The organism is Mesorhizobium sp. M0909 (genome assembly GCF_040319515.1).
Lineage (GTDB): Bacteria > Pseudomonadota > Alphaproteobacteria > Rhizobiales > Rhizobiaceae > Mesorhizobium.
In genome coordinates this window covers 1-51,314 of record NZ_JAMYOA010000030.1, presented here as the reverse complement: position 1 = coordinate 51,314, position 51,314 = coordinate 1, and the positions used below count along the sequence as shown (strand labels likewise).

46 protein-coding genes and 5 pseudogenes are annotated in these 51,314 nt (G+C 59.9%); 12 read left to right on the top strand and 39 right to left on the bottom strand.

Annotation, left to right across the window (positions count from 1 at the left end; genetic code table 11):
• Positions 1-133: 133 nt before the first annotated feature.
• Positions 134-289 carry a hypothetical protein gene (locus NKH83_RS29255; RefSeq protein ID WP_352808486.1) on the bottom strand — a complete coding sequence of 52 codons (156 nt, stop codon included), beginning with the start codon at positions 287-289 and terminating at the stop codon, positions 134-136.
• 319 nt (positions 290-608) lie between these two features.
• On the opposite strand from NKH83_RS29255, the gene NKH83_RS29250 reads away from it, so the two are divergent.
• The 3 genes from NKH83_RS29250 to NKH83_RS29240 all read left to right on the top strand — a co-directional run bounded on the left by NKH83_RS29250 (position 609) and on the right by NKH83_RS29240 (position 3,126).
• Positions 609-1,793, top strand: a complete 1,185-nt coding sequence (locus NKH83_RS29250) for a glycosyltransferase family 9 protein (RefSeq protein WP_352808485.1) — start codon at positions 609-611, stop codon at positions 1,791-1,793.
• Positions 1,794-2,331: 538 nt separating this feature from the next.
• On the top strand, positions 2,332-2,616 hold the full coding sequence (locus NKH83_RS29245; RefSeq protein WP_352638514.1) for a type II toxin-antitoxin system TacA family antitoxin: 285 nt from the start codon (positions 2,332-2,334) through the stop codon (positions 2,614-2,616).
• The gene (locus tag NKH83_RS29240; RefSeq protein ID WP_352453588.1) at positions 2,617-3,126 is read left to right on the top strand and encodes a GNAT family N-acetyltransferase; all 510 of its coding nucleotides are present in this window, start codon (positions 2,617-2,619) and stop codon (positions 3,124-3,126) included.
• 884 nt (positions 3,127-4,010) lie between these two features.
• On the opposite strand, the gene NKH83_RS29235 is transcribed toward NKH83_RS29240, so the two are convergent.
• Complete coding sequence (locus NKH83_RS29235) at positions 4,011-4,649, bottom strand: FMN-binding negative transcriptional regulator (protein ID WP_352808484.1); 639 nt, start codon at positions 4,647-4,649, stop codon at positions 4,011-4,013.
• A 31-nt stretch (positions 4,650-4,680) separates the two neighbouring features.
• On the bottom strand, positions 4,681-5,343 hold the full coding sequence (locus NKH83_RS29230) for a helix-turn-helix domain-containing protein (RefSeq protein ID WP_352808483.1): 663 nt from the start codon (positions 5,341-5,343) through the stop codon (positions 4,681-4,683).
• A 92-nt stretch (positions 5,344-5,435) separates the two neighbouring features.
• Between NKH83_RS29230 and NKH83_RS29225 the strand changes: the two genes are divergently transcribed.
• Positions 5,436-6,581, top strand: coding sequence for a trans-sulfuration enzyme family protein (locus tag NKH83_RS29225; RefSeq protein ID WP_352757220.1), 1,146 nt, complete (start codon positions 5,436-5,438; stop codon positions 6,579-6,581).
• A 189-nt stretch (positions 6,582-6,770) separates the two neighbouring features.
• Here NKH83_RS29225 and NKH83_RS29220 read toward each other — a convergent pair.
• The 13 genes and pseudogenes from NKH83_RS29220 to NKH83_RS29160 all read right to left on the bottom strand — a co-directional run.
• Positions 6,771-7,566 (bottom strand): annotated as a pseudogene (locus NKH83_RS29220) (class I tRNA ligase family protein); the annotation flags it as partial.
• 584 nt (positions 7,567-8,150) lie between these two features.
• A complete protein-coding gene (gene rlxS, locus NKH83_RS29215) occupies positions 8,151-10,121 on the bottom strand; it encodes a relaxase/mobilization nuclease RlxS (RefSeq protein ID WP_352808481.1) in 1,971 nt (656 codons plus the stop codon).
• Positions 10,122-10,305: 184 nt separating this feature from the next.
• The gene (locus tag NKH83_RS29210) at positions 10,306-10,962 is read right to left on the bottom strand and encodes a lytic transglycosylase domain-containing protein (protein WP_502895640.1); all 657 of its coding nucleotides are present in this window, start codon (positions 10,960-10,962) and stop codon (positions 10,306-10,308) included.
• A 17-nt stretch (positions 10,963-10,979) separates the two neighbouring features.
• Complete coding sequence (gene lepB / locus NKH83_RS29205; protein WP_352753289.1) at positions 10,980-11,528, bottom strand: signal peptidase I; 549 nt, start codon at positions 11,526-11,528, stop codon at positions 10,980-10,982.
• The gene (locus tag NKH83_RS29200; RefSeq protein ID WP_352453595.1) at positions 11,525-11,794 is read right to left on the bottom strand and encodes a helix-turn-helix transcriptional regulator; all 270 of its coding nucleotides are present in this window, start codon (positions 11,792-11,794) and stop codon (positions 11,525-11,527) included. Before NKH83_RS29200 ends, lepB begins: the two co-directional genes overlap by 4 nt.
• A gap of 150 nt (positions 11,795-11,944) precedes the next feature.
• On the bottom strand, positions 11,945-12,268 hold the full coding sequence (locus NKH83_RS29195) for a DUF736 domain-containing protein (protein WP_023672372.1): 324 nt from the start codon (positions 12,266-12,268) through the stop codon (positions 11,945-11,947).
• Between the two features lie 546 nt (positions 12,269-12,814).
• Positions 12,815-14,536: a ParB/RepB/Spo0J family partition protein gene (locus tag NKH83_RS29190; RefSeq protein WP_352808477.1), complete on the bottom strand. Its 1,722-nt coding sequence runs from the start codon at positions 14,534-14,536 to the stop codon at positions 12,815-12,817.
• A 77-nt stretch (positions 14,537-14,613) separates the two neighbouring features.
• Positions 14,614-15,033 carry a DUF2958 domain-containing protein gene (locus tag NKH83_RS29185; protein WP_352808476.1) on the bottom strand — a complete coding sequence of 140 codons (420 nt, stop codon included), beginning with the start codon at positions 15,031-15,033 and terminating at the stop codon, positions 14,614-14,616.
• A 14-nt stretch (positions 15,034-15,047) separates the two neighbouring features.
• On the bottom strand, positions 15,048-15,251 hold the full coding sequence (locus NKH83_RS29180; protein WP_352549568.1) for a hypothetical protein: 204 nt from the start codon (positions 15,249-15,251) through the stop codon (positions 15,048-15,050).
• A complete protein-coding gene (locus NKH83_RS29175) occupies positions 15,248-16,210 on the bottom strand; it encodes an ArdC family protein (RefSeq protein WP_352457378.1) in 963 nt (320 codons plus the stop codon). Before NKH83_RS29175 ends, NKH83_RS29180 begins: the two co-directional genes overlap by 4 nt.
• Positions 16,211-16,697: 487 nt before the next feature.
• A complete protein-coding gene (locus NKH83_RS29170; protein WP_352808475.1) occupies positions 16,698-17,018 on the bottom strand; it encodes a sunset domain-containing protein in 321 nt (106 codons plus the stop codon).
• A gap of 58 nt (positions 17,019-17,076) precedes the next feature.
• Positions 17,077-17,304: a hypothetical protein gene (locus NKH83_RS29165; protein ID WP_352808474.1), complete on the bottom strand. Its 228-nt coding sequence runs from the start codon at positions 17,302-17,304 to the stop codon at positions 17,077-17,079.
• Between the two features lie 135 nt (positions 17,305-17,439).
• Positions 17,440-17,691 carry a helix-turn-helix domain-containing protein gene (locus NKH83_RS29160; RefSeq protein WP_023722035.1) on the bottom strand — a complete coding sequence of 84 codons (252 nt, stop codon included), beginning with the start codon at positions 17,689-17,691 and terminating at the stop codon, positions 17,440-17,442.
• A gap of 128 nt (positions 17,692-17,819) precedes the next feature.
• Between NKH83_RS29160 and NKH83_RS29155 the strand changes: the two genes are divergently transcribed.
• Complete coding sequence (locus NKH83_RS29155) at positions 17,820-18,089, top strand: DNA -binding domain-containing protein (protein WP_352453619.1); 270 nt, start codon at positions 17,820-17,822, stop codon at positions 18,087-18,089.
• A 95-nt stretch (positions 18,090-18,184) separates the two neighbouring features.
• Here NKH83_RS29155 and NKH83_RS29150 read toward each other — a convergent pair whose 3' ends face one another.
• Positions 18,185-20,092: a putative bifunctional diguanylate cyclase/phosphodiesterase gene (locus NKH83_RS29150; RefSeq protein ID WP_352808473.1), complete on the bottom strand. Its 1,908-nt coding sequence runs from the start codon at positions 20,090-20,092 to the stop codon at positions 18,185-18,187.
• A 303-nt stretch (positions 20,093-20,395) separates the two neighbouring features.
• Positions 20,396-21,577 carry a 5-demethoxyubiquinol-8 5-hydroxylase UbiM gene (gene ubiM, locus NKH83_RS29145; protein ID WP_352808489.1) on the bottom strand — a complete coding sequence of 394 codons (1,182 nt, stop codon included), beginning with the start codon at positions 21,575-21,577 and terminating at the stop codon, positions 20,396-20,398.
• Positions 21,578-22,067: 490 nt separating this feature from the next.
• On the opposite strand from ubiM, the gene NKH83_RS29140 reads away from it, so the two are divergent.
• Complete coding sequence (locus tag NKH83_RS29140; RefSeq protein WP_352638452.1) at positions 22,068-23,180, top strand: ComEC/Rec2 family competence protein; 1,113 nt, start codon at positions 22,068-22,070, stop codon at positions 23,178-23,180.
• A gap of 531 nt (positions 23,181-23,711) precedes the next feature.
• Here the strand turns inward: NKH83_RS29140 and NKH83_RS29135 are convergent.
• From NKH83_RS29135 to NKH83_RS29060, 16 genes are all read right to left on the bottom strand, one after another.
• Positions 23,712-24,971, bottom strand: a complete 1,260-nt coding sequence (locus NKH83_RS29135) for a hypothetical protein (RefSeq protein WP_352808472.1) — start codon at positions 24,969-24,971, stop codon at positions 23,712-23,714.
• A 56-nt stretch (positions 24,972-25,027) separates the two neighbouring features.
• A complete protein-coding gene (locus NKH83_RS29130) occupies positions 25,028-25,282 on the bottom strand; it encodes a helix-turn-helix domain-containing protein (RefSeq protein WP_352808471.1) in 255 nt (84 codons plus the stop codon).
• A gap of 135 nt (positions 25,283-25,417) precedes the next feature.
• Positions 25,418-25,813: a hypothetical protein gene (locus NKH83_RS29125; protein WP_352808470.1), complete on the bottom strand. Its 396-nt coding sequence runs from the start codon at positions 25,811-25,813 to the stop codon at positions 25,418-25,420.
• 181 nt (positions 25,814-25,994) lie between these two features.
• Complete coding sequence (locus NKH83_RS29120) at positions 25,995-26,327, bottom strand: hypothetical protein (RefSeq protein WP_352808469.1); 333 nt, start codon at positions 26,325-26,327, stop codon at positions 25,995-25,997.
• Between the two features lie 592 nt (positions 26,328-26,919).
• Positions 26,920-27,072, bottom strand: a complete 153-nt coding sequence (gene ccoS, locus NKH83_RS29115; RefSeq protein WP_352595335.1) for a cbb3-type cytochrome oxidase assembly protein CcoS — start codon at positions 27,070-27,072, stop codon at positions 26,920-26,922.
• The gene (locus tag NKH83_RS29110; protein ID WP_352618980.1) at positions 27,072-29,357 is read right to left on the bottom strand and encodes a cation-translocating P-type ATPase; all 2,286 of its coding nucleotides are present in this window, start codon (positions 29,355-29,357) and stop codon (positions 27,072-27,074) included. The genes ccoS and NKH83_RS29110 overlap by 1 nt, the downstream gene beginning before the upstream one ends.
• The gene (locus NKH83_RS29105; RefSeq protein ID WP_352808468.1) at positions 29,354-29,851 is read right to left on the bottom strand and encodes a FixH family protein; all 498 of its coding nucleotides are present in this window, start codon (positions 29,849-29,851) and stop codon (positions 29,354-29,356) included. The genes NKH83_RS29110 and NKH83_RS29105 overlap by 4 nt, the downstream gene beginning before the upstream one ends.
• A complete protein-coding gene (gene ccoG / locus NKH83_RS29100) occupies positions 29,848-31,407 on the bottom strand; it encodes a cytochrome c oxidase accessory protein CcoG (protein ID WP_352808467.1) in 1,560 nt (519 codons plus the stop codon). Before ccoG ends, NKH83_RS29105 begins: the two co-directional genes overlap by 4 nt.
• 132 nt (positions 31,408-31,539) lie before the next feature.
• Positions 31,540-32,403 carry a cytochrome-c oxidase, cbb3-type subunit III gene (gene ccoP, locus NKH83_RS29095; protein WP_352808466.1) on the bottom strand — a complete coding sequence of 288 codons (864 nt, stop codon included), beginning with the start codon at positions 32,401-32,403 and terminating at the stop codon, positions 31,540-31,542.
• 2 nt (positions 32,404-32,405) lie between these two features.
• A complete protein-coding gene (locus tag NKH83_RS29090; RefSeq protein WP_352457387.1) occupies positions 32,406-32,555 on the bottom strand; it encodes a cbb3-type cytochrome c oxidase subunit 3 in 150 nt (49 codons plus the stop codon).
• A gap of 11 nt (positions 32,556-32,566) precedes the next feature.
• A complete protein-coding gene (gene ccoO / locus NKH83_RS29085; RefSeq protein ID WP_352808465.1) occupies positions 32,567-33,298 on the bottom strand; it encodes a cytochrome-c oxidase, cbb3-type subunit II in 732 nt (243 codons plus the stop codon).
• Complete coding sequence (ccoN, locus tag NKH83_RS29080) at positions 33,289-34,920, bottom strand: cytochrome-c oxidase, cbb3-type subunit I (protein ID WP_352808464.1); 1,632 nt, start codon at positions 34,918-34,920, stop codon at positions 33,289-33,291. The genes ccoO and ccoN overlap by 10 nt, the downstream gene beginning before the upstream one ends.
• 45 nt (positions 34,921-34,965) lie before the next feature.
• Positions 34,966-35,268: a hypothetical protein gene (locus NKH83_RS29075; RefSeq protein ID WP_352502733.1), complete on the bottom strand. Its 303-nt coding sequence runs from the start codon at positions 35,266-35,268 to the stop codon at positions 34,966-34,968.
• A 529-nt stretch (positions 35,269-35,797) separates the two neighbouring features.
• Positions 35,798-36,850, bottom strand: a complete 1,053-nt coding sequence (locus NKH83_RS29070; protein WP_352502734.1) for a hypothetical protein — start codon at positions 36,848-36,850, stop codon at positions 35,798-35,800.
• On the bottom strand, positions 36,847-38,913 hold the full coding sequence (locus tag NKH83_RS29065) for an ORC-CDC6 family AAA ATPase (RefSeq protein WP_352502735.1): 2,067 nt from the start codon (positions 38,911-38,913) through the stop codon (positions 36,847-36,849). Before NKH83_RS29065 ends, NKH83_RS29070 begins: the two co-directional genes overlap by 4 nt.
• Positions 38,914-40,251, bottom strand: a complete 1,338-nt coding sequence (locus NKH83_RS29060) for a metallophosphoesterase family protein (RefSeq protein WP_352808463.1) — start codon at positions 40,249-40,251, stop codon at positions 38,914-38,916. It abuts the gene before it with no gap.
• Between the two features lie 531 nt (positions 40,252-40,782).
• On the opposite strand from NKH83_RS29060, the pseudogene NKH83_RS29055 reads away from it, so the two are divergent.
• From NKH83_RS29055 to NKH83_RS29045, 3 genes and pseudogenes are all read left to right on the top strand, one after another.
• Positions 40,783-41,037, top strand: a pseudogene (locus tag NKH83_RS29055) (IS30 family transposase); the annotation flags it as partial.
• A 67-nt stretch (positions 41,038-41,104) separates the two neighbouring features.
• Positions 41,105-41,379 (top strand): annotated as a pseudogene (locus NKH83_RS29050) (epoxide hydrolase N-terminal domain-containing protein); the annotation flags it as partial.
• Between the two features lie 70 nt (positions 41,380-41,449).
• Positions 41,450-41,821 carry a protein NO VEIN domain-containing protein gene (locus NKH83_RS29045; RefSeq protein ID WP_352502737.1) on the top strand — a complete coding sequence of 124 codons (372 nt, stop codon included), beginning with the start codon at positions 41,450-41,452 and terminating at the stop codon, positions 41,819-41,821.
• A 376-nt stretch (positions 41,822-42,197) separates the two neighbouring features.
• Here NKH83_RS29045 and NKH83_RS29040 read toward each other — a convergent pair whose 3' ends face one another.
• Positions 42,198-44,090 carry a UvrD-helicase domain-containing protein gene (locus NKH83_RS29040; RefSeq protein ID WP_352721694.1) on the bottom strand — a complete coding sequence of 631 codons (1,893 nt, stop codon included), beginning with the start codon at positions 44,088-44,090 and terminating at the stop codon, positions 42,198-42,200.
• Positions 44,091-44,378: 288 nt separating this feature from the next.
• Between NKH83_RS29040 and NKH83_RS29035 the strand changes: the two genes are divergently transcribed.
• Positions 44,379-47,291, top strand: a complete 2,913-nt coding sequence (locus NKH83_RS29035) for a class I SAM-dependent DNA methyltransferase (RefSeq protein WP_352808461.1) — start codon at positions 44,379-44,381, stop codon at positions 47,289-47,291.
• Positions 47,292-47,611: 320 nt separating this feature from the next.
• On the opposite strand, the gene NKH83_RS29030 is transcribed toward NKH83_RS29035, so the two are convergent.
• The 3 genes and pseudogenes from NKH83_RS29030 to NKH83_RS29020 form a co-directional block, all read right to left on the bottom strand.
• Complete coding sequence (locus NKH83_RS29030; RefSeq protein WP_023731894.1) at positions 47,612-47,845, bottom strand: hypothetical protein; 234 nt, start codon at positions 47,843-47,845, stop codon at positions 47,612-47,614.
• A gap of 2 nt (positions 47,846-47,847) precedes the next feature.
• Positions 47,848-48,078 (bottom strand): annotated as a pseudogene (locus tag NKH83_RS29025) (transposase domain-containing protein); the annotation flags it as partial.
• On the bottom strand, positions 48,000-48,320 hold the full coding sequence (locus tag NKH83_RS29020; protein ID WP_352808490.1) for a hypothetical protein: 321 nt from the start codon (positions 48,318-48,320) through the stop codon (positions 48,000-48,002). The gene NKH83_RS29020 and the pseudogene NKH83_RS29025, both read right to left, overlap by 79 nt.
• 70 nt (positions 48,321-48,390) lie before the next feature.
• Here NKH83_RS29020 and NKH83_RS29015 point away from each other — a divergent pair, with 70 nt between their 5' ends.
• Together NKH83_RS29015 and NKH83_RS29010 are read left to right on the top strand one after the other, a co-directional pair.
• The gene (locus NKH83_RS29015) at positions 48,391-48,576 is read left to right on the top strand and encodes a hypothetical protein (RefSeq protein WP_352694607.1); all 186 of its coding nucleotides are present in this window, start codon (positions 48,391-48,393) and stop codon (positions 48,574-48,576) included.
• A complete protein-coding gene (locus NKH83_RS29010) occupies positions 48,563-50,632 on the top strand; it encodes a recombinase family protein (RefSeq protein WP_352694605.1) in 2,070 nt (689 codons plus the stop codon). Before NKH83_RS29015 ends, NKH83_RS29010 begins: the two co-directional genes overlap by 14 nt.
• Positions 50,633-50,659: 27 nt before the next feature.
• On the opposite strand, the pseudogene tnpC reads toward NKH83_RS29010, so the two are convergent.
• Positions 50,660-51,314 (bottom strand): annotated as a pseudogene (gene tnpC, locus NKH83_RS29005) (IS66 family transposase); the annotation flags it as partial.

Here is a 51,314-nt window from a genome sequence, read left to right as displayed (position 1 = left end):
GTTCTGTTTCTTTTGTTTATTTTCCTTTGGTCGGCGGTTTCCCCTGCTGGTTAATTAGTGGTGTTCCCGCCGCCCGCGGGCCCCCTCCCCGGGGGGGGGGGCTCGACTTCATCACAGGGTTGATTCGTCCACTTCATGTTGGACGACCCGGACGCGCAGAAAAAAGCGCCTGCGGCGGGTCCTTTGTAACCACCATGATGCGGGACCACAGCGACAGGGCGTGCAGGAGACGGTCAATCCGGCCGGCGATGTCGTCGCCGGCGGCGACGGTCTCATTCAGGATCAGCATCGACCAAAGAGCGAGGCCACTGCCGTTATGCTCGAGATCTGGGGACGGCGGCTTGGCGAACGCCGTCTACTCGGCGTTTCTCGAACTCACTGCATGCAAGACCGTGACGAAGCCCTTCACATTGCGGGTCGGGACATAGCTGGCTTCTTGGCGCGCTACCACCGCTAGAGATGCAGACTTCGCCCGACAGCTCCTGCTGGAGCGCGGCTTGGATCTGATGGCAGAATTCTTGCGGAGACGCGGACAAGTGGGGAGCACTCCAACCCTACACACGCGTCACTGGGCTATCAGTGTTGACCGTATAATCTTCGGAATGGCAATGGCATATTTTACAAAGCACGACCGCAATCAAATTATATACCGCAGCTGGGAAGAGCCGGAACAGTCAAGCGCAAGGATGAGAATTTTGGTCCTCAAGCTTGATCATGTCGGCGACTTTTGGATGTCTCTAGGGCCCCTAAAGGACCTTCGTCAGCGTTTTGCGCATGCCCACATTACGCTGGTGGTGGGAAGCTGGAACATCGCTACTGCAAAACAGTTCGACCTCGCCGACGATCACATTGCTTTTGACTTTTTTCCTCGCAACCCAAAAGTCAAAACGCGCAAAGCAGCCGCCGACATAAGGCCGCTGCTGACCGGCGAGTTTGATCTTGCCATTGATATGCGTGTTCCGGAAGAAACAAGGCCCATCTTGCTTGAAGTCCCCGCCAGGCACCGTGCGGCGATAGTTGATCCGTACAGCATGCATCAGATCGATATTGCGATAGCGCCATTCAATCTGAAACTACGCAGAACCATTTTCTACAAGCTGGTCCAAAAAATAGGGCTTGCTAACAAAATCCCCCGTAGATGGCTTGATTGGTTCATTGACCGTAAGCAGGTGCGTCTCCAGCATGTGTCAGAAATCCTCCTCTTTCTGGTCGCAAAGGCAGCTGCCTATTTCGAAAGCGGAGCGGGTCACCCACAGAATTCGACTACAGGCAATGCCCCGATTGTCGTGGCTCCGTTCTCCAATTCCAGCCTGCGAGATTGGCCGATTGAAAGTTTTGGCAAAGTTGTCGCTGCTCTTGCGACCCGTGGTGAGGTGGTCCTCGTTGGCCGTGGCGAATGCCTGGAAGCGCTTGAGGAGGTTGCGAAGACAGCTAGGGAACGTGGAGCCGCGAACATTCGGACGGCTGTCGACTTGTCAGAATTGGAATTCAATTGTCTCGTGAATTCGGCCGCGCTCGTCGTTTCGAACAATTCAGGCACCGGCCATGTCGCTGCCCAGCTTGGCCGCCCTACTATCGGCATTTTCACGGCGTCACATCTACCGGAGATTTGGGGGTTTCGAGGTCCCTTGGTCAGCATGCTTATGAGTGTTATTGAATGTCGCGGATGTGGTCTGGACCAAGTGCGGCATTGTCCGGTCAAAGTCCGATGCAAGTTCGACATCACGCCGGATCTCGTGATTGCCGAGGTAAACGCCTTGATGAATCATTGTAAGGGTACGGCACAAGCTTAGTGGCTCGCGGTCACCACAACCGCGATTGCCCAGCCCTTGTCGCTGATTCAATCGCTACAATCATCTAAAGGCCGAAATTCAGAATCGAATCGACTTGTTCGAAGGACCGCAGTGGCGATGTCACATTGGCCGACAGGTGGCATAGAGCGGCGCCTGAGAATGAAAGTGCCGCCGCCCAGCCTTCATAGCCGTTCCTCCTTTGTGGCGTGACGGCCCGAAAGTCGCCATCGCGTCAGATGTTCATCAGGTTCGGGATAGCCGGGGCTCGTCCGGCGACAGTCATGGCAGCGACTTCGCTTCTGGACCCGCTCATCGGGCCGCCAAAAACAAATGCGCTTCCTAAGCCGTAATTGATCCGCCGGAGCTGACCAAAGCCACCTTGCTCTGGGTTGCGGCAATGGCGACTGGGGCGAGAAGCCGAGAAGAACCGATGCGGCGAGAAATCCTGAGACCATCCGCCACGAGACGTCGTCAGGGAACGTAGTATTGCGTTCCGCGTTACACTAACGTATATAGGTCCGCAGCACAGGAGCGCGCCATGGCCACCACACCCACCAGGAAGGAAGCACCCGTCTCGATGCGGTTTCGCGACGATGATCTCACCATCATCGACCGCGGCGCGGAGCTGCTCGGCCTGTCGCGCACGGAGTTCATGCGGCGCGCCGCGCTGCACGAGGCGCAGGCGGCCATCCTCAACGAAACCGTCATCCGCGTGTCCCCGGAAGCCTATGCCGCCTTCATGCAGGCGATCTCAGCCCCGGCCGCTGCGCCCCCGGCGAAGGCGGCCGAGCGGCTGCGTCGGTCCCCGCCCTGGGACCGCTAGGTGGCGCTTTCAGGCATCGAACTCCTCGACCACGCACACCGCCTCGACAGCTTCGATTGCGGCAAGCCGGCGCTCAATGCTTGGCTGGCCGGCTTCGCGCGAACGAACCAGGCCCGCGGGTTTACCCGCGTCCTGGTCGTTCACGACGAGGGAACAGTCGTCGGGTATTACGGCCTCGCGCCGGGCGTGATCCAGCCAAATAGCGCACCGCGCGCCATCCGCACCGGACGCCCGCCCGATCCGATCCCCTGCCTGCTGATCGGACAACTCGCCGTCGACCACCGCTATGCCGGACAAGGCGTCGGTAGCGGCTTGGTCAAGGACGCGCTGTATCGCTGCGTCGCCGGCGCCGATATCGTCGGCGGCCGCGCGGTGGTGGTGCGGGCGATCGACGCCGAGGCAGAGCGCTACTGGCAGAGCTGGGGCTTCATTCCCGCGCGGGACAATCCGTCGGTGCTCATGCGCTCGATCCAGGACGTGAGCCTCTGGCTGGCCGACAAAGGCCACTAGCTCCGCGCGCGTAGCGCCTCCGGAAGCGGCAGGTCTGCGCGCCGGCCTGCCGCCGACCGGGCTCTAGTTGCGGCGTCTGTCGCTCCCCGAGCCGGCTTCGCCGTTTTGGGATGATAGTCTGGGACGGCGCATCACCCGGCACGGCCGTCAACGTGCTTCGGCTCGCCATGGCGAACAAGCCGAGGTCATCTACGATCTGGCCAGGGGCAGCATGGCGACTACGCACCCAATCGTAGACTGGTGCGCCATTGCTCCGCGATGCCGGTCCAGACATTCGGCGCGCCAAGCCGAAGCCCGCATGACGCCAGGCGAGCGCCTGGCGTTGCCGGGATGATGTACGCGCGGTCCCGGCGGGTCCAACGCGATAGGCTTGATCCGGCCCCGCGCCCCCAACTCCACTTGTATGAACGGCCGGGGCCGGCCCTTTTCGAAACCGGCTCACCGCCGCGTGGCGTTGTGCAGGATGATTGTCTTGACCCGTCTCGCATCTGAAGCGGGTGCAAGCCTGCCGCACATGCCGCTGCTTGGTCATCCAACCTAGCTGCGAGGCATCGCTACCGTGGGGCGTGGCGTTCGCTGCCAGTCGGCTCCGATCTCCAAACCGCTGTGCCGCCATACCGAACACGCAAGGCGGTTTAACCGCCAGGCTGCTGTTCAAGGCATTAACGACGCAGGCGGCATGACCGGAGAGGCTGCGGGTAAGCAGCTTCCATCGATCCGGCGGCATTGCGGATGTGGCTGGCGATGGCGGCCTGAGTTCTTGTCCATCTGCCGCATAGCGGGTGGTCAGATGCTGGTCGCGTTTCCGGCGAGCCGAAGCATTTGTCTCTCAAGGTCACCCGTTGGAAATCCAGCACCAGCGGCTTGTCGGGACAAGATAGTTGCTATTGGGATTTGGCCGCCGCAGCCGCGAGCATCGCTTCTCCCATCCCATTGACGCCTCGGGCATTCAGCATTTCACCAGCGTTCTGAATGTCGCGCACCTCTTTGTTCTGGCTGAGTTTTGATTTACCAACCAGGCTGGTGATCTCGATTTCCAGGGCGACGATCGCCTTAACCATCGTGTCAATGAAGTCCTTCGGCGCGTCGCCCATCTTCCACGGGGCAGGCTGCGAGGCTTCATGCATGTGAGTGAGCTTCGCCACGTTACGGCGCACATAGCGCTCATCATCCCGGACAGTGATGCGTCCGTGGGCGTGGACGACGAGATAGTTCCACGTCGGCACCTGCTTATGGAATTCATGCTTGCTTGGATACCAGTTCGGCGAGATGTAAGCGTCGGCCGCACGGAAGATAACGAGGACTTCATCGCCATTGGCAACTTCCTCCCAGACTCGATTTTTGCGTGCAACATGGCAATTGAGGACGCCTTTGTCTCCCTTCGAGCGGTCAAGCTCGAAGGGAATGTGGTTCGCGTCGAGTGTGCCTTTGCTGTGGGTGACCAAGATACCGAGCGGATGTCTCTCGATTAGGTCAAGCAGGGTGTTGTGATCGGGGACGGCAAAATGGGGCGGAACGTACAACGGTGGATCTCCTGTCGCGAATGGGCGGTCGTTATCGAGCGGCGGTGTCTTGCGGAACGGGCCCGGGCATCTTCGTTGCCGGCGAAGAGGGCCCCGGATCTCGCTGTCCACCACGCTCAAGAACTGCCATCGAGAAGTGGGCAGGCAGATCAGATGCCGCCGCGTATGAGTGCGGTTGGTCAGTGACAAGCCGCACACTCTCGCCTTGGCTCAAAATTACTGCGTGGGTACCTACCACGACACTTAGGGACCCCTGAGTCACCGAGATCAGCTCGCGCGTATCCGGACTATGAGCATCTGCGGAAAACACGTCGCCCGGCATAATGGCCCAGCTCCACAGTTCGAACATCGTTCGTCCCGAGATCGATGAATGAAGTTGTGCAAAGCTCCCTTTAGCGCTTGTCCAAAGCGTCCTCGTCTCTGTCCGCTCAATAGGAAGGCGAACTGTGGAAGGATGGTCATTCAACAAATCGGCCACCGAAAGCGAAAACGCCGCCGCCAGTCGGCAAAGTATGCCGATGCTGGGGTTCGCCTTGCCTTGCTCCAGCGTGACGACGGTTCCCTTGGATAAGCCGCTCAGTTCTGCCAGTCGATCCAGGGTCAGGTTTTGGTCGCGCCTCAATTGTCGGATCCGAACCGCTATCGCTTGGCCAAGCACCCGCTCGGGGTCCAACGCTGTCGTAACATCGGTCATTATATTGACTTACTGCCTCGGCTCACTTATTACGGTCAATATAATGACCGGCCTGAAATTGTGCAACTGCCCCGTTAGCGAGGAAATGACCGATGCGTTTTGAAACGAAGGCGATCCATTGCGGCCGAGCTGTCGACGCTTCCACGGGGGCGGTGTCCCTGCCGCTGCACACCAGCACGACGTTCCAACGTAGCGTCGACGGCTCGTTTCCTTCCGGATTCGAATACACCCGGGATGGAAATCCGACACGCAACGCGTTCGAGATGGCCATGGCCGCGCTCGAGGGCGGAGAAGATGGCATTGCCTTCGCGTCGGGCATGGCTGCAATCGCTGCAGTCTTTGAGAGCCATCCGTCGACGGGTCGGATCGTTCTGCCGGATGACATGTATTTCGGCATTCGTTCGCTGATTGACGAGACCGACATTGGGTCTCGCTTCGACTTTGCGGCCGTCGACATGCGCGATCTGGATGCCGTGCGCGCCGCGGTCACGTCGAAGCGGACTGGCCTCGTCTGGGTCGAGACGCCGTCAAACCCGATGATCCGCGTTGTCGACATTTCGGCCATCTGCAAAATCGCGCACGAGGCTGGCGCCTTGGCCGTAGTGGACAACACGTGGGCAACTCCAGTGCTTCAACGGCCCCTCGAAGTTGGGGCGGACGCGGTCATGCACTCGGCGACAAAGTACATCGGCGGCCACTCGGACTTGATGGCGGGCGTCGTCATTGTCCCGCACTCGTCACCCCTCGGTCGCCCACTGCGGATGGTCCAGAGACACAAGGGCAGCGTCGCAGCGCCATTCGACTGTTGGCTGGCATTGCGGGGCCTGCAGACATTGTCGGTACGCATGCGCGCGCATTGCGAAGGCGCCCAGAAGGTTGCTGAGGCTTTGGCGTCTCATCCGCGTGTCGAAAAAGTACTTTTTCCTGGCCTGCAAACTGATCCGGGACACGATCTCGCTAAGCGGCAAATGAGCCATTACGGAGCGATGCTATCCTTTATCGTCAAAGGCGGAGCCGATGCTGCGATGGCCGTGGCCGGCCGCCTCGAGGTTGTTGCCCGGGCGACAAGCCTTGGCGGGACCCACTCTCTGATTGAGCATCGCGCATCCGTCGAGGGTGCCAAGTCCAAGGCGCCAGGCGGATTACTGCGAATGTCAGTGGGACTTGAGCATCCTCAGGACATTATCGATGATCTGATGCAGGCCCTAGGCGGAACCTTCAAAGCGGCAGCCGAATGACCCGGGTGCAAGAACTCTGGTAGCGCTTTACGTGGCGGCTGGCGCAGCAATGCGGCCGGCTACGGTTGGGCGCCTAGATCAGGCAAAGCATCTTCGACGATGCTTAGATTTCGATCGAAAATCTCGGTGTCGGATGCGTTGGCGCGGAGAGACCGCACCTTGTTCAGGATCGCCGCAACCGCCGCTTCAGGCCTGGCGATGCGGCTCGACCTTTTCGAGGAAACCGCCGGTATCAGCTCGGCGATCTTCTTGTGCGCGACTAAACGGTCGAGACCGTCGAGCTCGTCCCAGACCGCCTGGCGCTCCGGCGTCACCTCCAGCCCGGCGAGAAAGTCGTCATTGTCCGTGAGGGTGACCGCCGCCTCTACGGTGAAAATATTGATCGCCGGCAACTTATGGCGCCTGCCGACCTCAAATTCGTTGAAGTCGTGCGCCGGCGTGATCTTGACGGCGCCGCTGCCTTTCTCCGGATCAGAATACTCGTCCGCCACCACCGGGATCCTGCGGCCGACGATCGGCAGAGGATGAGGTTCTTGCCGAAGATGCCGGAAACGCTCGTCGTCGGGATGCACCGCCGACCGCCATATCGCCCAGCATCGTCTCCGGGCGGGTCGTCGCCACGGTGATGAAGGTTTTAGGATTTTCCGGCTCCAAAACCTCGCCCTCGACGGGGTAGCGGAAATGCCAGAGATTACCGTTGACCTCCTGCTGTTCGACCTCAAGGTCGGAAATCGCAGTCAAGAGCTTCCGTCCCAGTTCACAAGGCGCTTGTCCTTGTAGATCAGGCCTTCCTTGTAGAGGGTGACAAAAACTTCGAGCACCGCCCTGGACAGGCCCTCGTCCATGGTGAAACGCTCCCGGCTCCAGTCGGCGGAGGCGCCCAGCCGCTTCAACTGGTTGAGGATCGCGCCGCCGGATTCGGCTTTCCACCCCAGACTTTCTCGATGAACTCATCGCGCGTCAGGTCGCGGCGGTGGATCTGCTTCGAAATCTTCCCCACCGCAGCGAGGTTTCTCCCGTTAGAAGATCCTCAGCGGGATGGGCTGCCAGTTCACGCCCGGAGCATCCGGCCCGTGGGGCCGACCTCGTCTCCCGGTCGTGTGAGCAGAAGAACATCGCGAAGTGCGGCTTCATCCTCGACGCCGCGAGCCTGCTCACCGTACCGCGGCCGCCGAAAGCCCTAGGCGCTGTCACCAGGCGCCAGCCCACCTCTCTAGCTGGCGGACCATCGCATCGAGCGCGCCGATGGCCGCACCTGCAGTGATTGCAATGTCCTCAATGCGCCGCAACTGTTTGGGTCGGGGGCAACCCTGCGCAACCAGGCCGGCACCGCCGTCGTCGGCGCAGCTTCCGTGGCACCGGGAAGAGTGCCGTGGTGGCGCACGAGGGTTTTGGCTCAGAACCATGGAACACGATGGATGATCGCGGCGCTTTTGTAGAGCGAACGATAAGTCTTGCACGACCAGCCATTTATCCCTCGCCAATTCCATGCCGCGGGCAACCAGCAGGCGAACTCCGTCCGGACTGAGTACCCGTTTCAACGCGGGCAAAAGAAGTTGTGTAGCCATGTCACGAAATGCTTGGTCCGCTTCTCTGCCGGCCGATGGTCCATGAAATCCCCTCCGCACGCACCACGCCGGAAACCTCCTTGCCGATATGATGCTCAAGCACCGGCCGCCATAGCACCAGCGTGAACTCGCGCGATTTCTCGATGACAGCGTATTTTCCGCCGGCGAGCTCGACGGAGCGGCGGAGCGTGCCGTCTATTCGATCTCCACTCTGGGCTTCAGAATAGGACAGACCGAGTTCGTTCGACAACTGGCCGGCCACGCGGTTCAACTCGCGTTGGCGCAGGATCGAAAGCATGTTGGCGCGATAGACGATCCGGTCCTGCTCTTCCCGAGCAAGACCTTGCGCAATCAGCCACTGCCGTCGGCGGCCTTGCGCCTCTCGGACATCGCGGCCGAAACCAGAGCTGTGCAAGGCCTCCGGTGTGTCGGAAACCAGCTCTCGATCGAGCCAGGTGGCGCCGTCGAAGCTGACTTGTTGTTCCAGCGGCGTCGATGAGAGCTTGTCAACCGTGACAGGCTCGGCCCCGGCCCGCTGACGCTCGTAGTCAGACACACGGTCGAGATGGTCCGGCGCGATAGTCCATGTACCGTCCGGCTCGCGCTCGACACGACCGGTCGCCCGGCGGATCGCCTCCAGTCGCCGCACGTGCGTTTCGGCAAAGCGTTCGGTGGCCGACGGGTCATGCTTGAGATGGATATCGATGCTGTAGCGCCCGTCATGGGCCATGGCGATCTCGGCAATTGTGCGGTCGACTTGCCTTGGCCCGGTGTCCCTCGGCGTGACCCGCACTATGCAGCCCTCTGGCGTCGGTTGGGTGGCCTCGCCTTTGCCGATATCAACATAGTGACTTTTGCCGTCCACGCCGTCGACGACGAGGTAATGGCGGTCAGTGATTTCGTCGGCCAGGCCGCGCGCAATGATGCGGCCGACGACAGGCTGCATCTGCTCTGCAGATCGATCATGGACAACATAGTCGGCGGCACTGCGGGCGAGCCCCTTGCCGGTCAGTTCGCGGTGCATGGTCTTGATGATGTCGCCCCGCTCGCCGATGCGGCGCAGTGTCGCTTCAAGCTCGCCATCAAGGCGCCAGCGGCCCGAGCCGACTTCCTCAGCCAGACCCATCCGCTCGAGCTTGCGCAGGCGGCCCTGGTGCAGCGTCTGGCGAAACGTGTCTCGGCTGGCCGGTGAGACATGCCCCTCATGGTCGCGGATGCGGAGCAGCTGCCGATCGATGCTGGTGAAGCGTTCCCGCTCCATTTCCTGGCGCAGGCGTTGCTCGATCTCGCGGTCCGTTCTCGGGCCAAGGTCGAGGCTGACCAGCTCGGCCGCCCGTTCACGGATTCCAGACGAGATGTAGTCTCGCGCGATGACAAGATTTTCGCCGCGGTCGTCCTTGCCGCGGACGATAATATGGGTATGCGGATGACCAGTGTTGAAATGATCGACAGCGACCCAGTCGAGCTTGGTGCCGAGGTCTTCTTCCATCTGCGCCATGAGGCGCCGCGTGAGCGGCTTGAGGTCGTCATACTCGATGCCGTCTTCAGGTGCGACGATGAAGCGGAACTGATGCCGGTCCCCATCGGCACGATCGATGAAGGCCTTGCCATCGACGCGGTCGCTGTCGGCGCTATAGAGCTCGCCAGGCTCGCCTTCGCGGGTGACGCCGTCGCGCTGGAGGTAGCGAAGGTGTGCACGTGCCCCGTCAACACCCTTGCCAGCCAGCTTGACGATACGCGCCTTGACGACGGCGCGCCGCTGCCGAAACGCCGCGTGGGGGTCGCGCGCTCTGAGAACGGCGGCAGCAGCCCCGCCGCGCCCCGCCCGGCTTCCGATGAAGCGGCCACGGCGACCGCTGCCGCCGCCGGCTCGGTTGATCGCGGCGCGGATCTGGCCGACGAAACGCTTGCCTGCCTTCGAGCCGCGCGATCCGATTTTGCCCAGGCTCGGCTTGAACTCTTCATCCTGCATTGAGCCTCCTAGTAATCTTGAGCAAAATCAAAGCTTTGTCGGCAGAAGCTCTCCTGACGCTGAAGGCAGCCTCCATGAAAAACGATGTGCAGACAAAGACTTCGCCGCCTCCAGGAGGCGATGCCTTTATCTTGCCTTCCCGGACCTGCCTCCCTGCCCCGCCCGACCCACGGTACCCCTGCCCTCACCTGCGATCCGGCCGGCCTGACCTTGCTCGCTCCGATCCGAGCGGCACCACGATTTGGCCATTCGGATCGGTCGCGGAAACACCGTTTCGCAGGAAAAACAGCGACTGCCCGGACGGGATTTCCGGCGCTTTTCCGGAACGGGATTTGCCGGTGAACGCGTCCATGTCGGCGGCCGCGATCCCCGCCGCCTTGAGCTCTTCCAGATACGAAACCGTCTCGCTGGGCAGCGGTCGCCCACGCTGCAAATGCTGTTCGTAGCGGTCCGGCCCGGCGTTATAGGCGGCAAACAGGCCGGGAAAGCCGAAGCGGTCATACATGGCGCGCAGATAGGCAGTGCCTGCCAGAATGTTATCGCGAGGGTCGTGCGGATCGGCTCCCAGGCCAAGCTCTGCGCGCATCTCCTCGTAGGTCCCGGGCATCACCTGCATGAGGCCAATAGCGCCGGCGTGTGAGGCGATCGGCCGTCCGTCCAGCATTGTCTGCCCCCGGCTTTCGGCATCCATGACGGCATAAATCCAGGGCTGTGGAATGCTGAAACGCCGGCTTGCTTCGGCTATCAAGTGCTGCCATCGTTGGAGCTGCGGACCACGGGAGATGGCGGCCGGCTGAGCGTCGGTCGCGGCGGAACAGGCGCATGGCGCTATCGCGACCATGCCGAGCATCAGGAGGGTTACTCGGTCCATAGCGGCACGAGCCTCCCGGCAATATTTTCGGCCGGCACCGGCCCGAAATAGCGGCTGTCGAAGGAGCGGTTTCTATCGCTGCCGAGCAGGAAAAACTCGTCGGCGGCGAGCTTGCGGCAGGCATTCCACCAAGGCAGCGGACGGTGCTGCGTGTCGGTTGCCAGCCGGCGCGCGACAATCTCGCCGCCGATGATGATGGCGTCGCCGAAGGCGCAGACATGCTCGCCAGGCAGCGCGGCAAGGCGCTTGACCAGCGGCACGTTGCTGGGCAGATAGAAGCGTTCGGCGGCGAGATCGGCGACCGGTTTTGGCGGGCGGACGAGCACGAGATCGCCACGAGCCGGCGATCCGGACGCGACGCGATAGAGGCCGACCGGCGCACTGGCCGAGGCGTTCCAGACCAGCCAGGGCGATGGGTTGTCGAAAGCGGCGAAGCCGATCAGGCTGAGGCCTATTGTGGCCACGGCGATCGTCTTGCGCGCCCGAATGCGCCGCAGATGGCTGCCGATCAGACGGATAGTGGGACGCCGGCTCATGAGCGGCCTCCCTCACCGGCCGAGCCGGAATTGTGCCCGCCATCCTCGGGCCTGGTCTCCTGCGCGCGTCCCTTCGACCAGTCGTCGAGCTCGTCGATGTGATAGCGGACATAGCGGCCGTGCTTGCGAAATTGCGGGCCACCGCCCTTGAGCCGCATCTTCTCCAGCGTGCGCTGGGATAGCCCGATATAGAAGGCGGCCTGCGCGGTGTTGAGAAACGGACTGCCCTTCTTCGCGCGGGCCGCGCGTTCGTTTTCGTCGTCCATGATGATCCTCGTTTCGTTACGGACAAGCGAAGGCGAGGATCGGCGAGCGAGATCGTTTTGGGGACGGGCGAAGAGTAGGGGGCGAGTTTTCGCCGCCCCCTCCCGAAAGAGCCCCGCGCCGGTTGCGGCGCGGGGCTCGAGGCTGGCGGTTCAGTCGACCGGGTTCCAGATGATGGCGTATGTGTCGTCGTCATCCTGGCCGGCGGCGCGGCCGAGATTGGCGTAGAGCTTGCGCGGGCCGAACTCCGGGGCGGCAATCGACAGGCTCACATAGTCCTTGCCGGAGGTCTCGCCGGTGCGGATCCAGCCGGCCCCTACTTCGACCCCTTGCGTCAGCACCCGAAAGTCGGGATGGGTGTCGGCGCTCTTTGCCTGATTGGGCACGATGTCGATGTCGGCGCGGACGCTGAGCGTCTTGAGCTGGCCCTTGTAGCCGCCGTTTTCCTGTTTGGTGACGTATCCGATCGCGGTCATTTTCAGTCTCCTTGTGGTGCTCGCCGGGGACCATTCCCCTGCGATGGCGGACCGTGATGGGCGCGTCCGGACCGCCGGAACCGGGACGGCCGCAGCGATAGCGGAGGACCCGAGCGGGCAGCTTTTTTGAAGCGAAGCGGCGCGAGGAAGCCGCCGCAGGCGGCGGGGAAAAAAGCTGCTGGCGAGGGTTTCGGGCGGGCCGGATCCGCCCATAGGTCGTCAAGCCAGCCGCAGGGGAATGGTCCCTGAGACGCATGGAGACAGGTGGCGCGATCCGGTGACACAAACGAGCAGGCGGCATTACAGGGCGCTGGCTGCGGGGGCTCTGTCGCCAACCGGATCGCACAATTGGCCCATGCGCGGAGCGCCTCGGCAAGCAACCCGGCGCGGTGCAGGGCTGCCGAAATGGGGGCGAGTTGGCGTCGGGATTTCTCGCGCGCGGCACTGGCTCGACAAGACGCCCAATCGGCAGCCGGCGCGACCCGGAGCGGCGCGCGCGACCTGAGCGGCGGTACTCGAGAGAACCGCCGCTCGGGCCCTGATCGACTATTTGCGGACGAACAGCGGCTGCACTTGTGCCCACTGATCGGGGGTGCGGAAGCCGCCGCGGCTGGTGTAGCTTTCGGCCGGGAATTCCATCCAGCGCGGCAGCCAGGTCTCGACCTCCTGGCGGCCATTCTCGCCCGCCAGGAAGTCGCGGATGATCTTCTTTTGCGTCTTGACCTTCTCGGCGACATTGCCATCCGCGACCAGCTTGCCGCCGACGTCGGCCAGCATCGAATTGGCGATTTCCTTGTCGCGCAAAAGGTCGAAGAAGGCGTCGTCCGGTTGCCACCATGCGCCCATATCGACGTTCAGATGATTGCCAAGTGCCTCGATGACAGCGCTGCCGGCTGCAAGCGTCTCGGCCATGACAACGGTGAGAACGCGCATGACATCGTCGTCGCAGAGCGCCAAGAGGCGCGCGAACACGCCGGCGATAGCAAAGGCGTCGCCATTGCCGCCGGCCACCACTCCATCCTCATCCGGTGATCCGAGCAGGGCCAACACTTCGCGCCGCTTTTTGCCGAATGCAGCTTCAGCCTTGCAGCCGGCAAGGCTGGCAGTCACCGTCTCGTTGACTGCGCGCTGTGGTTCACGGCGCACCTGCCACAGGCCGGAACCGGTGATGGCGTGCGCCACCACGAGGCGCAGCGCCACGGCGGGATGGTCGAGCATGGCCGCACGCACGGCAGCATGGCGATGCAGATCGACATAGTTCTGCATCGGGCCGGTGAGTTCGGGGCGCGGCGGCTTGGCGGCTGTTTCTTCTTGCTCGCCGCCCTCGCGGGCGCGGCGGACTTGCTTGTGTGACAGCCAGCCCTCGTGACACTCGACCTCGCCGCAATACGTGACCGCGATGAAGACCTTGCCGCCCTTCTTCTTCGGGGTCTTCTCGTGGTCCCATGCGTGGAAATATTGGCCCGGTTCCAGCAGCACCACCTCGCTCCAGCCGTCGTTGAGATAGGTGTCGCGTCTGGTGGCAATCGCTTCGTTCTGCTTTTGCCAGAACAGGTCGGCATCGGCGAAATAGCTGTCCTCGCCGAACAGGTCCGAGGTGATCAGGCCGGGATACTCCTCGATGGCAAACAGCGCCACCTTGGTGGAAATCGACTGGCCGCCGAACAGCCATTGCTTCAATTGAAAGCCACGCGGCGCGTATTGATCGGGATCGGCACAGAGTGCCAGCCAGTCCTTCTGCTGCGCCTTGGACGCCATGGTGAGATGGCGCACCGTCTCGGCGTCGATCTCCTCGCGGCGATAGGCTTCGCGGATTTTGGGCAAGAGGTCGCCAAGCGCCAGAATGCGTTTGACCTTCAGGTCAGTGATGCCGAAGGTCGCAGCGATGTCGGGAACGGTGCGGCCTTGCTTGACGAGCCGCGAAAACGTCTCCCATTGCGATACTTCGTCTGGATCGAGGCGGGCGAGGTTTTCGATCAGCGAGGCTTCCAGCGCACCGGCGTCGTCGCCATCCTCCATGATGGCGCAGGGCAAGGGATCGCCTTCGCCGCGCTCGTCGGCAAGCGATTTCGCGGCGAAATAGCGCCGCCTGCCGGCAACGATCTCGAAGCTTTCCGGTTGCCCGTTCGGTCGCACAAGGAGAGGCACCAGCACGCCGCGCGCACGCACGGAGGGCAGGATGTCGGAAATGTCGGGCGCGCGTCTTCCATGGCGCATGTTGAGCGCGGAAATGTTGAGGTGATCCAAGGGGATGTGGGCAAGCTGCATGGCTACTCTCCTTCGCTTTGGTGAGGTTGTCCCCGCCGCAGATGCCGACGGCCGGCGCGGCGGGACGGTTTTTGCGCCTATCGGCGCTGCTGTTCCGCCGTGTCGGGCGGAAGCTCGGAATGGGACTTTGAAAGGGCGTCTGCTGCCTGCCGCAGAAGTCGCTCGGCCTCGGTGATGTGGCCGCAAATGCGGGCGGCTTCGGCATAGGCGGAGAGCGGATAGCGCGCCTGGAAATGCAGGTCGCGCTCGATGCCGAGGCCAAGCGGACCTTTTGCGGATGCAAGCTCGGCCAGACTGACGCTGCCGAGTTCGGGGAAGCCGAAGCCGAGATCGCAAAGACCGAACAGCGTGTCGCCATCGGCGTCGAGTTCGCTCAGAAGCCACGTCGCGGCACCTGTCGGATCGAACAGTTTCACAACGGGAAAATGGTCGATGTCGGCGTCGGCGGCGCCATTGGCGAGCAGTCGTGCGCGCAGTCGATCAGTGATCAGGATCATGGAAAGACTCCTTGTCAGAACAGGTCGAGTTGATTTCTGCTGGCTTCATCGAAGAGGCCGATATCGAGCGGCTTTTGCGCCGCGCGCGGACACATCGGCGCGTCCATCAGGAGGGTGAGCCGATCGCGCGTGGTGATCGGCCGGACACCGGGAATGAGCATCTGCTCGCCTTGCGGCGTCGGCTCGCTCGCGGTCAGTTGAGGATCGCGCATCGTCATGCCGCAATCCCTTCCTGCGCCTCGCCTTCGGCATCGGCCTGAAGGCCAAACAGGAAATCGGCGGCCTTGGAAGCAAGACTGGCGGCACGGAAGATGGCGCGATTGTCCTCGCGCAGCACCTTCAGCCATGAGCCGATGTAATCGGCATGACGCACGGTCGGCTCGATACCGAGATTGCTGCAGACGAAGGCGGCAGTGATTTCGGCGACCAATTCTTCACGCGCGTAAGCCTTGGAGCCGAACGAGCCGGAGAGGTCGCGAGCAAGCCGCGTCGGGTGGCCGGTCCAGTGGCCAAGCTCGTGAAAGCAGGTCCGGTAATAGTCGATCTGGTGATGGAACGCCGGCTGCGGCGGCACCTGAATGTGGTCGCTGCCCGGCATGTAGAAAGCGCGATCGCCGCCGACCCTGAAATCCGCACCGCTGGCGCGAATGAGCGTCTCGGCCTGCGGCACGATCTCGCACTGAGGCAGCGGCTCGGCGGCGGCATAGAGGTCTTCCGGAAGATTATCGCACTGCGCGACATTGAAGACGGTGAAGCGCTTCAAAAAAGGCACGGCCTGTGGTTCATCGCCCTCGTGGCGTGCGCGCTCCTTCTCGTCCTTGGGGACAAAGCGGTCGGCATGCACGATGGTCGTGCCGCGCTCGCCCTTCCTGACGTTGCCGCCAAGGACGAGCGCCTGCCGGAAGGTGAGCCAGTTCTGGCTGGGATAGCTGCGCTCGATGACCGCGCCCCACAGGATGAGGATATTGATGCCGGAATAGGTGCGCCCAGAGGATGCATTCCTCGGCAGGCCAAGGCCTGCCTTTGCGCTGCCCCATGGCTTGACCCATGGCACGGTGCCGCGCTCCAGCTCGGCAATGATGCGGTCCGTGATCTCCTGATAAAGGCTGGCGCTGGGGCGCCCGCCCTTGCCTGCGCCAGCCTCTCCGCTGGCGGAACGCTTGCTGTTTGCATGCATCGTCTCATCCTCCGCTCGCCAATCGCCGCGCCTTTCCCCGGAAGCGGGGTGGGCGGCGAGTCGCGACCGGAAAGGCCCGCCGTGGGAGGCGGACCGCATCCGAAGGACCGGAACGAAGAGGAGGACCCTGAGCGGCACGCGAAGGGTTGCGGGCTGCCGCGGCGGGCCTAGAAGGGAGTGCCGCCCACCCCGCGCCACCGGGAAAGGCCAACAGACAAACCGCGCCGCCCGCAAGGGCGGCGGCCGTCACAGCCCGAAGGGCTGCCCACGCCAAGGGGCGAAGCCGAATGGCCGAGACCGCCTGAGCTTGCCGAAGAAAAGCGGGCTCGGTTCACGAGCACCTGGTGCGCGTCGTCAGGCGCGCGGGCGCCCGCCAGGACGGCAGGCTGGACAGATTTTTCGAACGGATCGCGATAAATACTTCAAATGAATGCTGCACCGAAAACATGTGCGATGCAGCATTTTCGCAAGCATTTACCACGGACGCTCAGACCCGAGACTTCCGCCACCCAGCCTTGCGCGCGGCTTCCTCCGAACAAAACCAGCGCTCGCCTTTCAACAGGTTGATGCGCGTCTCCCAGTAATATTCCTGTCCGGGAACATGATAGATTCGCTCGCCCGTGTTGTAGCTGATATTGGCTTTGATGTTGCAGCCGACAGCGGCAGGGCCGATTTCGAAGGCAAGAAAGCCAGCCAGGATTGTTCCACCAGCAACGATCTTTGCCCACAACGGAACGTCCTTCGAACGATGGCGCTCGCCATACCTGCGACGGTTGTACCGATTGTCTTGATAGCGATAGTTGCCCACGCCCCTTCTCCCCGAAGAGAGAATGCGACGTTTGCAGCCTGGAGTCTATAAGTCTGGTCTAATTCACCGGCCCTGTTCCGAACCATTGAATGAACGGCGCATCCTTACCCGTGATATCCTTCACCGTCTTTAACAGCGCGTCATGGGTGCGTTGGAGAGCCCGGTAATGGTCGCTGCTAGGTGATAGAAGCGGCTGGACGATGCTCTTGTGCAGCCGTTCCGCCTCCGCCAGAAAGCGCTCGATTTCAGCCTGTGAAAGCTGCTTGGAAAGTTTGGTCCTAGCCATTGCGATCTCCGTTGAGGAATCGCCGCACCTAGGATTATCATCCTATATCGGCATGGCTTGGTAAAGACCCACCCGCAGCGGAATGGCAGCTTGCCGAAGAAAAGCACGCTCGGTTCACGGTACGGGCGCGAGCCGTTAGACGCGCAGGCGCCCGTTAGCCCGCAGGCTGGACAGAATCTCGCACGGATCAGCGTCAAGCGCCGCAGTTAAGTCGAGAAACTCGATGACATCGAGACGCCGCTCTCCACCCTCGTACTTGGCCACGAAGGATTGGGGACGATCAAGCTTCTCGGCCACCTGCGCCTGAGTCAGGCCTTTGGCCTTGCGCAGGGAAACCAGCTGGGCCAGAAACCGCTGGTGGCGGGGCGAGCGAAGAGATTTGGGCATGTAGGAGAACCGGTCGGGTAAAGACCGGATCAGCGACTAATCCCGGTTTCGGATTATCCCATTTTGGGATATGCTGCGTTGCATCCAGCGCTCAACAGCCGAGGCTCGCAACAGGCATGAATCGATCAATGGGAACAGATGAGACTCGAAACTCAACTCTGTGCGACGAAGTCCCCTGGTCGGAGAACCTGACGGCCTACGATAGGCAGCATTTCACGATCTACCTGCGGATCCTGGATGCCTGCGCCGACAATGCCAGCGAAGAGGAGATGGCCGATCTCATTCTAGGCATCGACCCGGCCCTTGAACCGGTCCGCGCCCGCAAGGCTCTTCGCAGCCATATCGACCGGGCGAACTGGATGGTGACGACCGGCTACAAGGAACTGTTCGCCGGCTGACGCACAGCACGGATTGTCATGCTCTTCAAACAAGGAAGTTCAGATACCCGTCACTCATGAGCGCACGGCCGCGAGAGATGGCGCGGCGGGAGCGGTCACAACTGGTTCGCGTGCTGTTTGACTGCCATTTCCAGTGCTTGGCTCAGAGGCACAGCCTTGGAGAACAGGAAGCCTTGAGCGGTTCGGCAGCCAAGCTTGTGCAGGGTTTGCCGATCCGCCTCTGTTTCGACGCCCTCGGCCATGACCTCGATCCCGAGCATGTTACCGAGATCGATGACCGATTTGACAAGCAGTCGGTCCTCTCGGGACTTGGCCAAGCCGCGAATGAAGCCCTGGTCTATTTTGACCTTGCGTATCCGACTGTCCTTGAGCGATGCCAACGTAGAAAAGCCGGTGCCGAAGTCATCGAGCGCGATGGAAATGCCGGCATGTGAAAGCCGTCCGAGCTTTTCATCCACTCTGTCCGGGTCAACCGGGGATTCTTCGGTAATCTCGATCTCGAACATCGTTGCAGGGAGACCTCTTGCCGCCAGACCATCCAGAACCATGTCGTCGATATCGCCGGCTTCCAGTTCGCGCGGTGAAACATTCATCGCCACACGGAAATCACGACAGTCAGCTTTCACCAAGCCGTCGATAAAAGCACAACAGTCGGCGAAGACGGTTTGCGTCAGCAGCTGAAGCATTCCGGTTTCGCGTGCAGCTGTGATGATTTCGGGTGGAGAGATGGCACCATGAGTCGGATGGGACCACCTCAGCAAGGCTTCAAAACCGACCACGGCCTCGGTGTCGAGTTTCACGATCGGCTGGAACCAAGGTTGCAAGCTTCTCGTCTTTATCGCCGAATGAAGGTCCCGTTCGACGGACTGGCGGCGTTGCAGTTCCCTGTCGAGTTCGGCATCGAACAGGCAAAATTCGTTCCTGCCACGACGCTTGGCCGTGTAAAGGGCGATATCCGCCCGCAACAACATTTCGGTCAGGCCCGGGCTTTCCGCCAGGTATATTCCTATTGATGCCCCGACCCGGACGGACGCGACCTCCCGATAGGGGCGGGCAATTTTTGCTATGATATTGGAGGCGAGATCACTGGCAGAAAGCGAAACCCTCGTTGAGGGAAAAAACAGCACGAATTCATCGCCGCCGATACGAGCGAGCGTCGAGCCTTCCGGTGCTTCCTCCTCTATGCGGCGGGCGATCCTGACAAGCAGTTCATCACCGGTCCTGTGACCGTAGGTATCGTTGACGGATTTGAACCCGTCCAGGTCAACCAGCATTGCCACGAAGGGGCCATCCGCGGTCTCGAACCGTCCGATAGCGTCTTCGAGGCCACGCCTGTTGAGAAGGGCCGTCAGGTGGTCCTGCCTGGAACTGGCCTTCATCTCCGCCGCAAGCCGCTCGGCCTCATGCCTCAGGCGGCTCGCTTCGCGGAACCGTGCTTGCCCAACAAACGAAGCTCGAACCAAGCCGCCCATGAAGAGCAGAACGGTAAAAGCCAGAATGTAGTCTTCAAAATTGCCTTTCGCCAAAAGGCAACCCACCGTGATGAGGAGCGGAGGTGTGATGAAGTTGATCGCCGCCGCGGCATACGAACTGCCGTATGTAACCGCACCAGCTGAAATGCCCGCCAGAATGACCAGATGCAGCGCTGCTTGAGGTGTCGTGTATCCAACAGTCAGGACGGCCAGGAAGGACCAGGCAAACCCTGCCAGAAGAGCAAGGATGCCAAACCAGCGAAGCCGCGGCAAAACCCCCACTAATCCGTCATGGCGCCCCGTTTCCTTTAGCTGATAACGCGCGAGTGCAAGGCGGGCGGCATTTATCGCATTGACGACCAGGAACCAGATTGCAGCTGCAAAGCCGCTGCCAGAAAGGGCGTGCACCGCCCAAATCAGGCCTGACAGGATAGCGCTTATCGGCATCGACACGAAGAGGCCGGCCCTCAGGTCAGCAAGCTGATCCTGACGGATTTTGGCCTCCAGCGTGTCTTCATTCTTCGGGGCCATGGACGGACCAGCTTGCTCCCATCGTTGTTCGCGAGGACAAGCCTACGCAGGCCCACTGAAGGACGGGTTAACTATCCAGCGGGGATAACCAGTGTGCTCACCATGTCTTCGGGGCGCACGTCTGCCTCTTGGCCTTGCCGTCTGACCATCGAGCTCTTGCCCGCACGCGTGCCTTGATCCGAATCATCCCAGGATCGGCAACGTCACCATGGAAGCAGCCCTACCAACGGCATCAACGCGCCCGGCGAGACAAAAGGAAGCCGGGCCGAGATAGCGTTCCAGAGCGGCAGCGCTGCCTGCGATTCACCGCCTGAGCATGGCCGAAATGCCATGGCGGATAAAGGGAAGATATTGGGCAAAGCGAAGCCCTGCATGTCTTGCAAGCCGTGCCGCCGGGTGCTCGCCTGAGTAGAGAGCGACAAGTGCATTCGTAGCATGATAGAGCGGTGCCGCCGACAGACGCAGCCGGCTTTCGTATCTGCCGAGCATGTCGGGATCAGCAATGTCGCGGCGCTCGCGACATGCCGCCAGGATTCTATCGGCAAGTTGCTTCTGGCCACTGAGGCCGATGTTGAAGCCATGCGCGGTCACCGGGTGCATGCCGAGGGCAGCATCGCCGATCAGTGCCGCACTCGGAGCCCAGAACTTGTGCGCCCAGGTCGTGACCAGCGGATAGGCATGGCGGGTGCTTGCCAAGGTCATCTCTCCGAAGCGTCCTCGACACCGGCTCGTCGATTCCATGAGGAACAAATCGTCGTCGAGAGCAAGCAGTCTGTCGGCCTCGCTTGAGCGCAAAGTGAGAAGCAGCGACGACACGCCTTCCATGAGCGGCAACATCGCTATCGTCTGATGGTGATCGAACCATTCGACCGCGATCTGGTGATGGGCGCGCTCGTGCCTCACTCGGCAAATCAGCATGGAGTTGCCAAGCCGATTGATGTCGGCGCCAATGCCGAGCAGGTCGCGCGTCGCGGACAAACGCGAATCCGCTGCAACGAGCAGCCGAGCGGCCAATTGCCTGCCATCAGAGAGCGTTATGACTGCTTCTTTGTGGCTGGTTGTTGCATTGACGACCGAGCGGCCGCACAGCAGCTGGGCATGATCCTGGAAGTGGACAAGCTTGAACAGGGCGTCGCGGATCCGACAATTTGGGACCAGAATTCCGAGTGGTTCCCCAGATCCGCTGGGAGAATCGAAGCACAGGGCGAAAGGGCTCGATCCGTTGAGCACACGCGCGCCTTGAAGTGGTGATTTGTCCGAAGCGGGGATGATATCCCAGGCGCCGAGCTCGCGAAGGATTCCAACCGATGCGTGGGTCAGCGCGATCTCGCGACCGTCGAAAGCCGGATTCGCCAGGGTTTCGAGCGACTGCCGTTCAACCACTGCCACGTTGAGTCGGCTCTGGGCAAGCGACGCGGCGAAGGAAAGTCCGACCGGCCCGGCTCCGACCACAATAACGTCGAATCTATCGACAGAGCCGGCCATCAGCGTGCCGCCATTGCGTCGGCTATCTGCGACGAAGGGCACTGGAACGCATCGCAATCGATCCACGGTTTGCGGCTCATCTCCCCAAGCGTCTCCACGCGACCTAACCGTCCGTTAGACATCCGTTCTCGTTGAAATGGTCAATGAAACCATGCCGACGAAGAGATAACCCTGATCTGGATCAACCAGGCTCGATAAACGCGGCAACCGCGGGTTCACGGTCGACTGGTCGATCGCCACACCATGGTCTGGTCAGGTCATCATGGAATGGCGGGCTTCCCCTTCGGTGCGGCCCTTTCAAGGCGGTAACAGGGGTTCGATTCCCCTTTGGCGTACCAGCAAAATCAAGCACTTAGCTGCATTTCCCGCAAACTCGTCTAATATCCGTCTAATATCTGCCCTGTGGAAAACGGTGGATTGACATGGAGATTGATGGAATCAGATAGGCGAACGTCCAAATTGGCTCCTATATGAATGCTTGGGGGGCCAGATGCATTGTGAGGTTGAATTTCTGCCGGTCGGCTCCGGCTCCAAGGCCGGTGACGCCATTGTAGTGCGTTACGGCGACGCTGCCGATTATCATTTGATGTTGGTCGACGGTGGCCATGCCGAAACCGGAGACAACATCGTCGCGCACCTCAAGAAGCAGTTTGGGCCATTTCCTGTTCTGGAGCATGTGGTGTTGACGCATTCCGATGCGGACCATGCTTCGGGGCTGCGCACGGTTTTGAGCGAGATTCCTGTGCGAAATCTCTGGATGCATATCCCTTGGCTCCTCGCCGAGGAGTCCCGTCACCTTTTTTCGGATAAACGATGGACTGCCGAGGGGTTGAAGGCCGCTGTAAAGGCCGAATACGGGACGATCAGCGAAATCTACGACTTAGCTTTGGAAGCTGGCTCCAATATTTTCTTTCCATTCCAAGGCACGGACATCGGCCCTTTCCGCGTATGCTCGCCCAGCCGCGTTGCGTACAGTTATCTTTTGCCGCAATTCGAAAAGACGCCCGATCCGGACCAGGCCGCGATTGAGGCGGCACAGATGTGGCTAGGCAAGGAGTCACTCGCGCGCAAGATCTTGGAAGCAGCAAAGGCCGCGCTGCATGGTTGGACGCCGGAGAGTTGGGACAACGAGCGTTTGCAAGACGGGGGAATCACCAGCGCCAGCAATGAATCGAGCGTGGTACTGTATGGCTCTTTTGAGAACGACGCCCGTGTGCTTCTCACGGGGGACACAGGGGTAAATGGATTGCGATGGGCGGCCATTTATGCGGAGAGCGTGGGCCTTCCACTTCAAAGGTTTAGTTTTGTGCAAATCCCCCATCACGGCAGTCGACGCAACGTCGGCCCTACGATTCTTACGCGTCTTTTAGGAGAAATTCAGGCGGAGGTTTCTGCATCACGTTTCAGTGCCTTTGTTTCTGCACCTAAGGACGACGAAAAACATCCCCGCCGGATCGTGTTAAACGCATTTAAGCGCCGTGGCGGCCATATCATTGCAACTCAAGGCGTCGGCAAGGTTCATTGGGGAGGTTTCCCGGCACGTGCTGGATATGACGTTGCGGAAAGTCTGCCTTTCTACACAGAGGTCGAGGAATATACGTGAGCACAGATGGACCGCCGCGCTCGTTGAAAGATCAGACCCGCTGGCAGCTTTGGCTTACGATTGCCGCGAATTTTGCTTTGTTTTATGGGGTGGCACAGTCTGACGCTCTTGCGGTTTCCGGCATCAAGGGCCTGCTGGTGGGGGCCGCGAACCTTCTTCCCGTCGGGCTAGCTCTCATTGTTACATCAATCGCAAACGGCCTTCTGAACGCCGCGGCGAAAGCCCGCTTGGTGTTTCTTCGATGGCACTTTGCATTGCCGGGACATCGAGCCTTTAGTAGGCACGGGCCGACAGATCCCCGCATCGATATGTCTCGACTGAAAGACTCTTTGGGAGATACTTTCCCCCGAACACCGGGTGACGAAAATCGCCTGTGGTATCGGTTTTACAAAGATGTCGAGTCAGAGACCGCAATCCTTCATGCTCACAGGGAGTTTCTGTTTACTCGCGACTACGCCGCTGTTTCGTTCCTGTTTCTTTTCGGCTTTGGGACCGCAGCGGTTTTCATGGTGCAGTCCCTGAGGGTGTCGCTTATCTATTGCGCTGTTCTGCTGCTACAGTTCTTGGTTGTTCGCCACTCGGCGGCAACCTATGGCGTCCGATTGGTAACAACGGTGCTGGCGCGCCACGCAGCGAAGACGGTTTGAATTTCCGGATAGTAGTAGGCCCTCTTACCTCACCCCGTCCGCAAAATTCGACGCTGGTATAGAGTTCGGACTCGCCGGAGGCGGTGGCTACGCCAAATCCCTCCGTGTTGCTGGTGGTCGCGCACCAATGCTCGATGCGGTAGGCCTTTCCGGCGACAATTGTCCCCCATCCGACCGAATCGGTTTGTTGGTGAGGGCTGGTATCGGCCACGGCGCTTGAGCCCGAAGCGACGACGACACCGTCAGTGACATTGAAAAGCCTGGTGATATGGCGAACGACGCCCCATGCAGGCGCGCGCCACCGCACCCGGCAATTTACGGACGGCGTGAACTCGTTGCCGGCCAAAGTGATGATGCCAGCGGGGTCATAGGCCTTTGTGTTCAAGGCTCGTGTTCGGAATACTTCTTTAACAAAGCTGCCGCCAGCGACACCCGAAAGCTTCCTGTCTTCAAGCACCGCATCTGCGGCGCCGCCACCGGCGGCTATGGCCGCATCCTTCAAGTCGGTGGCGCGCCAGGTCCGTTGCACCGCTTCGATGCCGGCTCGCGCCAGGGCTTGCGTGCCGTCCGCCTTGGTCGCCTTCCCGCCGAGTAGGGCCATGATTGTTGTGGCGAAGTTCGGGTCGTCGCCGAGCGCGGCGGCAAGCTCGTTCAGCGTGTCCAATGTACCGGGCGCCGCCGCGACCAGGGCTGCAATCGCGGCGTTGACTTCGGCCTTGGAGAAGACGTCGAGCGTTGTCCGCGCGGCGCCGGCAGAATTGTTGGTAAGCAGCGTGCGCATGAACGCCGCCACCTGAAAGGAAAGCCGGGCGTCATCAATGGTTCCGACGATGCTGTCAGCGTTCACGATGGACGGCGAAAACGACAGTACCGCCGCTGCCACAAAGGCCGTGGTGGCAAGCCGCGCGCTGTTGTCGCCGGGGTCTTGCGTTGGCGCCGAGGGTTCGCCGGTGAAAGCCGGGCTCGCGAGGGTTGCCCGCAACGCCAGCGCGGTGAACGCCGCAGCGACATCGGTATCGATGGCGCCGAAGGCCGCCGTGATCTTGTCAAAGGACGTTTTCAGGTCCGTCTTGATGGGCAGTTCGTAGCCGCGATTTGGAGTCAGTGCCATTGATCTATGCTCTCCTATTTCGAAGAGCACCATGCGTCGGAAACCTGGCCCATCGCTGGGCGAATGTGGGCCGTGAACCTAGCTGGCTTTCATCGTCGCGCAGGATCATCGTCGCGCGTTTTGATGCGCTCTTTGGAGGTCACGAATTTTTCAATGGTCTCGGCGCGGTAGAGAATCCGGCCCTGTTTCTTGACGTAGCCGGGGCCGGTTCCGAGGACCCGCCAGCGGGCGAGCGTGGCTTTGCTGACGCGCAGAACACCGGCGACGTCATCGGCGGTTAGAAGCACCTCGCCGGTGGCTGCGAATGCCACGGCGCGAGCCTCGTTGCTTTCGCCGATAGACAAGGCCAGCGCCTCGGTTTTTCTCTTCGACGCTGGCGATAGCCTTCTCGCATATCGCCAACGCCCGGCGTGCTCCGGTCACGGCGATGCGAAGATCGCGGATGGGGTCAACGCCGGACATTTCTAAGCCCCGCTGGCTCAAGCTGCTTCTAAGAGAAAGCCGCAATCCCAGGTCGAGACGCAATCAAGCGGGCTGGCGCCCGTGACGCCGGACAGAATGCAGCCGTATCGGTCATAGGCGCCTATACCCTCGGCCATGAACCATGCGGAACGCCCCGCCGCGTCGGTGTGGGCGCCGTCGCTTTCGTCTTGGAACGGACGGAGCGGCCCGACACAAATGCCGTTTCTGGCCCGATAGGTTCCGCCGGTGCTAAAGCCGGTCAAGACCAAGATCTTGTCGAACCAATCGGCGTCGTAAGGGGGCCTGGCTGCGGCCAAGATCAACTTGCTGAATTCGGGCAATTCTATATTTTGGGTGACAGCCATATCGAAGCGTCCTCTTCGGTTGTGGTTAGAGCCGGCGAGTGTTTCCATCACAGGCCGGCTCACTCACACTTCGACAAATCCATTCGCAAATCAAGTACAAAACGCGCTGTCCACGTTTTATCGGGTGATGGCGGAAGATATCTTCCATGTTGTTTGCGATATGCAAACGATACTAATTTTTAGTTCGCGATATACAAACGGAGGTCTAGAATCACCGAATGCTAAGGAGTCAGTGCAGGCGCGTGCTCGCGACACTCTCTATGCGCGGCTCGTCGCCCGATAGATGAATTGTGCCGGACAGCCAGAGCCTACCGGAGGCGTGCGGGTCCGCCGTGCGTATGATCTTATCTCGGGCAACGGGGGAAACCGCATCCGTCGCAGCCAAGCCGTTCTTGACGACGACGCCGACGTGAGAGGCATTCAAGGATTGAAGCCGCCGTGCGTGCTTGCTGACGCCCGCATTCAGGGCAGCTTTGAAGTCGTTGTTAACGCGGAGCACGGTTGCTCGGGCGAAATTGGCAGGCAAACGGCCGCCCCAATCCTGCAGGTCGGCTTCCGTCAAGCAATGCAATTCTTTGTGAGCAATAGCGGCGTCGGACAGAATGTGCGTTAGCATACGATTGCCGGCATCAAGGCGAGCGCCGCGAGCGCGCTCAACCTTCTCGCGTTCTAGTATGTAAGCCTCGGTGACACTGCGGACGGTTACAGGGTCGCCAGCGGCCTTTGAGACGGCCTCGATACGTTTTGCCTCGACCAGTCTTCTGCGGCGCGACGCGGTAGCCCAGGTGCACGGTCGGGTCGATTGATCGCCAATGAGTTCCGGAGGCCAATTTCGCACGCGCGGCCTTAGTCGTGACCGGCGACTCTTCAAGCGTTCTTAGCATCACTTCCCCCGCGACTCGTCTAATATTCGCCTAATATCGCCCCCGTAGACCTGTGGAGGCCAATGGAGAGATGCCCGCTAACTTATTGAATAATATGGAAACGTATGGAAAAATAGCAATGCGCGAAGCGGCACAAACGCAGCACTTTCCTGGCCGAAAGTTCGGCAACGTATTCTGGCTGATCCGTTCGCACCCGTCGCGCGCCGAAATCGGCATGAGGCGAAGCAACCGGGGAAAATATTCGAGCGAGTCCTCGCAGGGCAGGCTGGGTCAAGTGCGTGGCTCGTCGCGGTCGATCAGGATCCGCTCGGCGGCGCCATCGAGATCTTCATATTGGCCGCTCCTCAAGGCCCACAGGAACCCGGCCAGCCCAAGCGCCCCGAGGAACAGGGCCACAGGTACGAGGTAGGCGAGCGTCGTCATCAGGATTGTGCCAGTGCGCCAATGTCGGAGCGCCTGTCATGTCGGGCATCTTGCACCGATGCATTTGACACGAAACCTTGCAGGCGTAGCGCATTGCCGATGACCAGGAGGGACGAGGCGGACATCGCGACCGCCGCGATCAGGGGCGTAACGTGCCCCAGAATGGCGACCGGCACGGCGATGCCATTGTAAACGATCGCGATGGCGATGTTCTGCCGGATCAGCCGTCCAGCCTTCCGCGAAATGTCTAAAGCAAGTGGGACCGCCAGAAGACTTTTACGCAGGAACACGAAATCCGCGGCGTTGCGCCCGATATCCGCCGCCGTGGCCGGAGCGATCGAAACGTGTGCGGCGCCCAATGCAGGCGTGTCGTTGAGCCCATCGCCGACCATCAGAACCTTGTGGCCAGTTCGGGTCAATGCTTCGATCTGTTCGACCTTTCCGGAGGGAAGCAACGCGGGAACGAAGCGCTCGACGCCCAGTGCTTCCGCGACCTCGCCGCAGGCAGCTTCTGTGTCGCCCGACAGCATCTCCACCGACACGCCGGCGCCGTTCAGTTGCTCGATAGCCGCCTTGGCATCGGCACGTAGCTCATCCTCGAAATCGAAAGTCGCGACAATGACCCCATCCTTCGTCAGAACGGTTGCGCCATAGCCTTGTTTGCCTTCGCCGCCGGTCCGGGCTTTCCACTCAGCCCATCCGCGGCGACCCAGCCGCCAGGTAGTGCCCTCGGCGATGGCTTCGATGCCGAAGCCCGGATGCTCGCTGACGGACGCGAGTTTCGCCTGGCCGGCAAAGGCTGCGTTGCCAGCGATTGCCTTCGAAAAGGGATGGCGGGAATGCGCTGCCATCTCGGCCGCCATGGCGAGCATCGTCGGATCGATGGACGGCGGATTGATCAGCCTAGCCAGTCCGAGCGTAAGCGTGCCGGTTTTGTCGAACAATGCCGTGTCGATCCCGGCCAGGCGCTCCATGGCGGAGCCGTCCCTGACCATGACGCCGCTTTCAAACAGCCGCCGCGCAGCGACCACCTGCACGATCGGCACGGCGAGACCGAGCGCGCACGGGCATGTGATGATCAAAACGGCGATCGCGATTGTTATTGCCCGGTGCCAGTCGCCGGTCGCCGCCATCCAGCCGAGGAACGTCACAAAGGCGGTGAGGTGGACCACCGGGGCGTAGAACGCGGAGACGCGATCGGCGATCCTGCGATGGCGGGCGCGGCCGCCCTCTGCCGCTTCCATCAGCCGAACCATTTCGGCCAGGAAGGAATCCTTCGCGGCGGCCGTCGCCTCGATGGTCAGCGGACCGGTGAGATTGAGTGTACCGGCCTGGACCTGCGCCCCCGGGCCCACCGTTCTGGGCGTGCTTTCCCCGGAAACCAGGGAACAGTCGAGATCCGATGCCCCGCCAATGATCCTGCCGTCGATGGGCACCCTCTCGCCAGCCGCAATCAAGAGCTCCATTCCTGGTTCGATCTCGCCAACCGGCAAGTAGTCGCGCGAACCATCCTCGCGCAGCACCATGGCGCCGCGCGCCGCCAGCCGAGCCAGTCCGTTCACGGCCGTCCGCGCCCGTTCCCGCATCACGTGATCCAGCGTGCGGCCGATCAGCAGAAAGAACAGCAGCGACACCGACGCGTCGAAATAAGCATGGTCGCCATGGTTGATCGTCTCGTAGAGGCTCATGGCGTAAGCGAGCGATACCCCGACCGCGATCGGCACGTCCATGTTCATGCGGCTGTGGCGCAGCGCATTCCAGGCCGAGCGAAAATAGATGCCGCCGGCGAAAGCGAGCGCAGGAATGGCAATCAAGGCCGAGACCCAATGGAACAGGTCGCGGGTCGCGCCTTGCGCGCCGGACCAGACGGAGACTGATAGCAGCATGATGTTGCCCGCCGCAAAGCCGGCGACCGCGACGGCGCGGATCAGTTCCGAGAGCGTCCTGTCCTTCCCGTCAGCCTCGGGATCGAACAGGTGCGCGCCATAGCCCAGCCGTCCAAGTGTGGCGACGAATGGCGGAACCTCGTCGCCGCGCCACCGGACCGAAACACGTTTCGTTGAAAGATTGACACGAGCGCCTTCGACGCGATCCAGCTTCCCGATCGCCGTCTCGATCGTCTGGATGCAGGCGGCACAATGCACAGCCGGCACCGAAAGGTCGGTCTGGCGAAGATTTTCGCCAATCGAGCGGCTCGCCAGTCTGATTTCCTGGCCAGAAGGCAGGACCAGTGTGACCTTTTCCAGGTCCAATGCCATTTCGGCGCCTGGCGCGCAGCAGCTCATTGCCGCGCCCCGCGGGAAATCACGATCCGGCGAACGTCGCGATAGGGTTCCGCAAGGCTCGCATCGGCGTCGATTTCGACGATCCAGACGCCATCCTTGGGGATGTGGTGCGCGGCGAATATCTGACCGGAGGCAGCGGCAAGAGTGACGGATTTGTCCTCGGCCTCGTAGGCGGGATGACGAAACAGCACCTTGACGCCATGCACGGGAACCGTCTTGCCGCCAGCATCGGTGAGGCTGTAGCGGACCTCACCGCCTGCGATGGTGAGTTTGCCAGTCCAGCCGAGGGCTGCCTGAGCTCGCCCTTGCTGGGCCTTTTTGTTGAATTGCTGGCTCGCCACATAGGTGTTTTCGACGACAAGGCCGGTCCAGCTCGTGTTGGCGAGCGTCGCCATCGTCAGATTGACCGCTATGACCACGCCGAAGAAGCCAAGGATGGTGAACAGCATATGCCTGCCGGTGAATTCGCGGGATTGTCGCGAGGTGTCGCTCATCTGGCGATCTCCGGTGCGTTGAAAGTGGCCGTGTATTCGTCCGACTCGAACGTTGCCTTGTTTTCGACCCGGAACTTGAAGCTTTGCGCTGCACCCCGAACCTGATCTGCCGGCTGACGCACGAAAACCTTGAGCATCTTCAGCCGGTCAGGTTCGACCGGGATGGCGAAGGAGCGATCCGCCGGCAGGTCGATGCCGACAACGCTCATTTCGGCTCCATGCAGGCCCTGCATCGTGACAATGATCGTTCTTGGTTCGGGGATCATGTTGAGCAGCTTGACGGTGTAGCCGTTGCGGATCGAACCGTCGGACAGCGTCACGAACTGCGGGTTTCGATCGTGCAGGACATTCAATTCGAGCCGTTCGCGGGTCAGCAGCGAATATAGCAGCGCGAGACCGACCGCCGACCAGGCGCCCATGTAGATGAAGGTGCGCGGGCGAAAGATCTTGCGGATATGGAAACGGGCCACCTTGTCGGAGAACAGGCCGTCAGCGCTCCTGACCAGTGACGGGTTGACTGAACCGGAGCCGCCCGGGGTCGCCAGCATCATGTTGGCGTTGTAGTCGGCCAGCGTCGCATAGGAAATCAGTCCGCGCTCCCTGCCGAGCTTGTCCATGATACCGTCACAGGTATCGATGCAGAGCGCGCAGGTGATGCATTCAAGCTGCTGGCCATCACGAATGTCGATCCCCATCGGGCACACCGCGACACAGCCATTGCAGTCGACGCAGTCGCCGACGGGCTGCCCGGCGGCAAGGACCCTCTTGGCGTGACGCGAGCGCGGTTCGCCGCGCCAGTCATTATAGGTGACGGTGAGGGAATTCTCGTCGAGCATGGCCGCCTGGATGCGCGGCCATGGGCACATGTAGGTGCAGACCTGCTCGCGCATCAGCCCGCCGAACGTATAGGTCGTCGCCGTCAGCACGGACACGGTGATGTAGGCGACGGGGGCGGCGGTGCCGGTGAAGAGTTCCCCAAGCAGCGTCGGCGCATCGGCGAAATAGAAAATCCAGGCGCCGCCGGTCAGCACCCCTATGACCAGCCAAATGGCGTGTTTCGATGTTCGCAGCACGAGTTTGCGCGCAGTCCAGGGACCGGCATCGAGCTTGATGCGCGCGTTGCGGTCGCCCTCGATGGCTCGCTCGACGACCAGAAACAGATCGACCCACACGGTCTGCGGGCAGGTATAGCCGCACCAGGCCCGGCCGACGGTGGATGTGATCAGGAAAAGGCCGACACCGGCCATGACCAGCAGGCCGGCGACGTAGTAGAATTCCTGCGGCCATATCTCGATGAAGAAGAAGTAGAAGCGGCGGTTGGCAAGATCGACCAGCACGGCCTGGTCAGGGGCAAATGGCCCGCGATCCCACCGCAGCCAGGGGGTCAGGTAGTAGATCCCCAGCGTGATTGCCATCACCGACCACTTGAAGCGGCGGAAACTGCCAGAGGCCCGGTTCGGGAAGATCTTCTTGCGTCCGGCATAGAGCGGCTGACGGGTCTTGGCGGAGTTGACCGCATCGGCTTCGAGCCGTTCTATTTGCGTGTTATCGAGCACGAGAAGCTCCAGTCACCAGCGACGATTTCGCCGGAAGCCCGACCCATCGGTTTCTGGATGATGCCGAGGCCCGGCTCGCGCCGGGCCTCGTCGCTTGGCGGTTGGGGGGAGGACGAGAATAGGCTTGCGTTCCTATTCTCCGCCGCCAAGCGAATGGACATAGACCGCGAGTTCCTTGACCTTGATCTCGCCGAGACGCCCGATCCAGGCCGGCATGACGCCATGCCTCGGGGCGCGGACCTGCGCGGCGATGGCTGTTTCGCCAGACCCGTAAAGCCAGATCGCGTCGGTCAGGTCGGGTGCGCCGAGCTCCCTGTTGCCCTTTGCATTCTCACCATGACAGGCCGCACAATTCTCGGCGAAAACATTGGCGCCGAGTTCGATCAGGCTTGTGTCCTGAACAGGATCGGAGAGGCTTGCGACATAGGCGCCGACCTGCTTGATCTGATCCGTCGTGATGATGTCGCCAAAAGCAGGCATTTCCGACAGGCGCGTATCCGGGTCTGATGCGAAGCGGATGCCGTGCGCAATCGTCTGCTGGATCTGTTCGGCGTTGCCACCCCACAGCCAATCGTCGTCGTTTAGGTTGGGAAAACCCTTGGACCCTTGAGCGCCCGAGCCATGGCACTGCACGCAATTGACCTTGAACGCGGCGCCACCTGCGGCGACCGCGAATTCGCGTAGTGTATCGTCGGCAGTAATCTCGGAGACGGTCTTCGCCTGAATGGCAGCGACATATTTGTCTTTGGCCACTTCGGCCGCCGCCAGTTCATTCTTGACGTCTTTGCGGCTCGAATACCCCAGCACACCCCTGGTCGCGGAAGTCAGCATCGGCCATGCCGGATAGACGACGGTGTAGCCGATCGCCCAGGCAATGGTGATGTAGAAGGTGATGACCCACCAGCGCGGAAGCGGGTTGTTGAGTTCCTTGATGCCGTCCCACTCATGGCCGGTCGTCGAGATGCCCGAAACCTCGTCGATATGCTCGCTGCCCATGATCAGTCGTCCTTGAGAGGAATGTGAGCGGCTCTCTCGGCTTGCCTGCGGCTGCCGGGACGAAATGCAAAGGCAACGCATCCGAGGAAGAAAAGTGCCATGGCAAGCAGGCCCCAGCTGTCGGCAAACTCCCGCATGAAATTGTAGGTCATCGCCATTCTCCTCAGCGGTAACCGGCGGCTTCGTCATAGGTCCTGAAATCGACCAGCGTGCCGAGCATCTGGAGATAGGCGACCAGCGCATCCATTTCGGTGACCTGCTGCGGATCGCCGTCGAAGTCCCCAAGCTTGACTTTCGGATAGCGTCTCTCCAGGCCCGATGTGTCGGCATTCGCATCGGCCTGCGCCATGAGATCGGCATTGGCATGAGCGATCATGTCGTCTGAATAGGGCACACCGACACGGCTGTTGGCGATCAGATGCGTCGAGAAATCCTTCACCTCGATTGGCATGTCCTTCAGGAACGCGTAGCTCGGCATGATCGATTCCGGCACCACCGAACGCGGCTCGGTGAGATGCTGGACGTGCCATCCGTTCGAGTAGCGGTCGCCGACCCGGGCGAGATCCGGCCCGGTGCGCTTCGAGCCCCACTGGAACGGGTGGTCGTACATCGACTCGGCCGCCAGGCTATAGTGGCCGTAGCGCTCGACCTCGTCGCGGAACGGCCTTATCATCTGGCTATGGCAGAGGTAACAGCCCTCGCGCGCATAGATGTTGCGCCCGGCGAGCTCGAGCGGCGAATAGGGCCGCATGCCTTCGACCTTCTCGATGGTGTTGTCGAGATAGAAGAGCGGCGCGATCTCGACGATACCGCCGATTGTTACGACCAGCAGGGACCCGAGGAGAAGAAGTGTGGCGTTCTTCTCGATGACCGCGTGTCTGTCCATCAAGCCCATTTTCTGGCTCCTGATCGCACAGGCTGGAGGGCGGGGATGGAGCGCGGCATCGGATCCTCCTCGCGCTGGTAGCCGAGGATGGTCATGGCGATGTTCCAGGCCATGATGAGGGCGCCCGACAGATACATCGCGCCGCCGATGGCACGCATGATGTAGTAGGGATGCATGGCGGCGACGGTTTCGGCGAAGGAGTAGACCAGGAAGCCCTGCTCGTTGTATTCGCGCCACATCAGGCCCTGCATGACGCCGGAGACCCACATCACCGCGGCGTAAACGACGATCCCAAGCGTCGCCAGCCAGAAGTGCCAGTTGACGAGCCGCAGCGAATAAAGCCGGTCGCGATTCCATAACTTCGGGACCATGAAATAAATCGCGCCGAACGAGATCATGCCAACCCATCCGAGCGCGCCCGAATGGACGTGACCGATGGTCCAGTCGGTGTAGTGCGAGAGCGAGTTGACGGCCTTGATTGACATCATCGGGCCTTCGAAGGTCGACATCCCGTAGAAGGCGATGGCCATCACCATCATACGGATGATCGGGTCGGTGCGCAGCTTGTCCCAGGCGCCCGAGAGCGTCATCAGGCCGTTTATCATGCCGCCCCACGAGGGCATCCAGAGCATGATTGAGAACACCATGCCGAGCGTCTGGGCCCAGTCCGGCAGGGCGGTGTAGTGGAGGTGGTGCGGACCGGCCCAGATGTAGAGAAAGATCAAAGCCCAGAAGTGGATGATCGACAGCCGGTAGGAATAGACCGGTCGGTTGGCTTGCTTGGGCACGAAATAATACATCATCCCGAGGAAGCCGGCGGTGAGGAAGAAGCCGACGGCATTGTGGCCGTACCACCATTGCGTCAGGGCGTCCTGTACGCCGGAGAAGGCTGAATAGCTCTTGGAGCCCAGGAAGGAGACCGGCATCGACAGGTTGTTGATCACATGTAGGATTGCGATGGTCACGATGAAGGCAAGGTAGAACCAGTTGGCGACGTAGATGTGCGGCTCCTTGCGCTTCAGGATCGTGCCGAGGAACAGGATGAGATAGGCGACCCAGACAATGGTCAGCCACAGGTCCACATACCATTCGGGCTCGGCGTATTCGCGGCTCTCGGTGATACCGAGCAGGTAGCCGGTTGCCGCCATGACGATGAACAGCTGATAGCCCCAGAACACGAACCAGGCGAGATCGCCGCCGAACAGCCTGGCACGACAGGTCCGCTGCACGACATAAAGTGACGTGCAGATGAGTGCATTGCCGCCGAAGGCAAAAACCACGCCGGAAGTATGCAAAGGCCGCAGTCGGCCGAAATTGAACCAGGGCTGGATGTTGAGATCGGGGTAGGCGAGCTGCAGGGCGATGACCACGCCGACCAGCATGCCGACGACGCCCCAGAATACGGTGGCGATGGCACCGTAGCGGATCGGCCCATCCATGTAAGCGGCGGGGTCGATCGGAACTGCCGGCTTGAACTCCGTGTTGCGCAACAGAATCGCAGTGAAGCCAGCCACGGCGAAGAACAAAACCCACATATGCCGGCGAAAAGGTTCATCTACGCCGAAGCCGGCAGCCACCAGGGCCGCAAACGCAAACAGGCTTAGAAGGACGATCTCTGTGCCGAATTTCATCGCAAGCCCCGATTTCCAATTCCGGCGGGCGCCAACCGCAGTGCCTTATTGCGCAGCCGTGGCCTGCTCGCCCTGATCCATGTCAGAGCCGCACGATTTTGCTTCGAGCAGCATCGAGTTCGGTGCGATCAGACTGTGGCGATCGAATGTGGAAGCGCAGCACCGGCCGCCACGCTTACGGACAGGCCCCGCGTCCCCGGTCGGGCCGGGTATGGAGGCGATCGCGGGCGTGTGGGGAAGCGCGCCTTCTGTGACGCTGGAAAGTAGGCCGATGCCTTGCCGAACGTCGATCGTTTCAATGCCTTGGGACAGCCAGCGCCAGCGTTGCGCTGCCTTCGTGACATTCATCGTTCGGGGAGCCAACAGTTTCAAGTACTTAGCCGATCCAAAAAATCGGAGGAAAACGGCTGATCGCTGATCTGATGATTGCCGCGATCGTCGTGTGACAGGAGGGCTTCGCACGATTTCAGTATCGCCAACGCCCTTTCACGGCGGTAACAGGGGTTCGATTCCCCTTGGGCGTACCAGCAATTTCAAGCACTAGCTCATCTTCAAAAAATCTCGTTTGATATTTGTCTAATATTCGTCTCCTGGCGACCCGTGGAGACTCATGGAATCATGACGGTTCACAAATTTCAAAAGCGAGCTCCGCTGGCGTCGGCCCAACAAAGAAGCCAGACGGCGCGTCCGAATATGAGCGGCTCTCGCGAATGACCAAAATAGGGCCGGAAGCTGTCAGTCCGCCGTTAGACCAAGCCACCCGCAAGCTGCCGTTCTCCTGAAATCACATACCGGATGATATCGCACTTTCTATGTATGTTGTGGATCAACCCGTATGGCCACGGCGATCACGATGCTGCGTGAAAGCAAGACAGAGTCAGAACGTCCCAGGAAGGCTACAAGCAGGCGAGGTCAGATCGATCAGCTTGTAAAAATGATATCGCCCGTTCGCTGAAACCTCCCGGTGGGCATATGAGGTAGGGATTCGCGCCTTAATCTGGACCCGGTTGTCACTGCACGCCAGAACGGCTGCGGCAATCGCCTGAACTTTAGGCCCGCTCACGAATACGTTCACGACCGATCGCGAACCGAAACCCTCGAGATAAGCTTCGAAAGCGTCGAGGTGAGCCGTAAGGCCGAATGCTTCGATGTCGCGAACTTCACCTTCTTCAAGCCGATGGGTCTCACGAACTTTGGCAACCTGCTGATCTAGCAATACATCGATGTGCTCATTTCGTTCGCTTCGGGGAACGAGAAGAGAGATTCGTTCCGGACTTACCAGATCGATCAATCCATAGAAGACGTCCGCATCTCCGCCGATACCCACCAGCAGGATCTTCTCCTCACCCATACCGCCGCCGCCTTGAAGATGGGGTACCGTCACATAGCGGTCGAGGCCGCTGGAAAAGTCCTCTTTGCCGGCTGCATTCTCATAAGTCCCTTCGGCATAGCCGAACTCCAGCGACTGGATAGCCACTTTCTTGAAAGCGAAGGCAACAAGCCACTGAATGTAGATCCGGGGCATCGTTGAGCATTCTACGAAGACCTTGCGCAGGTTTCCCTGGTAGGAACCATAGGACTCGGCCATTTGCGACAGCGTGTGGTCGAGGATATTGATGTTCTTCTGGTATTCGATTGATGCTTCCAGGTCGACAACCGTGACATCGATGCCCCACCGCTTGCCTATCGCAACGAGCTTTTCCCGGTTGGCCTCAACGGCCGCGATGCCGGTGCTCTTTAGCGCGAAGTCGAGAACGATCATTTTCTTGACCTTAAGATCAACGTGGTCGCCGAAGGCGGTGAACCGCGTCTCCCATCCAAGCGCAACGATCGCAATGTCTGCTTCGACCACTTCGACAGCACCGCGATCACTGACCCTCTCAGTGACAGCCACGTTGCCGAACACCCGATACTCAACCGTTGGGGTCATTCTAGATCACTGTCAAACAGAGAGCCCTGAAATTCGGTATGTGAAGCCGGCCGTGCGACGAGTTCTTTGAACACTGCGTCGGCCCAGTCCTCCGGGATGCGGTATCGCGTGAAGAGCAGGTCAACGATTCGCGCAGCCGGAATTGTGTTCGTCTCATAGGGCCCGCGATAAGAATATCCAAAGTACGGGGCAAACCGACGATGCAACCGTATGAGCATCTCCTTCGATCTTGCATCGGCCCGATCCACCTCCAAGTTGCCCGCAGCGGAGACCTCGCGAATGAAACCATCTTTCTCCGCACGTCGCAGGACCTCGTCTAGTTTCCCTGTTGGAAGCTCGAGCTTATTCACGAGCGAGCGCATCTCACTAAGATCAACCTTGAAAATACCCCTTTCAGTTGTGCCGAGGGGGCTATCCTCGGCAAAGTCTGTTTGGAGGCGCGCGGTGAGGTATCCGAGCGCACGCACCATGCGCACGCTCTCTTCCTCATAGGGATGTGAAAGCGCCTGCAGGCCGTCCATCTTTCTCTTGGAGGCAGCGTTTACTGCTTGTTTTTGCTGTTCGATGGCGATCTGCGAATCCGAGTTGATGAAGTCCACCAGCTTGCGCAGATCGCTCGCATTCGGAACGCTACGGCGGAAGATCTCCCCCATTATGTCAAGGAAGTCTCGTATGCAGACATCGCTCAATGACGTAATTATTTGGTGCCCTACGTAGGGATATTCGTGGAGGCCCAGAATTCGGCACGCTTGCAGGAACGCCCACCCCTGCTTTCGTGCTATCGAGCGCATCAGATTCGCTGCGTCCGCCGAACTCATGGGCTTGCGTTTAATTTCCGGTTTCATGAGCGCGAGCGCCAGACCCTCCGCATATGGCCGCGCCTTCCTGTGAAGATGAAACTGTTGCTGGTCGGCGGACCTGAGGTTTATGGAGAAAAATTCGCGCGCTGCCTCCGCGAGGGTCACTAGCCTGTCTCGGCCTTCGGAATGCCCCGTTTCAATCACCCGCTCTATGATTTCGTTGACCGAAAGCCTTCCCAGTCGGCTTTTCAATGAAAACGCGTTGAGTGGGCTCTTGCGCTTTAGGTTGCTTCGCAGCTCATCGGGAAGCGCGTAATATAGTCGAAGTGATGACACGTTCTCGCAGAGGGTTGCGAATTCCTTGTTCGTTACTGAGTCGAGATTTTCGACGTCGCGGTCGGCGTTCGATAGGGACTGGCCCGGTATGATGGTCCGGATCGTGTCATAAAGTCCGCCGATATAGGCGAGCACCCACTTAACGTTGCCGCGCGTTTTCCTGACCAGCGTGTTCAAGAACTGCTGCTGTAGCGGCGTGAGCGCCTCGCAGTCGTCAATCAGTATCTTGAAGAACGGGACTGTGCCGCTCGCGAAGGCAGGCCCTTCCAAGAGCGGAGTGATCGCAGTTGCAACCTTGTTGATTATGGCTCCGGGGTCTGTTGCCCTGAAGTTTGTCTTTGCCGTGTCCGCCGCGAAGAAGAAGGCATTGAAGCAGTCGTCGATGTATCGCGTAACCCCCGCCCGCAATTCGTCGATGCTGAAGAAGTCTGGACGCGCTGGTTGCGGGATGAAGTGCAGCACTTGGCGATGCAGGGCTAGCGCGACGTCGCGATCGCCAGATGCTGGATATTTGAGGTGTCCGTCCCGCCTGAGTTGGACAACACTCTCAAGCAGACGTTCGACGATCTTCAGCTCTAGGTAGTGAGAGAAGATTATAAACTGTCGGTTAGCCACCGCAGTCGGATCAAGCTGTATATTCTCGGGAATGAGACTGAGGACGGCATTGTCGATCAGCGGCGAAAATGTCTCGTTCAGCTGAAAGAACACTCCATACCAGCCGAGCTTTCCGACTTGTTCTGCAAGATTGTCGTCTTCAAGGATGTGAGCCGTGGAAAGCGATCTAAGAATGCTAGTCTTGCCACTTCCTCTGGTACCCGCCACGAAAACAGGCTTTGCTGCTGTCGAAATCGAAGCTGATTTCTGACTAAACCAAAGAATCGGTCGACTTTCGTATTCTATCCTGTTGGGACCAAAGGGGTTCTGCATCTACTCTTCCCTTACCTTGATCCGCCATTCCGAGTTGGGTTTCGTCAGCCCGTCAATCTCGATGATCCGGGCTGCCTGAAGCATTAGCAGGGAGTCTTCCAGATCCTGGTCGGGCGCGGCCGTCGACGCGATCTCCACTAACTCGTCCCAGAACAGTAGGGCGCTGCCACGCTTCTTGACGTGATCACGGAGCCGGCCGAGCAGACCAAAAGTTTCGCCACTCAGGAAGGCCTTGCCGCTGGCGATGGTCGAGATGAAGCAATGCTCGCCTTCAGTGACCAGACCATCGGCGACGTTCGTTCGATAGGGAATCAAGCGGATACCGACAAGTTCTCCCTGATCTGTCATGAAGAAGACAAGCTCGTTGAACCCCGCCTGTATCTCTGGGGCTGATATGCAGATCAGCTTGCCGTTTGGAGATCGCGGATCGCTGACGATTTCTACGGGGTCACTATGGATGTGCCCGTGCAAGTAGACGATCGACTTATCGCTTTGAAGCAGCTGGGTCCGGACAAAACCGCTGTTGAGCATCTCCGCGTAAGGTGTGATGCGTGGAATTTTCTGCGGAAGCAGGTTGTGGTGGCCTATCACGATGCTGAACCGCATACCGACTTGCTGGAGCAACTCTTGAAGCCCAGCAAGCATCTCCCGTGAGATGTACGGGGTGTCAAGTTGACCGTAGTACTCATCATCCGATGCGTCCTTTGTTGGGTCATTTGGCGGCGTGGCGGGGGAATGACCTGAGGTATCCGAGGTACCCAAATCAACCGGCTCGGCCCCCGTATTGAGTTCCTTGAGCCGATCGCGAAGAAATGCAGGAAGGTTCTGAAGCTCCCAGCTACCTATCGCAGTGTTGACCAAGATGACATTGGCGCTACCCGACTTGGCCGGAAGCCTGAAGTGGACAGGTTGGTCCACTGGCACAGTTTCCCAACCGAGGCCAGCTGCCAATCCTGCCATTTCGCTGAACTTCTCGGTCGGTCCGAGGTCCCGCGCATCGTCGCGATTCACGTCATGATTACCGGGAACAAAAATCAGGGGGAGAAATGCTGATTTACTACCCTGCGCGCGGCACAAAAGGGTCAAATGCTGGAAGGCGGACGCGATGTATTCCTTGTCGCCACGGCTCGTAAAATCCCCCATGAATGCCACCGCATCTGGGCGCTTCGTGGTGATCAGTCGCCGGAGCTTGGTAAGGACTGCCCGAAGTGAGGAGGCACGCAACTTCTGGGTGATCTTCGGAGCGAACTTGCTGTCCTTTGCATCGATGTCGCTAGCGGAGGAATGCCAGTCTGGATAGTGAACATCGCCGATTTGAAGGATTCGCACACGCTGCATAAATTGCTCCCCTGCCGATAGCCATAGAATGAACTGTCCGACTTTGCCAAGCGCGAACGACGGGTCGCCACAACTTGCAACAACTACTTTGCGTAGCCGATGAAATTCATCCCGCCTCGCTTGTGAATCGGCTTATTCAGCGGAACGTTCTCGTGGAGAATTCAAGGCAGATGGAATTGGAGGAACACATTGCCCCGGTTAGCGACCCAACGTGAATATCTTCATGCGGACCGCATGGTCGGTGTCAGGCAAAACAGCGTCGATGGTGAACCGGCAGGGCTATAGTGGTTGTTGCGTGTCGATAGGCACGATTTGCAGAGCGCGCCGTCGTGATTCACGGTCGCCAAGATATTTTTCCACCGCGAACCGTTTGCCAGACGACCTCTAAAGATGCTTATCGGTCACACCGCACGTGTCATTCGAGCGTCCGCTTTCGAGCGCAGCGAAATCACCACGGAGTGTCTGAAATTGGGCGGTGGGTTCAACCGGTCGTCGCAACACCTTTAATCTGAGAGGATGGGGAGGTGTCGCATGGTGACGTCACGGATCTGGTTTACCACGGAGCAGAAGGCCGAGCTCTGGGAGCGATGGAAGCAAGGTCAGAGCATTTCGTCGATCTCGCGGGCACTGGAGCGCCGGAACAAGGGCGGCGTTCAGCGGATCGTATCCTTACACGGCGGCATTGCTCCGGCAGCAAGGCGTAGAGCGGCCTCGGCGCTCGAGCTGGGGGAGCGCGAAGAGATCTCTCGCGGGATTGCGGCAGGTCTTGCCATCCGCGCTAAGGCTACAGAAGGTGTTGCAGTGACCGGTTGAACCCACCTGCGCAAAGCTGTCGTTCGCGACGCTGACTTAGCAGTTGGCCCCGACCCGCCTGCCCCTTCGCGAAACCGCCAGCGACACTTCGCAGGGCCTACAGCTGAAGAAACTGCGGCACCTGCTGCGCTACTGGGGTACGGACTACGATTGGTCCAAGGGAGACCCAAGCTGAATGCCTTGCCGCAATTCGTGACCACCATCGACGGGCTGGATATAGCCGTTCCGGGCACGAAAACGCTTTGCCGCTGATCATGACCCATGGCTGGCCCGGCTCAATTTTTCGAGTTGTTGAAGGTCGTCCGTCCGCTTACCGCCTCACCCCGCCAGCGGCAGCTGGTATTCCGGTGGGTCCAGCAGTTGGCGTCCGCCGGAAGCCAACGACGTGGACAGGGATCAAAAGGTCGGCGCCCGAGGAGAAGAAATCGTTTACCGCGCGGAATTGGAGCGGGTTCGATTGCTCGGCCATGGGGAACCCGAGAAGCACGTGATCTGGGTCTCGAGGACACATCCTGGCGCCGACCACGACATTCGATCCATCGACAAGGAGGGAAAACCCCTATGGCTCGAGGTGAAATCGACCATGGGGGTCGACGGCCGATTTGAATGGCCGCAGCGGGAGTTCGAAAAAGCGCTCCGTGAACGTGACCGATACATATTGTGGCGCGTTTACGAAGCCCACACGACGCATCCAATTGCGAAGCCGTTCGCCAATCCAGCTGGCCTGCTGGAACGGTGCATGTTGCGAGTGGACTGAGCGGAATGGTCGGATTTGTCGAGCCCAAATAAGCGACTAAGAGAACTCAACTCCTGGTGAAGTGGAACTTCCTTAGCGACTTCGAGGCACGGACGAGCCTGGCCGGCCAGCGTTTTCGCTTTTTTTCTGTTTCCAGACCGAGCTTCGCACACAACCCCTGGGCAGCGGCCGTGAATTAGCCCGCGGGAATGCAAGTGGGACCAGAGCATCCGGAACATGATCGAACGTGCGGCCGCCAAGTGGATGTCCTCGATCTTGTCCGGAGAGCTACCTGACACTTGACGGCTGTCGCCGGCCTGCGCCCAAGCGGACATTCAATCAATCAGCAGGGGGCAGATTAAATCCCAGAATAGGGCGTATCCGGCGGGCTCGTAACTTACCCGCCGAATAGACGGGAAAAGAAGCCACGCTTGGCCGGTTTCTGGGGGACATGCGGTGGTTGGACTCTGCCGCTTTCCTTTACCGGGTCCTCCCAGTCGGCCGGTTGCGTAACAACGCGCTTGGCCAAAGCCGGCGCCGCCAGCCCTAACGACACGGCCGAAGTTCGCGTTTGCTCACCTTTGACACCCATGACGGGGATTTCTATCGCCTCCTTGGCGCGTGTAACGGCGACGTAGAACAGTCTAAGTTCAGCAGCATCTTCACGCTCTTGTTGGGCCTTATCCGCAGTAGTCCGTGCCTCTCGGGTCTTCAAGAAGTCGTCCATCAGTCGGACATTCTTCCATTCCCGTCCCTTGGCTTTGTGGGCTGTCGAGATGACAAGCTCGGCTGCCTCCTCGCTGACCGATTGGTTGATAGCCCACAGGAGGCGCTTTTCGCCCTTACTCTGCACCAGATTGACGAACATGGTCAGGTGCTCGCCCTCGGTGGTCTTGGCGAAATCGACGACCGATTCCCAGTTTGTGAAACCGAAGAAGTCGGGGACGTCGGTCGGACGCCCCTCTTTCAAGTCGCGCACACCCCAGAGCAGCTCCTTGAGATCCTTGTTGTCGCCAACGAGATGTGGCTTGCAGCCCTCGTCGAGGCACTGGATTAGCGCTGTCATGACGTTCGCGTTGGTCCTCGCTAAGATGGCGTTGGGTTTGCAGCTGCCGACACGGCTTCGCAGGGCGGGATTGCCCGTCAACGGCACACTCTCACCGAGCCGCAGCAGCACGCGGGAGGCTTCACCAGCGATTTCCGGTCCGAACCGGAACGACTGGGTCAGCCCAACAATGGAGTCGGTTTTGATCGCGTCCATTGCATTCACCGCGCCGCGCCATTCGTAAATCTGCTGGTATCGGTCACCAACGTAGACAAGCTGAGCGCTTTGCCGCTGCAGTACGTCGAGCACCACGGGATTAGTGTCCTGCGCCTCATCGAGGAGTAAATAGTCCGCTGCAATCTGTGGCCTGGACAGGCCCCAGAGCTTTAAAAACCCGTCAAAACCCAGTGGGATCGCGTCCTTGGGGTCGCACATCCGCTGCCACACGTGCTTGGCATTGTTGCGGGCGAACTCGTTCACCGCCGCCAGACTGTCTTCATTGGCCGTAAGCAGGGATCCATGGCGAGGCACGTGTGCGTCAGAGATCTCATCGTCGCCGCTCTGCGCGAACCGTTTGACCGTCTGCTGGATCAAATAGGCTTGTGAAACTGTCTGTAGCGAATGGTCGCGGTCGACTCGCCAGGTCTTCTTAAACCCAAGGATCTCCGCGAGCTGCTTGGTGCTGACCTTCCCTGCGAACTTTTCCCTAGTTTCTTTATAACCAGAGTGCAGTGCCTTCAGCGCCAGCCTATGCGTTGTCGAGCAATCTACCGTCGGAGGAAACTTGTCACGGGCGTCCCCGACAATCGCCTTGTTGAAAGCGATATACTGGCCGCGGCGGCGAGTGCCGTGCGCAAGGAATTGCAGTGTCGCGGTCTTGCCTGTACCCGCATAAGCGTTGATACGGAGCGAGCCACCAGACAGGAAGGCTTCAATTGCCTGTTGTTGCTCTGCGGTAGGTTTGCGATCTGCGGTAGGTTTGCGACCTCCCCTCTTCCTCGCAACTTCCTTGCGCGCCACGGAGGGCTGGTCTCTACCATTTGTGAGACTTCGGTCGAAGAGGTCCGCCTGCTTTACATCCAGTGCGGACTTGGCACGCATCAAAAGTCTCCCGGCACGAGCTGTCTTCCTAAATCCGGCTTCACCAACGACGGCTTTGATTGCCTTGGAATTACCACTCGCGGTGGCTTTCTCCAGGATTGCCTCAAGCTGGTCGATGCTCAACGAACTAAATGGCCGCTTCATTCAAAATCCCCCCAGCCGATTTCGCGCCTATAATCAGGCTCGAGTCAAGTTGAGAACCCGAGCACGCCCGCATCGCGAAGGCGTGATAGTGCCGGTAAGCAAACGCGCCGACTCTTGTCGATCGTTCCCTTTCAAACGCGACCTTCACGCAAGCTGCCGACAATTATGCTGGCATGGGTAACTCTAATTGCTTTGCCGTTCAGAACCGGTACTAGCTTTCCTGCGACCAGCTTGTCGGGCGCGCCATAACGTTAATGAGAACCGCTGATGACTCCGCATGAATTCCTAATGAAATGGCGCAATGTCGAGTTGAAGGAACGCTCTGCCTCGCAGAGCCATTTCAACGATCTGTGCGCGCTTTTAGGAGTGCTAGACCCAGTCTCTGCTGATCCCACTGGAGATTGGTTTACGTTCGAGAGGGGTGCGAGCAAAACGAGCGGTGGCGAAGGCTGGGCTGATGTATGGCGGAGGGGCCATTTTGGCTGGGAGTATAAAGGCCGGCATGCCAACCTCGATAAAGCCTACAACCAGCTTCTTCAATATTCAGTCGCATTGGAGAATCCGCCGCTTCTGATCGTATCCGATATGGCCAGAATAATCATCCGGACCAACTGGACGAATAGCGTTCAGGAGACGCACGAATTCGCGCTCGACGATCTGATCGATGGCGCAGTGCGAGACCGGCTAAAAGCAGTTTTCCTCGATCCTGATATCTTTAAACCGAAAAAAACTCGCCAGGAATTAACCGAGGAAACCGCCGGAGAATTTGCTGAGCTGGCGCAGCGCCTGCGGGACCGTGGCCACGAAGCGCATCAGGTAGCGCATTTCGTCATCCAACTGGTATTTTGTATGTTCGCGGAAGATGTGGGCTTGCTGCCCGACCATCTCTTCACAAAAATGCTCGAGGTCAGCCGCAACGACCCGACGAAATTTACTGAAAATGCTGCGACGCTTTTTGGCGCGATGGCACACAAAGGGGGAAAGGTCGGCTTTACGGCGATCGATTGGTTTAACGGCGGCCTGTTCAAGGACAACCATGTACTACCGGTGACCGCCGATGACATCGTCAAACTGCTCGCGGCTGCTGGACGTGACTGGTCGCAGATCGATCCCTCAATTCTCGGTACGCTGTTTGAGCGGGGGCTGGACCCCGCTAAACGCAGTCAGTTGGGCGCGCACTACACCGACCGCGACAAAATCATGATGATCATCCGTCCGACAATCATCGAACCGCTCGAGGCCGAATGGGCTGAGGCGTTTGCGAAGGTTACTGCGCTCGTCGAGAACGCCCCGCGTCAGACGAAAGACAAGCTGCTGCGAGGGTCGGAGCTTGCCAAGCGCACAAGGGCAATCACCGAGGCGGAAACAATTCACAACGCCTTTATTGAGCGCCTTTCGAACTTCCGTGTCCTCGATCCCGCCTGCGGTTCCGGCAACTTCCTGTACGTCGCACTGCGGTCGCTCAAGGACATAGAGCATCGCGCTAATCTCGACGCCGAAGCTCTCGGCCTTCCACGCGGCTTTCCGCGTATAGGACCAGAATGTGTGCTTGGAATCGAACTCAACCCATACGCAGCGGAATTGGCGCGCGTTTCAGTCTGGATCGGCGAAATTCAATGGATGCGGCGCAATGGCTTCGACGCTGTGAAAGACCCGATCTTGCGGCCCTTGGAGACAATCGAGTGTCGAGACGCCCTTGTAGACTACGATGCCGAGGCGGACAATTGGGTGGAGTCAGTTTGGCCGACGGTAGATGTGATCGTCGGCAACCCACCGTTTCTCGGTGGGAAAAGCATGAGGCGCAACCTCGGCGACGAAACCACCAAAACCATCCGGCGTATCTATTCGGGGAGAATAGCTCCCTTCTCCGACCTGGTTTGCTACTGGTTTGAAAAGTCGCGAGCGATGATTGCAGAGGGGAGGCTTCGCCGGTGCGGCTTGGTAGCTACCAAGGCAATCGCAAAGAACGCCAATCTTCCAGTGTTAATACGATTGAGCGCCGACACTAGAATATTTAATGCTTGGCAGAATGAGCGGTGGGTGGTCAACGGTGCAGCAGTTAGGGTTTCCGTTGTTTGCTTCACTGGCAAAGACCCTATCAGGGGTACAAGCCTAAACGGAATTCAAGTCAAGCACATCAATCCGAACCTTACCTCAGGTATTGATACGAGCAGCGTCAAACGGCTCGGGCAAAATACGGGTTCCGTCTTCATTGGCGTGCAACTTAGCGGCCCTCTTACCGTCCCTCGTGAGCAGGCGAAGAAATGGTTGCAATCGCCGACGAACCCGAATGGCAGTCGGAATTCGAAGGTTCTTTCAGCTTACGCATCGACCGACGATATCGTTGGGCGTCCTACGGAAGAGTTTCTTATCGATTTCCCTCAAGGGCTGAGCAAAACGACTGTAAGCGAATTCGAGCTGCCCTTCGAGTACCTTCATAGCGCACGATATGATCCCCACAGGGACGGCCAGCTAGTCAGCTTTACGAACTACCGGACATCCACCCCCGGTCAAAACCCTTCCTGGTGGGAACCTCACCGATCACGCCGAGCAATGAGGGCGATCCTTCAGACGGTTGACCGCTATCTGGCTACGGCCGAAACTACCGAGCATCGAGTATTCCGCTTCCTTCCGTCGACGATGGTTCCGGATAAGACCCTTTATGCCTTCCCATATGCAGGTTTGACCGGCTTCGGGATTTTGCAGAGCTCTTTTCATGAAGTGTGGTCCACATACTTTGGCAACCGCATCGGCGCTGGAAATCAGCGGCGATACAATGCGTCGTTTGTATACCTTACCTTTCCCTTCCCCGAAGGTCTCACCCCCGACATTCTCGCTGCTGACTATGCCGTTGATCCTCGCGCAAATGCGATCGCGACCGCGGCCTCACGACTTGATGAATTGCGAGAGAATTGGCTCAATCCAGCCAACCTGATCGAGCGGGAGCCGGACATTGGGCCGGACTATCCCAATCGCATTGTGCCCAAGGATGAGCACGCCGCTAAGGAGCTCAACCAACGCACCTTGACCAACCTTTACAACGCAAGGCCCCAATGGCTGGCGAACGCTCACGCCGAACTCGATGAGGCGGTGGCAGAAGCCTACGGCTGGGCCGACGATTGGCGAGCTGGAGTGCTCAGCGACGATGAGATCGTGGCCCGGCTGTTTGTCCTCAATCAACAACGCCCTTTGGCATCATAGTTCGGTCTGCTCGGGACAGTAGCCGGACTTGCCGCCACGGGGCAATGCAGGTTCAGGTATCACTGCGAATAGCGGAAAGACACATATGCAAAACGAAATTAATCAAGATTATGTCTTTAGAATATCATGCGTCATTATAACTTGAGATATGCTTTCCTAGATTTCTGTCGCTAGTGAGAACGTGCGATGCAGCGCTCCCCTCACCCTGGCACCGCCCCGGAAGGACCCGCGATTTTCATAACCATTTGAAATCATTTTACGCATCCGGTGAAGACCGCAGACGTGCGCATCCGGCAGCCAGGAGAACCGGAGTGCTGGGGTCAAGCTTTCTTTGGGGAGACGCGATGATATTCTTCGAGGAGGAGTTTGACCTCCTCGATGCCTTCATCGGTGAAGGCCAAGATCCCGTCGTCATCGTTGGCGCCGTAGACCCAGATGACGCCGTCCTCGGGCTCGAGACCGAGGGTCAGGTCCTGGATGAGCGCTTCGCTGACGCCGAGGTCCCTGGCGACACGATCGACGGTGTAGACGTGATGCACCTTATTGCGCTGCATGATCAGGCCGCCGCTGGTTGGGTCCGCAATTTTGCGGATCTCCAATTCCACGGCAGCAAATCATCGATCCGATGGGCCGGATAGGCGGGCAGTCGGGCGAGGACGTCGGCGAGCCAGGCCTGCGGGTCGACATCGTTCATCTTGGCGCTGACGATCAGGCTGTAGAGAACGGCCGCGCGCTGTCCGCCGCGATCGGAACCGCAGAAGAGCCAGGACTTTCTGCCGAGAGCCATCGCAGGGTCATTCTGCCCATGTCGGGCAGATGGTGGAGTTTCATTACCGCTGGCATCCATATTACGGCGGTCGTTTTCGGCATGAAGGTCGCGAGGACCGGGCCAATGGCGCGATCATCCGGGTAGAGATCAGGCCGGGTGAGATCATCCAGGTGGCGGAGTGGATGCTGGATCGGGCGTTTTGCGCCGACATGGAGATGGGCGAACCGCGCGTTGCGGTGATTGGGCTTGTAGAGCTTCATAGACTGCTTACCGAGCGCGGTTTCAGGCAGACTTCGAGGGATGGACTCACGGCCATCCAGGAGGCGCGCCATGAAAGCTTTACCACTACCCCCGACATTACCAGTGCTGACCCAGCAGCTGAGCATGCCGTTCGATACGCCGCAGATGCGAGGCCTGAGCGACGGGGAACGAAGCGTTGTTGTCGCCAGGCTGGCGACCCTCCTGATGGCCGCGGCCGGCGTCGCGACGAAGGAGGCGAGCGATGACGGGCAATAATCTCCTTCCAGCCACGGTGCTGAAGCGCAAAGCTGTGGTCTACGTTCGACAGTCGACCCCGGGTCAGGTCCAGAACAACCTGGAGAGCCAGCGGCGACAATATGAACTTGTCGATGTCGCGCGACGCTGGGGTTTCCGTGATGTCGATGTGATCGACGATGACCTTGGTCGTACCGCCAGCGGTGCTGTAGACCGCCCTGGTTTCGAACGACTGGTGAGCGGCCTGTGCACGGGCAAAATTGGCGCAGTGCTCTGCCTCGACGCATCGCGTCTTTCTCGCAATGGCCGGGATTGGCACCATCTCCTGGAACTGTGCGGCCTGGTTGAAGCGCGCGTCATAGATCTCGACGGAGTGTACGATCCTTGTCGGCCTAACGATCGATTGTTGTTGGGCATGAAGGGCAGTATCAGCGAGTTTGAGCTCGGCATTTTGCGAACGCGCATGCTTGACGCGGCTCGCGCCAAAGCGCGGCGGGGGGAGCTGCGTCTCAGTGTGCCGATCGGTTATATCTGGCACCGCGACTATGGGCTGGGGCTTGATCCCGATTTGCGGGTACAAGAGGCGATCCGCCTCATCTTTTCGCGCTTCCGCGAGCTTGGCAGCGCCCGCCAGGTGCTGATTTCGCTGACGGCTGATAATTTCCATTTTCCTCGCCCTTCTGACGGGCGCAAAACGGTGTCCTTCGACTGGGTGCCGGTTCGCTATCGAAGCGTTATTTCGATCCTGAAGAACCCCTTCTACGCTGGGGTCTATGTCTATGGTAAAAGCGAGAAGCGAACCGAGATTGTCGATGGCAGGGCGCGTAAAAGCTACGGCCACGGCAAACCCTTTGGAACGTGGGACGTGCTGCTCCAGGATCATCACGAAGGCTATATCGATTGGAGTGAGTTTGAGAGGAACCAGAGCCACATCGCTGTCAATGCCTTCGGCCAGAAAGGCGGCATCAAGTCTGGTCGTGGCGGCCGCGCGTTGCTCGCGGGCCTGCTCACCTGCGGCCGATGCGGAAGGCGGTTGGGCGTTGTCTACTCGGGGCGGCCTCCGGGGCATCCCTATTACCGCTGCGAACGTATCAATCAGATGCTGGCCAAGCCACGATGCATGACTTTTGGCGCATCTCGCATCGACCCTGCTATCGGCAAAGAGATATTGAGGGCCGTGACGCCGATGGCGATCGAGGCCGCAATGGAAGCTGATCGGGCGCATCGGGATAATCTGGAAGAACGACACCGCATGGTGGAGTTGGACTTGCAGCAAGCCCGATACGAGGCCTCTCTCGCTGAACGTCGCTATGCTGCTTGCGACCCTGACAACCGGCTGATCGCTGCCCAACTGGAGAAGAGCTGGGAGGCAGCGCTCAGGCGCGTGGAAGCCTGTGAAGCTGGTTTGGCCCAAGCGCGACAAATGGATCTTGTCACCCCAGTCCCCGAATTTACTGGCATTGCCACCGATCTGGAGGCCGCCTGGCGCGCACCTAACGTCGACATGCGATGTCGTCAGCAACTCCTTCGTGCTCTCGTGACTGATATCATTGCTGACATCGATGAAGAGCAGCGTGAAGTCATTTTGACGATCCACTGGAAAGGCGGCCAGCACTCCCAGCTGCGCATTCGCAAACCCAAAGCTGGCGAACATGGCCAGAGTACTCCGGAGGCCGCCCTTGCCGTCATGCGGTCTATGGCGACCCGGTGGTCCGACACAGACATTGCCGCCACTCTCAACCGGATGGGAATGCAGACCGGGCAAGGCAAAACCTGGACTGGGCGCCGTGTCGGGGCACTGCGCACGGTCCATAAAATCCACGGCTACCGATCCGCCGAAAAGAATGGCGAGTGGCTCACATTGACCGAAGCCGCCAAAAAGCTTGGGGTTACTGCCCATCGGGTCCGTCGATTGATCAAGGAGGGCGTGCTCCCTACCGAGCAGGTGGTACCCGATGCACCGCACCAAATACGAGCTGCGGACCTGGAAAAGGATCAAGTGACCCAGTTTCCGCGTCACAGAGGCCCGTGTCGCATCAAAATGGAAAACCAAAAGTCCCTGTTTCCGGACGTTTGAAGAAGAGGTGCAGTATGAATCGGTCGTTGCGATGCCGCGCAGGGCTCGCTCGGCTGCATTGTTGGATAGGCAGATCCGCCCATCGTCGAGGAACCGGGTGAAGGATGACCAGCGGCGCAGCATGTAGTTGAAGGCCTTGGTCAGGTCGTGCCCGCGCGAGAGCTTGTCGCGCGTCTTGATCATCCAGCGCTCGAGCTCGGTGACCAGCGGCGCGCTCCGCTCTTGGCGCACGGCGTGGCGTTGGGCCGGCGACAGGCCGTTGATCGCGCGCTCGATATCGAACAGGGCATCGATGCGCTTCACGGCTTCGACCGCCAGCGGATAGACCAGGTTGGGCTTCTCGCCGTGCGCCTTCTTGCGCGCCGCCGCTTCGACATCGGCCAGCTCGAACACTTTGCGCCGGCTGTGGGCCCAGCAGCTGGCCTCCAGAACAGGCGCCGGCTGACGACCCGTCGCATAGAGATCGCCATAACCACCAAAGGCATCGGCCTGCAGAATGCCGCTCCAGCCGGCGAGATGCGTCGCGGGATGTTCGCCTCGGCGATCGCGGGAATAGTAGAACACTGCCGCCGGCGGATCGGCGCCGCCGAACGGTCGGTCATCGCGCACATAGGTCCATAATCGGCCGGTATCGGTCTTGCCCTTGGCCAGGACCGGCACCGTCGTGTCGTCGCCGTGCAGA

What these genes read in the sequence shown, in the direction of transcription:
- NKH83_RS29255 (WP_352808486.1), bottom strand. Translation starts at nt 289, where the DNA reads ATGCTGATCCTGAATGAGACCGTCGCCGCCGGCGACGACATCGCCGGC.
- NKH83_RS29250 (WP_352808485.1), top strand. Translation starts at nt 609, where the DNA reads ATGGCATATTTTACAAAGCACGACCGCAATCAAATTATATACCGCAGC.
- NKH83_RS29245 (WP_352638514.1), top strand. Translation starts at nt 2,332, where the DNA reads ATGGCCACCACACCCACCAGGAAGGAAGCACCCGTCTCGATGCGGTTT.
- NKH83_RS29230 (WP_352808483.1), bottom strand. Translation starts at nt 5,343, where the DNA reads ATGACCGATGTTACGACAGCGTTGGACCCCGAGCGGGTGCTTGGCCAA.
- NKH83_RS29225 (WP_352757220.1), top strand. Translation starts at nt 5,436, where the DNA reads ATGCGTTTTGAAACGAAGGCGATCCATTGCGGCCGAGCTGTCGACGCT.
- rlxS (WP_352808481.1), bottom strand. Translation starts at nt 10,121, where the DNA reads ATGCAGGATGAAGAGTTCAAGCCGAGCCTGGGCAAAATCGGATCGCGC.
- NKH83_RS29210 (WP_502895640.1), bottom strand. Translation starts at nt 10,962, where the DNA reads ATGGTCGCGATAGCGCCATGCGCCTGTTCCGCCGCGACCGACGCTCAG.
- lepB (WP_352753289.1), bottom strand. Translation starts at nt 11,528, where the DNA reads ATGAGCCGGCGTCCCACTATCCGTCTGATCGGCAGCCATCTGCGGCGC.
- NKH83_RS29200 (WP_352453595.1), bottom strand. Translation starts at nt 11,794, where the DNA reads ATGGACGACGAAAACGAACGCGCGGCCCGCGCGAAGAAGGGCAGTCCG.
- NKH83_RS29195 (WP_023672372.1), bottom strand. Translation starts at nt 12,268, where the DNA reads ATGACCGCGATCGGATACGTCACCAAACAGGAAAACGGCGGCTACAAG.
- NKH83_RS29190 (WP_352808477.1), bottom strand. Translation starts at nt 14,536, where the DNA reads ATGCAGCTTGCCCACATCCCCTTGGATCACCTCAACATTTCCGCGCTC.
- NKH83_RS29185 (WP_352808476.1), bottom strand. Translation starts at nt 15,033, where the DNA reads ATGATCCTGATCACTGATCGACTGCGCGCACGACTGCTCGCCAATGGC.
- NKH83_RS29180 (WP_352549568.1), bottom strand. Translation starts at nt 15,251, where the DNA reads ATGACGATGCGCGATCCTCAACTGACCGCGAGCGAGCCGACGCCGCAA.
- NKH83_RS29175 (WP_352457378.1), bottom strand. Translation starts at nt 16,210, where the DNA reads ATGCATGCAAACAGCAAGCGTTCCGCCAGCGGAGAGGCTGGCGCAGGC.
- NKH83_RS29165 (WP_352808474.1), bottom strand. Translation starts at nt 17,304, where the DNA reads ATGGCTAGGACCAAACTTTCCAAGCAGCTTTCACAGGCTGAAATCGAG.
- NKH83_RS29160 (WP_023722035.1), bottom strand. Translation starts at nt 17,691, where the DNA reads ATGCCCAAATCTCTTCGCTCGCCCCGCCACCAGCGGTTTCTGGCCCAG.
- NKH83_RS29155 (WP_352453619.1), top strand. Translation starts at nt 17,820, where the DNA reads ATGGGAACAGATGAGACTCGAAACTCAACTCTGTGCGACGAAGTCCCC.
- NKH83_RS29150 (WP_352808473.1), bottom strand. Translation starts at nt 20,092, where the DNA reads ATGGCCCCGAAGAATGAAGACACGCTGGAGGCCAAAATCCGTCAGGAT.
- ubiM (WP_352808489.1), bottom strand. Translation starts at nt 21,577, where the DNA reads ATGGCCGGCTCTGTCGATAGATTCGACGTTATTGTGGTCGGAGCCGGG.
- NKH83_RS29140 (WP_352638452.1), top strand. Translation starts at nt 22,068, where the DNA reads ATGCATTGTGAGGTTGAATTTCTGCCGGTCGGCTCCGGCTCCAAGGCC.
- NKH83_RS29135 (WP_352808472.1), bottom strand. Translation starts at nt 24,971, where the DNA reads ATGGTGCTCTTCGAAATAGGAGAGCATAGATCAATGGCACTGACTCCA.
- NKH83_RS29125 (WP_352808470.1), bottom strand. Translation starts at nt 25,813, where the DNA reads ATGGAAACACTCGCCGGCTCTAACCACAACCGAAGAGGACGCTTCGAT.
- ccoS (WP_352595335.1), bottom strand. Translation starts at nt 27,072, where the DNA reads ATGACGACGCTCGCCTACCTCGTACCTGTGGCCCTGTTCCTCGGGGCG.
- NKH83_RS29110 (WP_352618980.1), bottom strand. Translation starts at nt 29,357, where the DNA reads ATGAGCTGCTGCGCGCCAGGCGCCGAAATGGCATTGGACCTGGAAAAG.
- NKH83_RS29105 (WP_352808468.1), bottom strand. Translation starts at nt 29,851, where the DNA reads ATGAGCGACACCTCGCGACAATCCCGCGAATTCACCGGCAGGCATATG.
- ccoP (WP_352808466.1), bottom strand. Translation starts at nt 32,403, where the DNA reads ATGGGCAGCGAGCATATCGACGAGGTTTCGGGCATCTCGACGACCGGC.
- NKH83_RS29090 (WP_352457387.1), bottom strand. Translation starts at nt 32,555, where the DNA reads ATGACCTACAATTTCATGCGGGAGTTTGCCGACAGCTGGGGCCTGCTT.
- ccoO (WP_352808465.1), bottom strand. Translation starts at nt 33,298, where the DNA reads ATGGGCTTGATGGACAGACACGCGGTCATCGAGAAGAACGCCACACTT.
- ccoN (WP_352808464.1), bottom strand. Translation starts at nt 34,920, where the DNA reads ATGAAATTCGGCACAGAGATCGTCCTTCTAAGCCTGTTTGCGTTTGCG.
- NKH83_RS29075 (WP_352502733.1), bottom strand. Translation starts at nt 35,268, where the DNA reads ATGAATGTCACGAAGGCAGCGCAACGCTGGCGCTGGCTGTCCCAAGGC.
- NKH83_RS29070 (WP_352502734.1), bottom strand. Translation starts at nt 36,850, where the DNA reads ATGACCCCAACGGTTGAGTATCGGGTGTTCGGCAACGTGGCTGTCACT.
- NKH83_RS29065 (WP_352502735.1), bottom strand. Translation starts at nt 38,913, where the DNA reads ATGCAGAACCCCTTTGGTCCCAACAGGATAGAATACGAAAGTCGACCG.
- NKH83_RS29060 (WP_352808463.1), bottom strand. Translation starts at nt 40,251, where the DNA reads ATGCAGCGTGTGCGAATCCTTCAAATCGGCGATGTTCACTATCCAGAC.
- NKH83_RS29040 (WP_352721694.1), bottom strand. Translation starts at nt 44,090, where the DNA reads ATGAAGCGGCCATTTAGTTCGTTGAGCATCGACCAGCTTGAGGCAATC.
- NKH83_RS29035 (WP_352808461.1), top strand. Translation starts at nt 44,379, where the DNA reads ATGAAATGGCGCAATGTCGAGTTGAAGGAACGCTCTGCCTCGCAGAGC.
- NKH83_RS29030 (WP_023731894.1), bottom strand. Translation starts at nt 47,845, where the DNA reads ATGCAGCGCAATAAGGTGCATCACGTCTACACCGTCGATCGTGTCGCC.
- NKH83_RS29020 (WP_352808490.1), bottom strand. Translation starts at nt 48,320, where the DNA reads ATGAAGCTCTACAAGCCCAATCACCGCAACGCGCGGTTCGCCCATCTC.
- NKH83_RS29015 (WP_352694607.1), top strand. Translation starts at nt 48,391, where the DNA reads ATGAAAGCTTTACCACTACCCCCGACATTACCAGTGCTGACCCAGCAG.
- NKH83_RS29010 (WP_352694605.1), top strand. Translation starts at nt 48,563, where the DNA reads ATGACGGGCAATAATCTCCTTCCAGCCACGGTGCTGAAGCGCAAAGCT.